The sequence below is a fragment of the Psychroserpens ponticola genome, from assembly GCF_023556315.2.
In the GTDB taxonomy this organism is placed as follows: domain Bacteria; phylum Bacteroidota; class Bacteroidia; order Flavobacteriales; family Flavobacteriaceae; genus Psychroserpens; species Psychroserpens ponticola.
Genome location: NZ_CP116221.1, coordinates 57672 through 115342, shown reverse-complemented (window position 1 = coordinate 115342; position 57671 = coordinate 57672). Strand labels below are relative to the sequence as shown.

The following is a 57671-nucleotide window of genomic DNA, read 5'->3' as shown; positions in this document are numbered from 1 at the left end:
AATTTACCATCAGCTAATTCAACTACAGTATCTATCAAATTACTACTAGACACACCAGTACCAACACTAAATGTATTATCAAAAGAGCCATCGTTATTAAGTTTAGCAATACCTGGAGCTGGATTTCCATTATAGGTTTCAAATTCACCAACAACGATTATTTTTCCGCTTGGCTGTTCCATAACATCGTTAACGCCATCGTCAAAACCATTAATTAGTTCATCAGTTCCAGTACTAAAACTTGTATCTATCGATCCATCGGAATTAATCCTTGCTATATTTCTACTAAACACATCGTCATATTCTCTAAAACGTCCAGCGACATATAACTTGTTACCTGAAGCCTTAGTAATCTCTCGAATTTCTGTACTGAAGTATTCTTCGGTTGGACCATGTCCTGAATTAAAACTTAAATCTACTTGACCAGAAGACGTCAACTTAATAAGTCCTGATTTTTTATAACTATTATGTTTATCAAAATTTCCTCCAACAATAAAATCGCCACTAGGCAAAACTAAACTTGTATATACGCTAGCGATTTCAATCCCAAGATCATCAACATTAAAAAAAGTATTATCAAATGTACCATCACTATTTAATCGTGTATATCTAGACACAGCAGTTCCATCATAACGGTTATAATCGCCTCCAATGAGTATTTTACCATCAGACTGAATAACTACATTCTCTATATTTCTAGCAGCAGTATATCCGTTTGACGGTTGAAAACGACCAACACCAGCACCAGAATTCAATATGGCATCTAAAGAACCATCTGTATGTAATCGTACAATTTGATTCTGACTTGTAGCATTAAACGCTGTGAAATTACCAACAACTAATAACTTACCATCTTGTTGCAGTGCTATATCATTTACAGCACTATTAAAGCCTGTTCCAATAGTATATGAGGTATCTAGAGTTCCATCACTATTTAAACGTGCTAATCGTTGTTGCGTAACACCATTAACTTGGTTAAAATTACCAGCAATTAAAATCTTATCGTCTGATTGAACACGAACTGAATGTATTGGTTCTCCAGAATTACCATTGCCTAAATCGGTTACAACAGTGGTAAAAGTTTCATCTAAAGAACCATCTGAATTAAGACGTATTATATTTTCATTGTTATCAATAGTACTACTGACACAATAAGAAATATCTCCAACGATAATAATTTTTCCATCAGATTGTAAAGCAACACTCCTAATATCACCACAACCACTTGTGTTTCCTGGAGCTATAAATGTTTCATCTCTAGTTCCATCTGCGTTTAATCGCATAATATCTTCTTCTAGCAATTCATTATCAGGATGAGGAGTTCTCATCTCAAAACCACCAGCAACAAGTATTTTTCCATCTGGCTGAATCACAATGGAGTTAATACTCGAATTACTATCTCTTAAAAGCGTTTGATTGAAACTAGAATCTATAGAACCATCAGGATTCACTCGAATTAATTTAGGACTCCAAATTTGATTGTAAGTCTCAAAAGCACCTCCAATAAGCAGTTTCCCATCTGGTTGAACAGCAATTGTATGCACAGCACCACTGACGCCTTTTTGCCCTTTGTTATCTCCAAGAAAAGAGAGATCTATAGTACCATCATCTTGTGCTTGTAATGATAGAATTGAAATTAAAAAGAAAGCTATTTGTGTAATTTTTTTCATAATAAATTTTTAATGATTGATTAAAACATTTTTTTATAATCCTGAGAATTTATGATTTTACTAATATGATCGTTAATTGCAATTGTTGTACTAGTCATAGTACCTTCAGAAGACGTCATAGTATATGCCATTATATGACCATCAATAGCTTTAGAACTTTGACCAAACCAATTTGGAAGTTTAATTTCTGGAGCGACCCATAATATCATTTTGACCTTTTCATCAGACAAGTTGTATTGGTAACAAGTAGTGCCAAGTATGGTTTTTGTTTGTCCTGTTTTCTTTATACTACTGTAATCATATGTTGACATTTCACCCATAGGATTTGTTTGCCCTTCTCCCATCATGGTTTGAAACATTTGCATTTTCATTCCTTGTGTTTCAACAAAAATGATTGAATTACCTTTATCCATAATAATGATAGATTCACCATCCGTTTCGGCTTCAGAAAAATCACTCATGTTAACTTTCATTCCAACATAATTTTCATTTGGATTAAACAAGTAGGACATTTTATAAGTTCTATTATCTTCAGAAGACGTAATCTCTACAACTGTTTCATAAGTAAAACTATAGGTTTGTTTCGCATCAGAAACTAACGTTTGAGGAAAAAGATAAAATGGCAGCAACAACAGAATTAGCATAAATTTCATAGAAGTTTTCATATAATAAATTATTAATGGTTTTCTCTTTGGTGTGCTAACTTTTTAAAATGTTAACAGCTATCTAAAAAAAATTATATTTGTGTCTGCTGTTAATATTTCACCTCAACTAGCAACTAATGAATACAAACATATCTGAGTCACAAATGCAATCACGCTTAAGACGTAGTGATAAGCATGCCTTAGAAAGTGTTTACATTGAAAACAAAACTGCTTTTTTAAATTATGCTTCTGGCTTTAAAATTGATAAAGGAGCGGCTTTAGATATATATCAAGATAGTATTGTTGCGATGTATCAAAATTTTGTAATGAATCAATTAGTATTAGAAAAAAGCTCTATAAAAACCTATTTATTTGGCATTGGGAAGTATAAAATCTATAAGTATTTGAATAATGAGAAACGAATGATTACACCTAAAGCTGACGCCTTAGATTTTGAAGAAATTCAACTCGAAGAAGATTTGCCAACAGAAACACAAATAAAATTATCTCAAAATTTAAAGTTAATTTCAGAGAGTTGTCAGCTTATATTAAAACTGTTTTATTACAGAGGACTTACCATTGATGAAATTGTTGAACAAACAGAATACAAAGACCCAAACACTGTAAGAAGTCATAAATCAAGATGCTTGAAACGTCTTAAAACATTATTTAAAGTACAATAATGCAACACGAAGAACTCATACAAAAGTATTTTAATAATACACTTACTCCAGATGAATCTAAGGAGGTTTCTAAACGTTTAGAAACCAATTCAGAATTTCAAACCTTATTTAATGAGTATAAAGATGTTCAAACTGCATTTCAACTAAATGAAAAAGAAACATTAAAAGATTATTTAAGCACTTTAGATCAAAAAGCAATCCCATTTTATAAGAGGCTTTTAACTAACAAACTTCTTTTAACGACTATCGCTAGTTGTTTGATAATTGGTGTCTTTTATTTTAATTCTAAAAATACGTTCTCAGATTTATTTGAAACCTATTATGACAGTTACCCAAATGTTTATCAACCTGTGATTAGAGGTAATGAAATAAATAAAAACGCAGATGCCTTTAAAGCTTACGAAAATGAAGATTATTTAAATGCTGAACAAGCTTTTAAAATTGCTTTAGAAGCTAATGATGATGATAACATTCGTTTTTATTATGTTATGAGTTTATTAAACCAAAATAAAACCATTCAAGCAAAACATATTCTTGACACTCTAAAAACCAAAGAGCATAACTTTTTAGCTGAAGTCTATTGGTATAGTGCATTAATAGCAATAAAAGATAAGAACGATTCTGAAGCAATACAAAATCTTAATACTGTTAAAAAACTGAATAGTAACTTTAAGGCAAATGAGATAATAGAATTGCTTAATAAGCTAAAATAAAAACACCACTTTTAGCAACACAAAAAAACACGCACGTCTGTTTGGTTATCAAATATTTAATCGTAAATTTGCAAACTCTTTTTGAGAGAGAAAAGTTTAACCTACTTGTCGTGAGACAAGTAATTAATATGAATAAGTGTGGACACATTAAGCTACAAAACGATTTCAGCAAACAAGGCTACTGTTAATAAAGAGTGGGTTTTAGTTGACGCTGCAGATCAAACGCTAGGTCGTTTATGCTCTAAAGTAGCAATACTTTTGAGAGGTAAACACAAGCCTAACTTCACACCACATGTTGATTGCGGAGATAATGTAATTATTATCAATGCTGAAAAAATCAACTTATCAGGAAACAAGTGGAATGACAAAACGTACATTCGTCACACAGGTTATCCAGGTGGTCAAAGAAGTTTAACTGCGACTGAATTGTTTGGAAAAGATCCAGCAAGAATCGTAGAAAAATCAGTAAAAGGAATGCTCCCTAAAAACAAATTAGGCGCTGAGTTATTCCGTAATTTGAATGTTGTTGTAGGTTCTGAGCACAAACATGAAGCTCAAAAACCAAAAGCAATTGACTTAAACAAAGTTAACTAATGGAAGTAATTCACAAAATCGGTCGTAGAAAGACGGCTGTTGCTCGTGTGTACCTTGCTAAAGGAAAAGGCAAGATCACGGTAAACAAAAAAGACATGGAGGTTTATTTTCCTACTGCAACATTGCAGTACAAAGTAAACCAACCTTTAACCATGACTAACAACGATGGCAACTTTGATATTACAGTAAACGTTTATGGTGGTGGCATTACAGGCCAAGCCGAAGCGATCCGTTTAGCATTATCTCGTGCAATGTGTGAGATTGATGCGGAACACAGACTAATATTAAAGCCAGAAGGATTATTAACAAGAGACCCAAGAATGGTTGAACGTAAGAAGTTCGGTCAGAAGAAAGCAAGGAAGAAATTCCAGTTCTCAAAACGTTAATCCTATTCTTTGTTATTATTCTGAAGTTTCTTCGGAATATAAAAAATTTCAAAAGCTGTTCTGGTCATTCATCAGAACAGCTTTAGATTACAACTGCTGAAAAATTCAGCAAAGCATAAAAATCCTGAAACGAGTTCAGGTACAGTTTAGCATCTAAATGATGAAGGCGAGCGTAAGCAACCACTTTTTCATTGCTAATTTAACAGAACGTAAACGAATACAAAATGAAAGTAGAAGTAAAAGACTTACTTGACGCAGGTGTACACTTTGGTCACCTAACAAGAAAATGGGATCCAAACATGGCTCCTTACATTTACATGGAACGTAACGGTATCCATATCATCAACCTTTACAAAACTCAAGCAAAAATTGAAGAGACTGGAGAAGCATTGCACAAAATTGCAGCTTCTGGAAAGAAAATCTTATTTGTTGCTACAAAAAAACAAGCGAAAGACATCGTTGCTGAAAAAGCAGGAAATGTAAATATGCCTTACATTACTGAAAGATGGCCTGGTGGAATGTTAACAAACTTCGTTACAATTAGAAAAGCTGTTAAGAAAATGGCTATGATTGATCGTATGAAGAAAGATGGTACATTTAACTCTCTATCTAAAAAAGAACGTTTACAAGTCGATCGTCAAAGAGCAAAACTAGAAAAGAATTTAGGTTCTATTTCTGATATGACACGTTTACCTGGAGCATTATTTGTTGTAGACATCAAACGTGAGCACATCGCTATTAAAGAAGCTCAGAAATTAAAAATTCCAATCTTCGCAATGGTAGATACGAATTCTGATCCACGTGAAGTAGATTACTTAATCCCTTCTAATGATGATGCATCTAAATCTATTGATTGCATTATGTCAGCAGTTGAAGCTGCAGTTGCAGGTGGTTTAGCTGAAAGAAAATCAGATAAAGCAGAAAAAGACGCTAAAAGTGAAAAATCAACAGCAGCAAAAAAAGAAGTGAAAGCTGAAGCAAAAGTTGAGGCTAAAGCAGAAAAAAAAGCTGAAGTAGTTGCACCAGTTGCAGCAAACGAAGAAGAATAAATATAACAATTACACAATAGTATTAAGTCGTTTAATTGTTTTCTTATGAAATGATAATTAAACGACTTTTTTTAATTTTATAACATTATGGAAAATACTGTAAAAATTACAGCCGCTGAAGTAAATAAATTAAGACAAGCTACTGGAGCTGGTATGATGGATTGTAAAAAAGCCTTAGTTGAAGCTGGAGGTGATTTTGATAAAGCCATTGAAGTACTTCGTAAAAAAGGGCAAAAAGTAGCAGAAAAAAGAGCAGACAGAGATTCATCTGAAGGCGCTGCAATCGCAAAAATTAATGCAGATAACACTTCTGGTGTTGCTATTGTATTAGGATGTGAAACTGATTTTGTTGGAAAAAACGAAAACTTCGTAGCATTAGCTAACCAATTAGCAGATATCGCTTTAAATCACAATACTAAAGAAGAATTTTTAGCTGCTGATTTTGGTGGTATGACTGTTGCTGAAAAACTAATAGAACAAACTGGAGTTATTGGCGAAAAATTAGACATCACTGCATTTGAGAAATTAGATGCTCCTTATGTTGGACAATATGTACATATCAATAAAATTGCAGCTTTAGTAGGTTTATCTGCTAAAGTTGATAACGTAGAAGTATTAGTAAAAGATGTTTCTATGCAAGTAGCTTCAATGGGAGCTTCTACATTATCTTATAAAGATTTTGATGCAGATTTCGTAGCCTCTGAAACCGAAGCTAGAATTGCAGTTATCGAAAAAGATAATATCGAATTAGGACGTTTAGGAAAAACATTAAAGAATGTACCAAGTTACATCTCAATGGCACAATTAACTCCTGAAGTTATTACTGAAGCTGAAAATGCTGCAAAAGCAGAATTAAAAGCAGAAGGTAAGCCGGAACAAATCTGGGACAGAATTTTACCTGGTAAAATGGAACGTTTCATTTCTGATAACACCACTTTAGATCAAGAAAAATGTTTACTAGATCAAAAGTTCATCAAAGACGAAAAGAAAACTGTTGCTCAGTATGTTGAATCTTATGGCGATGTTGCTGTTACTGGATTTAAACGTGCTACTGTAGGATAATTTATTCCTATAAAAACAAGAATATTATATTAGAAAAGCTTTCCAATTAATTGGAAAGCTTTTTTTTATGTCATAATTCTACTTTTCTAAATTACAATAATGATTATATTTGTTAAACCTTAGTTCTCATGAAAGTGAGAATCTCTCAAAACGACACAACCAAAACATGAAATATAAAAGAATTCTACTCAAATTATCAGGTGAAGCTCTAATGGGTTCTCGTCAATACGGAATTGATCCTGAACGATTATCAGAATACGCTAAAGACATTAAAGAAATTACAGATTTAGGTGTAGAAGTTGCTATCGTAATTGGTGGCGGAAATATATTTAGAGGCGTCGCTGGAGCCATGAATGGTATGGATCGTGTTCAAGGTGATCACATGGGAATGCTAGCTACTGTGATTAACGGATTAGCATTACAAAATGCATTGGAAGATGCTGATGTAAAAACACGTTTACAAACCGCTATTAAAATCAACGAAGTTGCAGAACCTTTCATTAGACGAAAAGCAATGAGTCACCTTAGAAAAGGCCGTGTCGTAATTTTTGGAGGAGGAACAGGAAATCCATACTTCACTACAGATTCTGCAGCTGTATTAAGAGCTATTGAAATTGAAGCAGATGTAATTTTAAAAGGAACTCGTGTTGATGGCATTTATACAGCAGATCCTGAAAAAGATACAACTGCAGTTAAGTTTGATCATATATCCTTTGAAGATGTACTAAAGAAAGGACTCAAAGTTATGGATACTACAGCATTCACACTTAGTCAAGAAAACAAGCTGCCAATTATCGTGTTTGATATGAATAAAAAAGGAAACCTTTTAAAGGTCGTTTCAGGAGAAAATATAGGTACTAAAGTTAATATATAAGGTTGGCTTATTTTTGGTAAGTATTTTACGAATTAAAGTTTTTTAAAAATGAACGAAGACATAAAATTTATATTAGATTCAGCTCAAGAAGCTATGGATGGTGCCATGAAGCATCTCGAAAAGCAATTTTCTAACATTAGAGCTGGGAAGGCAAGTCCTGCCATGCTTGGAAGTGTTATGGTAGACTACTATGGTTCTCAAACACCGTTAGCTCAAGTGGCAAATGTGAATACTCCAGATGGTAGAACAATTACTGTTCAGCCTTGGGAAAAAAGTATGCTTCAAGAAATTGAACGTGGAATAGCTTATGCTAATTTAGGTTTTAACCCAATGAATAATGGTGAGACCATAATCATTAATGTTCCACCTTTAACAGAAGAACGAAGACGTGATTTATCAAAACAAGCGAAATCTGAAGCAGAAGACGCAAAAATTGGTGTAAGAAATGCACGAAAAGAAGCTAATTCAGATATTAAGAACCTAGACGACGCTTCTGAAGATCAACAAAAAAATGCTGAAATTGACGTACAACATATGACAGACAAGTACGTTAAAAAGATAGACGATGTTTTTGATGTCAAAGAAAAAGAAATCATGACTGTATAAATCTCAAAAGCGACTTACTAAAATGTCGCTTTTTTATTCTATTAATTTTAATCCATTATTAGCCCTCAATGCATAAGTGTTTGTTTTTATTATTTATAACACTATGTTCTTATGCATTGCACTCACAAGAACCTAAAAATCAAAAAGATTCCACTATAGTCAAAAAAGATACTATTAATCAAATTGACTATCTCAAACATTTAGGGAATGGTTATTTTCCAACACGTTTTTTAAATGTAGATCTACGCTACCTCATAAAATACAATCAATACGAAGCACTTAGAACTGGTTTAGGAGGTATAACTAATGATGAGTTTTCGGAGAAATATCGTATTGATAGTTATATCGTTTATGGATTTAAAGATCATCGCTTCAAATATAGAATTGGAGGAGGTTTTAGAATTAATGAGGCCACAGATACTTGGATTAATCTCGCATATATTGATGACATACAAGAAACAGGAAGTTCAAATTTTCTGACAGACAAACGCTTTTTCCAGTTTTTTGAACCTCGATTATTGAATATTGATTTATTCCATAAACACATTACTAAAGCTATAAATATTGAACATCAGTTATCAAATCATTTAATTACAGAAACTGAATTTGCTATCAGTAAAATTGATCCAACATATAATTACATTTTTGTAATTGATGATGAAAGCTTTGAAAACTTCGATGTTTCAACTGCCAAAATCAGTCTAGAATGGAGTCCGTTTAGTAATTTCGATACTGTAAAAGAAAACGTAATAGAAACTAAAAATGGGTTTCCAAAGTTCACACTACAATTAACTCAAAGCTTTAAAGATGTCATAAAAGGTGATTTTAATTTTTTGAAAGTCGATTTTAGAACGCGCCATAAAATTACTTATAATGCTGATGTGTTTTCAGAAATCGTGCTGAGTAGCGGACTTGCGACTGGCAGCACTCCTATAACTCATTTATACCATGCTTATCCAAATAATATTAGAAAAGAAACCATTAGGAATCGCTTTTCTGTAGCTGGAGTTAATAGCTTTGAAACCATGTATTTTAATGAATTTTTCTCTGATAGATTCGCGACTCTTCAATTTAAACACTTTGTCAAACCTTTTAAAATCAGTAAACGATATAGGCCTCAGCTAGTTTTGATTTCGAGGTTTGCTTTAGGAAACATGCACGATATTGAAAGGCATGAAAACATTACGTTTGGAACACTTGAAAAAGGCTTCTCAGAAGCTGGTTTTGAACTCAATAAATTACTCTTCGGTTTCGGTCTTAGTTTCGCATATCGTTATGGTGGATATCACTTACCGAAATTAGAAGATAACATTGCTGTAAAATTTACATTTAATGTGAGCTTATAAATACTATAAATTAGCATTAATTTATAGAGCTTATCTTTTGGTTTTTTCTACCTTTGTCGCTCCTTTTTAATAGGTAGATGTTTAAATTATTTTCAACAGGTTTTTGGGAAGTTATTGCGCGACTAATTTTGCGTAATAAAATTGGTATACTCATTTGTATCGTGTTGGCAACTATTTTCTTTAGTTGGCAATGGGAACACATGCGCTTTACCTACACCGAAGCAAACTTATTACCTGATGACCATGAAGTTAATGTGACTTATAATGAGTTTTTAGACATCTTTGGCGAAGAAGGGAATCTTATTATTCTTGGTGTTAAAGACTCTACACTATTTACTGTTGAAAAATTAAATGCTTGGAATCGGCTTTCTGAAGATTTTAAATCTTATGATGAAGTTGAAACTGTAGTATCAATTAAAGACCTTCAGAAATTAGTAAAAAACACAAAAGCTGAAAAATTTGATTTGGAGCCTTTCATAAAAGATTCAATCACTTCAAAAGCTGAAATTGATATTCTACAGAAAGAACTCTTCAAACAATATCCTTTTTATGATAACTTTTTGTTCAATAAAGACACAAAAACAATCCGAACAGCAATTTATCTTAAAAAAGATATCGTAAATACTTCAGCAAGAAAAGACTTTATCATGCTTGCTCTTCAAGATAAAATTGATGATTTCGAAACTAACAATAATCTTGATGTTAGAGTGTCTGGCATGCCATACATTAGAACATTAAACTCGCAGAATATTGTTGATGAAATTGGCCTTTTTATTGGCTTAGCACTAGGTGTAACGTCTTTAATATTCTTCTTATTCTTTAGGTCATTTAGAGCCACTTTTATTTCTCTCATTGTTGTATGCATTGGTGTCATGTGGACCTTTGGTATTTTAGGTCTGCTCAACTATGAGATTACCGTTTTAACTGCTTTAATTCCACCTTTAATTATTGTAATTGGAATTCCGAATTGTATTTTCTTAATCAATAAATATCAACATGAAGTAAAATTACATGGAAATAAAGTAAAGTCACTGCAACGTGTTATTACCAAAATTGGTAATGCAACATTAATGACAAATGTGACTACAGCTTCCGGTTTTGCTACTTTTATTTTAACTGAAAGTACGTTGCTTAAAGAATTTGGTATTGTAGCTTCTTTAAGTATTCTCGCTATTTTCATATTATGTTTACTTGTAATTCCTATCATTTACACCTTTTTACCTTATCCTCAAGAAAGACATTTAGAGCATCTAAATAAACGTTGGATTGGTGGTTTTGTAGATTGGATTGAGCGAATGGTTAAGCATAAAAAAATCACAATTTATTTAACATCTTTAATACTTTTAGTTGCAAGTATTATTGGTATTTATCAAATAAAAATTTCTGGTAGCCTAATTGAAGACATGCCAAAAGACACAGAATTCTTTAAAGACATTAAGTTTTTTGAAAGTGAATTTAATGGCATAATGCCATTAGAAATAATGATAGATACTAAACGCAAAAAAGGCGTTATGAAATTAAGTACGCTTAAGCGTATGAACGATTTAGAAGACCTCATCAATGAGATTCCTGAATTATCTAGACCAATTTCTGCGGTGAGTTTGGTAAAATATAGTAAGCAAGCTTATTATAACGGCAATCCAAAATACTACCAACTACCAACAAGTCAAGAAAATAGTTTCATATTATCTTATGCCAAAAACTCGTCTTCTAATGTAGACATGCTTAAGAATTTTGTAGACAGTACTGGTCAGTATGCACGTATCACAACCTTTATGAAAGATATTGGCACTGATAAAATGGAGCGTATTGAGGAAAATCTTCAAAATAAAATTGACAAGCTATTTCCTAAAGAACGCTTTGAAGTTACAATGACAGGAAAAGCATTAGTATTTCAAAAAGGAACAAAATATTTAGTACGAAACTTAGTAATCTCGTTAAGTCTTGCTATTTTTCTTATTTCTCTTTTTATGGCTTACATGTTTAGGTCATTCAGAATGATTATTGTGTCACTTGTTCCAAACTTATTACCTTTATTAATCACTGCAGGATTAATGGGCTTTTTAAATGTCCCAATAAAACCATCAACGATATTGGTGTTTAGTATTGCCTTTGGAATTTCAGTAGATGACACCATTCACTTTTTGGCTAAATACAGGCAAGAATTACAAGCCAATCACTGGAAAATACGCAAATCGGTTTATGCTGCTTTAAGAGAAACAGGTGTAAGTATGTTTTACACATCAATCGTTTTATTCTTTGGTTTTATCGTCTTCACAACATCTAGTTTTGGAGGTACAGTAGCTTTAGGAGCATTGGTTTCTGCAACATTACTATTTGCAATGTTATCAAATTTACTATTGTTGCCTTCTCTATTATTATCTCTTGAAAGAAGTATTGCTAATAAGGAAGTATTAAAAGAACCAGCAATAAATATTATTCCGCAAGACTCTGAAGACATAGAGGTCATCGAAGACGTTGAAAATTCAGAAGACACCATTTCATAAAACATTTATATTTGTATAAAATTTAATAAAAATGACATATTCAGTTTCACAATTATTAACACAAGATATTACACTACAGCCTCTTGAAATTAAAGGATGGGTTAGAACGTTTAGAGCAAATCGATTTATAGCTTTAAATGATGGTTCTACAATTAATAATATACAATGCGTGGTTGATTTTGAAAATACTGATGAAGCACTTTTAAAACGAATTACAACTGGATCAGCTGTTCACATTAAAGGAAACTTGGTAAAGAGTCAAGGAAAAGGGCAAAACGTTGAAATACAAGTTACTTCTATTGAAATTCTTGGAGATTCTGATCCTGATGAATATCCAATTCAACCAAGAAAACACGGCTTCGAATTCCTAAGAAAAAATGCTCATTTACGCACTAGAACAAGTACATTTAGTGCTGTAATGCGTTTACGTTCGTCATTATCATTTGCGATTCACAAGTATTTTAATGAGAATGGTTTTTACTATATGCACACTCCAATTGTTACAGGAAGTGATGCCGAAGGTGCTGGAGAAATGTTTAAAGTAAGTGCCTTAGATGCTAAAAATCCTCCATTAACTAAAGATGGTGATATTGATTATTCTCAAGATTTCTTCGGAAAAGAAACCAATCTTACTGTTTCTGGTCAGTTAGAAGCTGAAACCTATGCCATGTCTCTTGGAAAAGTATATACTTTCGGACCAACATTTAGAGCCGAAAACTCAAACACATCTCGTCACTTAGCTGAATTCTGGATGATTGAACCCGAAGTAGCATTTATGGATTTAGCTGGAAATATGGACTTAGCTGAAAACTTTATGAAATCGGTATTGAGTTATGTTTTAGAACATAATCGTGAAGACTTAGAATTTTTAGAAAAGCGCTTGCTTGATGAAGAAAAAACAAAGCCACAAGCCGAACGTTCTGAAATGAGTTTGATTGACAAAATAAAATTTGTAGTCGATAACAACTTCAAACGTGTAAGCTATACTGAAGCTATCGATATTTTAAAGAACAGTAAACCAAACAAGAAAAAGAAATTCAAATATATTATTGAAGAATGGGGAGCTGACTTACAAAGTGAACACGAACGTTTCTTAGTAGAAAAACATTTCAAATGTCCTGTCATTTTGTTTGATTATCCTGCAAATATCAAAGCGTTTTACATGCGTTTAAATGAAGATGGAAAAACAGTTCGCGCTATGGATATTCTATTTCCTGGTATTGGTGAAATGGTAGGTGGATCTCAACGTGAAGAGCGTTTAGATGTTTTAAAAGAAAAAATGAAAGCGCTAGATATTGACGAAAAAGAATTATGGTGGTATTTAGATTTACGTAAATACGGAACTGCTGTTCATTCAGGTTTTGGACTAGGTTTTGAACGTCTAGTTATGTTTGCAACTGGAATGGGAAATATTAGAGATGTAATTCCTTATCCTAGAACACCTCAAAATGCGGAGTTTTAAATTCGACTCCTCTCAATTATTCTATTTTTAAATTGTCATTAAGAACGAAGTGAAGAATCATAACAATAAAAAAGATTCTTCAATCGTCAAAATGACTCCTTCTGAATGACAGTTAAATTTTAAATTATTCATAAAAGGCATTGTTTTTGTAAGTCGTATATCAATAGTTTTTTTAACTTTACTATAATACCAAATTCAATACATGCTTAAACAATATCTACAGTTTAAATTATCTCAGAAGTTGTCGCCACAGCAAATTCAGCTCATGAAGTTGATTCAGTTGCCTACACAAGCTTTTGAGCAACGTTTAAAGCAAGAATTAGAAGAGAATCCAGCTTTGGAAAGCGGAAAGGAAACTAAAGACGAGTTTGAAGACAATATGGATGAGTTTGATAATTCTGATGATGAATTTAATGACAATGAAACCATTGAAGCTGAAGATATTAATATAGATGATTACTTAAGTGATGATGAAATACCAGATTATCGCACTCAAGCCAATAATTACAGTGTTGATGATGAAGAAAAAAATGTGCCATATGCTGCTGGCACTTCTTTTACTCAACATTTAAACAATCAATTAAATACATTCAGGCTAAATGATAATGAACGTGATATTGCTGTATTCTTAGTCGGAAGTGTTGATGAAAGTGGCTATATACGTCGCTCATTAAGTGATATTGTTGATGATTTAGCTTTTACACAAGGTGTATATACAGATGAAGAATCAGTAGAGCAAATATTCCAAGTTGTACATCAGTTAGATCCTGCTGGTGTTGGAGCTCGTAACTTACAAGAATGTTTAAGCATTCAATTACATAGAAAAGAAAAGTATCCAGATGTTGAATTGGCTTGTAATATTATTGACAAGGCCTTCGATCAGTTTACAAAAAAACATTATAAAAAACTACTTCAAAAGTTCGACATTACCGAGGTGCAACTCAAAGATGCCATCGAAGAAATTGAACGCCTTAATCCAAAACCAGGTGGTTCATATGCAGGGAACAATAAAATGGCAGAGCATGTTGTTCCAGATTTTGCCATAAAGATTGTAGATGGTGAATTAGACCTTACTCTTAATGGTAGAAATGCTCCAGAACTTCATGTGTCTAGAGAGTATAGTAATATGATGAAAGGTTATAAGGAAGCAAAAGACAAGAGCAAATCACAAAAAGATGCAGTGCTTTTCATCAAACAAAAATTAGATGGAGCAAAATGGTTTATTGAAGCTATTAAACAGCGTCAACAAACATTATTTGTTACGATGAGTTCTATTATGAATTACCAAAAAGAATATTTTCTTTCTGGTGATGAACGCAACCTTAAACCAATGATTCTAAAAGATATTGCTGATGAAATTGACATGGACGTTTCAACAGTTTCTCGTGTTGCAAACAGTAAATATGTTGACACGCCATATGGTACAAAATTGATTAAGGAATTTTTCTCAGAATCAATGACAAATGATCAAGGTGAAGAAGTATCTACACGTGAAATTAAGAAGATTTTAGAAACCGTTATTGAAGAGGAAAATAAGCGTAAACCTCTCACTGATGAAAAATTAGCGACCATACTTAAAGAGAAAGGTTATCCAATAGCACGTCGTACAGTTGCAAAGTATCGTGAACAGTTAGATATTCCTGTGGCAAGATTGAGAAAAAAAATATGATAAATCAGCTTCTAAAAAGCATATCGTTTATTTTTCATCCATTGCTGATGCCATTATTGGGTGTTATTTTCTATTTCTCAAAAACACCACGTTTTATTCCTGAACCTATACTAAAAGCAAAACTATTTTCAGTAACGATACTAACAGTAATTCTTCCAATATTGCTATACTATCTTTTAAAAACTTTAAGAAAAGTAGACTCGGTATACTTAGAAACAACAAATGAACGAAAGCTACCTTTATTACTAAATTGTTTCATTATTGCTTTAGTACTAATTAGAGTACTTCCTCAAAATGAAATCCCAGAATTATATTTCTTTTTTATTGGTGTATTAATATCTACAATTACTTGTTTTGTTCTAGCTGTAGTACAGTTTAAGGCAAGCATACATATGATCGCAGCAGCTGGCTTTTTTATGTTTGCAGTCGCGTTAGCCATTCATTTTAAAATCAATATAAACGGAACTATAGGATTAATGTGCATTATTCTAGGCGCAATAGCAACATCTAGATTACACTTAAAAGCTCATAAACCTATTGAATTAATTATTGGCACTTTTGTAGGCATGATGCCACAATTAGTGTTGTTGAATTATTGGATTTAAAATATTTATAGAATATAGAGCATCAATCCTATTCGAATTGATTTCATATCAATAGCTTCTCCATCAACTAATTTTGCATTACTAAAAATACCGTTGAGACCATAATACAAATGGAAACTTATATTTGAATAGCCTGCACTAAAAGTCAAACCATATTGAAAGGCGTTAAAATCATCTATGTTAGACAATTTAATATCACCATCATTACTATTAAACTTAGAAGAGTTAAACAATACATAACCAAATTTCACGCCTGTATAAATTCGCCAAAAGTCATAATCAGTAGCAGTAGATGTTCTCCATCTAAATTCGATAGGGAATTCAATTAAGTACGTAGTAAATTTATTTTTAGTATACTCTATATCATTATCATTTAAAATAACATATTGATAATCAGCATTATTTTCAGAAATTTGTAATGTTTGATTATAGGAATTTGAAGAAAACCCAAGTCCAACACCAAGGGCTAGGTTTCTTCTTTTATTAATTGGCATATCGCGTATAAAACCGAAGTGATAACCACTTGAGAAACCACTTTGAGACACACCATCAGGTTTGTTTCCTAACAAATTATAGGTCACAGAAAGATAAAATTGATCCTCTCTATATTTATCATCAACGATAGCAGTTGAATCTGCTTTAATTGATGTTTCTATAGCATTTTGTGCATTAAACACATAACAACCTAAAACCATAAAAAGCAAACAAGAGATAACAACTTTCATAGTACAAATATAACGCAATACCGAATAAAATATTAGAGCGATTTCATAAAAAAAGCATCCTAGAAATCCAGGATGCTTTTCAATTATTTAATGTAAACTGGTTTAATCTAAATTTGATTTAGCATCACCAGTTGCAGTTGTGTAGTTAATTCTAAAAGCGCTAGCTTTTCTAAGCTCTTGCTTAATATCACCTACAATACCCATATTTGCTTCTTTATCAACTTTTAATGACACTGTAAGCTTTGGTATTAGTTCTTCACGTATCGCAGCTCTTTCTGCGTTAATGAAAGCTTGTATTTCACTAATGTCAGCTAATTTATCATTGAGTTGTAATCTAGCTTCAGTACCATACTTCTCATAAGCTTTAGAAGGTTTTCCTGCATAGATATAACTAATTGGATATTTCTTTTCAAGTTTTTCAACTTGATCAGCCTGAGGCAATCTATTTTCTATTAATAGATTATCTTCTCTCATTACAGTTACCACCATAAAGAAAAACAACAGCATAAATACAATATCTGGAAGAGATGCCGTATTTACTGCTGGCAAACTATTATCTTTTTTACTTTTAAATTTAGACATGTTTTATGTTTTAATTTATTCTACTTCAGAAAGCTTTTGAGGTATCTCAATTTTAATTTGCTCAATCACTTCTTTAAGTTTTGTTCTGTTTCCAGGAAACTTAACATCATCATAAGCTTTTTCCATTGCGATATAGTCCATATCAGGAAACCCTTTCTTAGGTCCAATTTCAAGAGCTCTTCTGTTACGAAGTTCGTTATATGCTGCTACCAATTCATTTTGAACAGTTATATATGCTGCATAAGACGTTTGTCTATCATTTTTCAATGAAATAATTGCTTTGTCAGGATTGTCAGATGATTTTGGATCTTTTGCGCCTTTACAGTAATCACATGTTCTGTCTCCACCATTATCAAGAAACTTTACTGCTGCTTTTCTTAAATCCTTAATTTCCATTAATTCATCTTCAACTAAAAGCTGATCTTTACCATTTAATAATACGGTAAAAATATTCTTCTCCTTGATAATTACATCTTCATCATTTTCTTCTATTGGAGGTAGCTTACGAGTAATACCAGAATCTTTTGGTATTGTCGTTGTTACTAGGAAAAATATGAGCAATAAGAATGCAATATCAGCCATAGATCCTGCATTTACTTCTGGTGCTGATCGTTTTGCCATAATTTAGTTTGTATTATTATTAACTTATCATCTTTTTAATTCCGAAAAACGACATTAAACCTGCCGCTAACAAAATTAAAATATAGAATGCTTTGATTCCTGCTTCAACCATTTGAGATCCGTTTGCAGATAAAATTTTACCTTCATCTAACACTCTTTCTTCTCCTGAAGATGCAAACCATGCAACTATTAAAACAAGTGCAAATACACCTATAGAAATTAGAGCTTTCTTAAGTTTATCTGGCTGACTAACTAGGTTCACAAGACTAAATACTATTGTTGATATTGCTGCAATAGCCAAAACAACATATGCTAAATTAGCAAAGCTCGTTAAAAGACCTTGATTAGCAACATCTGTTTCAATAGCTTCATCTCCTAGCATCATTATTCTTACTAAGAAGTAAACTGCAATCAGACCAATTACTAAAGCACCAATTTTGATTATTTTTTGAATATTCATATTATGTATGATTTAATAAATGATTATTACTTTTTGTGTCTTACCAATAAATCCATTAAAGTAATTGAAGCATCTTCCATATCGTTAACGATGCTATCAATTTTTGAGATAATGTAATTGTAAAAAATTTGTAATATAATAGCAACAATCAAACCAAATACAGTTGTTAATAATGCTACTTTAATACCACCTGCTACTAATGAAGGGTTCATATCACCTGCAGCTTCAATTTTATCAAAAGCATCAATCATACCAAGTACAGTTCCCATGAAACCAAGCATTGGCGCTAATGCAATAAATAATGAAATCCAAGAAACGTTCTTCTCTAACTGTCCCATTTGAACACCACCATAAGCCACTACAGCTTTTTCAGCAGCCTCAAGATTTTCATCTGCTCTATCTAAACCTTGATAAAAAATAGATGCAACAGGTCCTTTTGTGTTTCTGCAAACTTCTTTAGCAGCTTCAACGCCTCCTGATTGAAGAGCATCTTCAACACCTTGAGTTAATTTTTTTGTATTAGTAGTTGCAAGATTTAAATAAATAATTCTTTCAATAGCAATTGCCAATCCTAAGATTAAACACAATAATACAATTCCCATAAAAAATGGTCCACCTTCAATAAAACGCTCTTTTACTTGTTGTGTAAAAGATAAGTCTTCAGTTGGTACATCTGCGTCTTGTAATGTAGTTGCAATTTTAGTTGCAGCATTTACGGTAGTAGTGAAAGCCATTAATCCTGCTATGGCTAAGATAGAAAATAGTCTTTTCATCGTTCTTGTTCTTAATTTTATTAGTTTAAGCGTTAAAGATATAAAAAAATTGGAATTAAAAAATAAAAATTACATCAGAGTACAAAGGTTTTTCTTTCAATTGTGTCTAACTTAATTCAACACTTATATGAACATCTAACAAAATGTTCGCTTTTTATATTTGGGCACAATTTTAATACCAAAATTTCGCAATATTAATTTCCAACTACTTATTACTTTTAAAGTATTCATATTTAAGTATCAAGAATAAAATGTAACTTTGAAATAACCCAAATATAAATTTCATGATAGATAATTTCATATCAAATCTACAAGATGGCATCTACCACGTACTTCATTTTAGTGCCTTTGACCATATTCTTTTTTTGATTGTCTTAACCCTACCTTATCTTTTTAAAGATTGGAAGCGATTATTATTAATTATAACCCTTTTTACTTTTGGACATTGCATATCATTAAGTTTAGTAACCTACAATATTATAAGTGTCGATATCAAAGTCATTTCGTTTCTTATTCCTCTTACTATTTCAATAGTTGCACTTTTTAATATTTTTACTTCAGGAAAAAAAATACTTCAAACAAAAACAGGGTTACTATTTTTAATTGCATTCATTTTTGGACTGGTTCACGGACTCGGTTTTGAAAATGACCTCAACTCATTAATATCGGCATCTGAAAACAAACTACTAGCCATTTTGGAAATTGCTTTAGGAATAGAAATTGGTCAGCTTGTTATTACGTTTATCGTTATCTTTTTAAGCTTCCTTTGTCAAACGATATTTAGATTTTCTAAACGAGATTGGGTCATGGTAATTTCTTCTATAGTTTTAGGCTGTGTATTACCAATGCTTATTAATAGCAAACTCTTCTCTTAAAAAAGAGAGAAAATAATCCAGATTTTGGTAAAACTTTAACTTAAACATCAAAATTTAATGTCTGTACCTTTTTTAATAATCACTACTTTTGAAAAGTTCATATACTAATTGACATTGTAATCAAACTATGAACTGATAATATTCATTGTAAAGATTTTAATTATTAAAAATGTCTAAAGAAAAACAACTACGATACGATAAAGCCTATTTAAGAATTGCTAAAGAATGGGGAAAACTCTCACATTGTGAACGCAAACAAGTTGGTGCATTAATCGTAAAAGACAGAATGATTATTTCAGATGGTTTTAATGGTACTCCAACTGGGTTTGAAAACTATTGCGAAGATGAAGCTGGCTACACCAAATGGTATGTACTTCATGCTGAAGCTAATGCCATATTAAAAGTAGCAAACTCAACACAATCCTGCAAAGGAGCTACGTTATATATTACACTTTCTCCATGTAAAGAATGTAGCAAACTTATTCACCAAGCTGGCATCATTCGTGTAGTATATCATGAAGGGTATAAAGATGATTCAGGACTTCAGTTTCTGAAAAAAGCAGGCATTGCACTAGAACTTATAGAAGATTTAAAAGCATAAATGAACTTTCAAAAAAAATACATACCATTATTATTAGGGATTGGCATTGCCCTAGGCGTATTTATTGGTGGAAAACTAAATTTTTCTGATACTTCTGATCGTTTATTTACTAGCAACAGTAAAAAAGATAAACTAAACAGACTTATAGATTATATCGATTATGAGTATGTTGATCAAATCAATACAGATAGCATAGTTGATGTAACTGTTAATAGTATTTTAGACAATCTAGATCCTCACTCAATATATATACCAAAAAGTGAGATGCAAAGTTCAACCGATAATTTAAAAGGTGATTTTGTTGGTATTGGAGTAAGCTTCTACACCTATAAAGACACTGTTACTGTAATTAGACCAATTGAAGGAGGTCCAAGCGAAAAAGCAGGCATCAAAGGTGGTGACCGAATCATTATGGCAAATGGTGATTCTATTTTTGGGAGAGAATGGACTAATGAAGCGATCATTAAAAAATTAAAAGGTAAAAAAAACAGTAAAATTACGCTCAAAGTATATCGCCCAGGAGAAGAAGAATTACTCACCTTTAAAGTAAAATATTCAGATATTCCAATTAGAAGTGTTGATGCAGCATATATGCTAACGGATGATTTAGGCTATATAAAAATTAACCGCTTTGCAGAATCCACATACAAAGAATTTAAAAAAGCACTTGACCAACTACAAGATAAAGGCGCTACAAAATTAGCTCTAGATCTTCGGGATAATCCTGGTGGTTTATTAGATATTGCCAAGCAGATAACTGATGAATTTTTAGAAAACAATAAACTCATTTTATTTACTAAAAATAAAGTTGGCAAAATTGAAAAAAGCTACGCAACTCGAAGAGGTGATTTTGAAGAAGGAGATATTTATATACTAATTAATGAAAACTCAGCTTCAGCAAGTGAAATTGTAGCTGGCGCTTTACAAGACAACGACAAAGGCACCATAATTGGAAGACGAAGTTATGGCAAAGGCTTAGTGCAACGTGAAATGTCTCTAGGAGATGGCAGTGCAGTACGACTAACTGTTTCCAGATACTATACACCAACTGGTCGTTCAATTCAACGTCCTTATGATAAAGGCAACAATACTGATTATTACAATGATTATTACAAACGTCGAAGTAATGGAGAATTTGAAAACCCTGAAAACATGCAAATTTCAGATTCTTTAAAATTCACAACTCCAAATGGCAAAATTGTGTATGGTGGTGGTGGTATTATTCCAGATGTCTTTGTTCCATTAAATACCAGCAGACAAAATGAAACACTTAACTATATCAAACGTAGAGGATACGTGAGTAATTTCGTGTTTGAAGAATTAGATATTGACAGAACTATTTATGATCATTTTAGCATTACTGACTTTATAGAAAATTTTAGTGTTAGCGATGCTCTTGTTGAAAGATTTCAAGATTATCTTAATCTAAAAGAAAGAACCAACATTTCATTTGTTAACTATCATGATCAAATGAAGACCTTAATTAAATCAGAATTAGCAAGTCAACTATACAATAGCAGTACTTCTGAACAAATCATCAATGAAACTGACACGATGATAGAAGAGGTGATTTTATTAAGTAAAGCCAACGAAACTCTAGATAATTAAATATTGAAAAGTTATATTTTATCGTGAATTTTAGTATGCTTACCGTCATTCCATAACGTTAAAATATCTGTAGCAACTTGTGCTCCACTTCCTGAAGCAATAGCAAATTGGCTTCGCCATCCTGCCATAGTTCCTGCCACATAAAGATTTTCATCAACCAAATGATTATTGTTCTTTAACCAAATACGTTCTTTTTCAGTCACAGCTCTTGGGTGTGGCTCTATATAATTTTCTATACCTTGAATAGTTATCAAATTGGTATAACCAACAGCGATAACGACTACCTTTGATTTGTACTTGTTTTTATTTGTAGTAATAATAAATCCTTCCGAAGATTTAATAATCGACTTTACTTTTTCATCTTCAATTTGTTCAACGTGAGAATATAGATGAGTTAATTGTCTTTTACCATCTTCTAAAATAGATGCTCCTGTGGTTCCTGGTGCCAAACCTAAAACATTATTAAATAAAGCGTTTTGTAGATGTGAGGCTCGTTGATGCATAACGATCCCGATGCATTTGTCTTCTGCAAATGATTTTGATTTTGCAGACCCTAAAACTAAAGCACAAGACATTCCTGCTGCTCCACCTCCAACAATAAGAACATCAAACATTAGGTATTGTTTTTTAGTTTTTGATCCACTTTTTTAGACAACCTTAAAATTTGCAATAAGGCGATTGCACAAAGTGAAGCAAAAATTGTTATCAGTGCAACAACACTTTCCCCTTCAAATGGAGCATCCCAATTAATTTGGGTAATATTATATCCTATTAAAGCTATAGCAATAACAGTAAAGATGATGGTAACTATTTTCATCTGTTAAAATTTAATTATTTGTTTCAAATGTAATTCGCTATTAAACATTCGTTTGTATTAAGAATTGTCATAGCTCATTTCACCCGTAAATTTAAGCAAACTCAAAAAGGGCTTTAATATTATGAGCAAAAAGTTTTACAGCAATAGCTAATAATATTACGCCAAATACTTTTCGAATAATATTAATCCCATTTTTACCTAAAACATGTTCGAGCTTTGCAGATGTTTTAAGCACAATAAAGATAACAATAACGTTGCATATCACTGCAATAATTATATTTTCGATAGCAAATTCTGCTCTTAATGATAATAGCGTTGTTAAACTTCCAGGTCCTGCAATAAGCGGAAATGCTAATGGAAACACTGATGCTGTCATTGCACTAGACTCATCATCTTTATATAAGGTAATCCCCAAAATCATTTCTAAAGCAATAAAAAAGATTACAAAAGCACCAGCAACTGCAAATGAATTAACATCGACACCAATTAAAGACAATATATTTTTTCCTAAGAACAAAAACAAAATCATAATTACACCAGCAATTAGGGATGCTTTTTCGCTTTGAATATGACCTACTTTTTTACGCAAATCGATAATTATTGGAATATTTCCAATAATATCAATAACAGCAAACAACACCATAAATGCTGTAAATATTTCTTTAAAATTCAATTCAAGGTTCATGACTTACAAATTTTCGGCAAAAGTAAGTCTTTAAGTGAGATTAATAACGTTAAATAATGGTAAAGTTTAACTATTTTTGTCATTACTATTTTTAGCTTAAAGTCGTATGTTCCAACTAGGAAAAACAATAGTTTCAGAAAGCATTATCGAAAAAGATTTTGTTTGTAATCTTTCCGCATGTAAAGGCGCATGTTGCATTGATGGAGATGCTGGAGCTCCTTTAGATTCTGAAGAGATCAAAATTCTAAAAGATATCTACCCAAAAGTAAAGCCATTTTTACGTAAAGAAGGTATTGCAGAAATTGAAGCTCAAGGCACGCATATTACAACGGCATTTGGAGATTTTGAAACCCCTTTAATTAATGGAGCCGATTGTGCTTATGTTATTTTTGATGATAAAAAAACGGCACTTTGTGGCATTGAAGAAGCTTACAATCAAGGTGAGATTTCATGGAAAAAACCTGTTTCTTGTCATTTATATCCTATTCGAGTTAAGGATTATTCTGAATTTTCTGCTGTAAATTACGATAATTGGGAAATTTGCGACGACGCATGTACTTTAGGAAAAGAATTACAAGTTCCTGTTTACAAATTTGTAAAAGAAGCACTTATTAGAAAATTTGGTGAAGATTGGTATGCTGAGTTGGAGAAAGTCGCAGAAACTTACAAATAACATTAAGCGGTTCTTTTTGCTATTATATGTACAGGAATATCAACAATGATTTTGGTCCCAATAGCATTTTGGTTCGTATCGTATAGATCTTCAATACGTATTTGATAATCATATGTGAAATCTTTTGAAAAATTAGCCAATCTAGCCTTAGTTAAAGAGATACCAACTGACTTCCGTTTCAACAATTTACCTTTATTAATTTCAGCTGAACGTATTCTTCCAATCCCATTATCTTCAATACAAATAGTAACAAATTCTGCATTTGTTTGAGATACATTAAGTTTAATTTTTTTATCATCTTCCTTTTTAGATGACAAACCATGCCAAAGTGCATTTTCTAGAAAAGGTTGCAAAATCATTGATGGCACTTTTATACTTGCAGTATTGATATTGTCTTCAACATATACATCAAAGCTTATTTCGTTTGAAAACCTAATATTTTCAATATTCATATACAGTTTCATCGTGGCTAATTCATCTTCTAAAGAAATTTCTTTTTCAGTAGAAGCAACTAAAATTTTTCTGATAAATTTTGAAAACTTATTCAAATAATAAACTGCATTTTCTTTTTCATTATTAATAATATAAAGCTTGATAGAATTAAGTGAATTAAAAATAAAATGTGGATTCATCTGACTGCGCAGCATGTCTTGTTCAAGAGTCAGGATTTGTTTTTCTTGTTGCAATTGCCTGTTTCTATAAAGCGAAAACAAAATTGCTCCAATAATTAAAAAAGCTAGTATAGAGTACCAAAAGAACTTCTTATTGCGCTCTAATCTAGATTTTACAATTTCATTTTCATCAGCTAAAGCCTTAATTTGGTTATTCTTTGCTTCATTTTCATATTGAATAATAACATCATTAACATATCGCAAATTACGGTCGTTAGCAATTGTTTTTTCTAATGCAATAGCGTCTCTATATGCATTTAAAGCTAAGCTAGGCTTATTGGTCATTTCATACAAATCTGACAAATGCTTTTGAGCTTCAACAATCGATAATTTTAAACTGTATTTTTTTGCAACATCTAATCCTCTTTTTAGATTGGTTTCAGACAAATCATTCAAACCTAAGTGTTTTTGAGCCCATCCCAAATTAATATATGAGGAAGAAATATAAAACTGATCACCAATTTTCAAGGCCTTTTCTAAAGCTTTTTCAATACTAGTTTTAGCTGCGCTAAATTTCTCTTGTTGGATATATACTTTTCCAATGCTATTGTAACAAATAACACGCCCAAGCTCTGAGTCTATTTGATTATTATAATCTAATGATCGCTCATAATTGTTTAGAGCCTCCTCTAATTCTCCTTGAGCTTCATAAGTAAACCCTATATTTTGATAGTTGATAGCCAAGCCTAACTTATTACCTGATTCTTTTTCAATTGAGAGCGATTTTTGAAACTGTCGTTTGGCCAATTCATACTGTTCTAACACCAAATAAATATTACCAATACTATTTTGAGACACAGCAATATTATATTTTATTTCTTTTGAAGGCTCATCTATTGATCTAGCAATATCAAGTGCTTTTGTATGAAAATCAAGTGCAGGTTTTACAAGATCCATCCTTCGATAAACAACTCCAATATTATTAAGGTTAATAACTCTTAATTCTAGATTATTGACCTCAACTGCCAAAGCATTTGCTTTTTTATGGACATTTATGGCGCTTTCATAATGTGAATTATTTCTATAAAACACACCTAAATTATTTAATGCAAAACTTTCACCTTCTAGATAGTTAAACGCTCTAGACTTTTGAATTAAAGCATTCATCTTTATGGTGTCTCTTTCAAATTCTGAAAAGATAGAATCTAATATTTCAAAATCTCTAGGTTTAGTTGTTATGATAGATTCTAATTGTAACTCAAAATCAGACTTCAAATTATCCTGAGCTTGAAGACCTAAACATAAAATAAAGCAGAAGGTCAAAACAAATACTAATTTCATTTTGACAACAACGGTTAAGCATATGTTTTGAAGATAACTCACTCTATAATTTCTCTAAAAAATCTGATTTTCGCTGTCTCGCTACAGGAATTTTATGATTAGACTGCATCACAACATAACCTTCACTCTTAATAAATTCTTTTATTTTATTAAGGTTAATGACATAAGAATTATGTATTCTAAAAAAACAATGATCAGGTAAAATAGCATCAATTTCTTTTAATTTTTTCGTAACAACTATTTTTGGAGCGTTTTCAAGAATAATAGTGCTGTAATTACCATCTGATTCCACATAAAGAATATCATCAATACTCAAAAAAATTAGTTTCCCATCAGTATTAATTGTAATTCGTTTTTTATCCAATTTACCATTAAAATTAGTCAACACTTCTTCAACCTTTAAAACATTTAAAGCTCTAAAATTGTACTTCTTAATTTTTTGAATGGTCGCTTCTAGATCATCAGAATCTATTGGCTTTAATAAATAATCAATAGCCTCATGTTTTAATGCTTTAATTGCATATTCGTCATAAGCAGTAGTAATTACCACAGCAAAATCTTTGTTTGCTAGTTTTCCTAGAAACTGAAAACCATCCATTGTTGGCATTTGTATATCTAAAAACAAGCAATCTGGAGTGTTGGCATTTAGATAAGTTATCGCCTTCTCAGGATTAGAGAACGTCTTAATAACTTCAATATCACTACTAAAGTTAGATAACTCCCAAGATAAACTTTGGATAGCCTTTGGTTCATCATCTACTATTACAGCTTTTATCATAATATCAAATATATAATATTATGAAACAAAACATCTGTAATATGTATGGTTAGCATTCTTTTATGTGTATTGTGCAAAAAATGGGCTTTTTAAGGTTGTCTTAAAATAACAATACCAACTATACACTATTCATGACCAACTACACAAATTCAATTTGAGTACCAATTTAAAAGTTACATATTTGACTAAACAATTAATGACCAATTACACATTAATACATAAAAATAAGTGATCGTGGGGATTCACTATTTGATTAAATGCTATTAATCATAAAAAGTCAGGGTCAAACCTGACTTTTTAATTTTAAGGTCTATACAAACACTATTACACAGTTAATAGTTTTCGTTAGTTTTTGTTAATTATTTAGGGATTAAAGAGAGCTGTTAATGCTCTCTTTTTTTGTTTAATTTATACTGATATTTTACAATCTATTCAACGTAGCAAACATCGGCTACACCAACTTATTTAACAGGATTATACTTACTTTTATTAATGAAACTATTTAATCGTATTGATTTAATTATCAAATACTTATGATTATTTTTAACAAATCTTTGATTTTTTTATCAAATTATCAATTGTTAAAAACTTGTTGAAAAGCTTTCCAGAAAAACAGCAAAATATCTCATACATTTTTGAATCTTTGTTAGTTCCAAATCACACGATATTTTTCAGTAAATTTTTAAATCAAAAACCCAAGTAATATGTCTCAAGTTGTAGAACCAATTTTGCAAGAAAATAAAGATCGATTCGTTATTTTTCCTATCCAACATCATGATTTATGGGAATGGTACAAAAAATCTGAAGCAAGTATTTGGACTGCAGAAGAAATTGATTTACATCAAGACATTACAGATTGGACACAAAAATTAACAGACGATGAACGTTACTTTATCAAACATGTTTTAGCTTTTTTCGCAGCAAGTGATGGTATTGTAAATGAAAATCTAGCCGAAAATTTCGTAAATGAAGTACAATATAGTGAAGCTAAATTTTTCTATGGTTTCCAAATTATGATGGAAAACATTCACAGTGAAACCTACTCATTGTTGATCGACACGTATGTAAAAGATGAAAAAGAAAAAGCTGGTCTTTTTAATGCAATTGAAACATTTCCTGCTATTAAGAAAAAAGCAGATTGGGCATTAAAATGGATAGAATCTCCAAGTTTTGCCGAACGTTTAATCGCTTTTGCAGCTGTTGAAGGTATTTTCTTTTCAGGGTCTTTTTGCTCAATATTTTGGTTGAAAAAACGTGGTTTAATGCCAGGTTTAACGTTTTCAAACGAATTGATCTCTCGTGACGAAGGCATGCATTGCGACTTTGCAGTTCACTTACACGAACATCACTTAATAAACAAAGTACCAAAAGGTCGCATCAAAGAAATTTTGGTTGACGCATTAAATATTGAAAGAGAGTTTATTACAGAATCTCTTCCTGCGAGTTTAATTGGTATGAATTCTAAATTAATGTCACAATATTTAGAATTTGTAACTGATGGACTACTTCAGGATCTTGGTTGTGAAAAAGTTTACAATACAGCAAACCCTTTTGATTTCATGGACATGATTTCATTACAAGGAAAAACAAATTTCTTCGAAAAGCGAGTATCTGAATACCAAAAAGCTGGTGTTCTTAATAAAGAAGAGGAAGAAAACAAATACGATTTTGGCTCAGATAGTTTCGACTTCTAAAACCAAAACAAAAATCAAAGACAGAATTATTTTGATTGGCTTAATGACCCTTTAGTTGAAACAACTTTAGTATAAAATTTTATAGTCAGTTTTAATTTCAGTATAAAAACCTAATAATTAATCTAGCTATTAATTGGCTTCCTAACTAATTAATAGCAACCAACTAATCCCTTTTTCTGAATGGTGGCTTCAGAAAAAACTAAAAAATGTGTAACGTATGTTTGTATTAAAAAGAGACGGAAGAAAAGAACCAATAATGTTCGACAAAATTACGGCAAGAGTTCGTAAATTATGTTACGGACTTAACGAACTTGTTGATCCAATTAAAGTAGCAATGCGAGTTATTGATGGTTTATACGATGGTGTAACAACTAGCGAATTAGATAATTTGGCAGCAGAGCAAGCTGCTACAATGACTACTGCTCATCCAGATTACGCACGTTTAGCTGCTCGTATTTCGGTATCTAACTTACATAAAAACACAAAAAAAACCTTTAGCGAGGTGATGACAGATTTATATACTTACGTAAATCCTAGAAATGGCAAAAAAGCACCTTTACTAAGTGATGAAGTATACAACGTCATCATAGAAAATAAAGAAAAATTAGATTCTGCAATTATTTATAATCGTGATTTTGGTTATGATTATTTCGGATTTAAAACATTAGAGCGTTCTTATCTTTTAAAATTGAATGGCCAAATTGCAGAACGACCACAACACATGTTAATGAGAGTATCAATTGGTATTCACCTTAACGATTTAGATTCAGCTATTGAGACCTACGAGTTGATGTCTAAAAAGTACTTTACACACGCTACACCAACATTATTTAATTCTGGAACACCAAAACCACAAATGTCATCTTGTTTCTTATTAACAGTAAAAGACGATAGTATTGATGGTATTTATGACACATTAAAACAAACTGCTAAAATTTCACAATCTGCAGGAGGAATAGGTTTATCTATTCATAATGTACGTGCAACAGGAAGTTATATTGCTGGAACAAACGGAACAAGTAATGGTATTGTACCAATGCTTAAAGTGTTTAATGACACAGCACGTTATGTAGATCAAGGTGGAGGAAAACGTAAAGGAAGCTTTGCAATGTACATCGAGCCTTGGCATGCAGATATTATGAGTTTCTTAGATTTAAAAAAGAATCATGGTGCTGAAGAATTACGTGCTCGTGATTTATTTTACGCGATGTGGATGCCAGATTTATTTATGAAACGCGTTCAGGAAGATGCAGAATGGACCTTAATGTGTCCTAACGAATGCCCAGGATTATGTGACGTTCACAGTGAAGAATTTGAAGCATTATACACAAAATACGAATCTGAAGGAAAAGGTCGAAAGGCTATAAAAGCAAGAGAACTTTGGGAAAAAATATTAGAATCTCAAATTGAAACTGGAACACCTTACATGTTGTATAAAGATGCAGCAAATCGTAAGTCTAACCAGAAAAATTTAGGAACGATTCGCTCTTCAAATTTATGTACAGAAATTATGGAGTACACCTCTCCTGATGAAGTTGCTGTATGTAATTTAGCATCTATTGCATTGCCAATGTTTGTTAAAAATGGAGAATTTGATCATAAAGAGTTATTTAGAATCACGAAACGTGTGACTAAAAACTTAAACAGAGTTATTGACAGAAATTATTATCCTGTAAAAGAAGCTGAAAATTCAAATTTCCGCCACAGACCAGTTGGTTTAGGAGTTCAAGGATTAGCAGACACATTTATTAAATTAAGAATGCCTTTTACAAGTGATGAAGCTAAGACCTTAAATCAAGAAATTTTTGAAACCTTATACTATGCAGCAGTAACTGCAAGTATGGAAGAAGCAAAAGTTGATGGTCCTTATGAATCTTATGAAGGATCTCCAATAAGTAAAGGTCAGTTTCAGCACAATTTATGGAACATACAAGAGGACACCTTGAGTGGTCGTTGGGATTGGGATAAATTAAGAAAAGAGGTTGCCAAGCATGGTGTTCGTAACTCATTATTAGTTGCACCTATGCCAACTGCATCAACATCTCAAATTCTTGGAAACAACGAATGTTTTGAGCCATACACGTCTAACATTTACACACGTCGTGTATTGTCAGGAGAATTCATTGTTGTAAACAAACATTTATTAGAAGATTTAGTTGAATTAGGACTTTGGAATGAAGACTTAAAGAACGAAATCATGAGAGCTAATGGATCTATTCAAGATGTAGATTGCATTCCTGAAGATATTAAAGAATTGTATAAAACCGTTTGGGAATTATCTATGAAAGATATTATAGATATGTCTCGTCAACGTGGTTACTTTATTGACCAATCACAATCACTTAACTTGTTCTTAGAAGGTGCAACCATGGCTAAGTTAACATCTATGCACTTTTATGCTTGGAAAAGCGGCTTAAAAACAGGAATGTACTATTTACGTACTAAGAGCGCTGTTGATGCTAAGAAAGTAACAATTACAAGAGAAGTGAAAGCTGAACCTGTTGCAGAAGTGCAAGAAGTAAAAGTAGATACTGTTGCTCAAAAACAACAAATCGCTGCTGAAACTGCAGCAAAATTTGCTAAGCAAACTGCAGAGAAAGTAGAAGTAGAACCAATGAGTGCTGATGAAATGAAAGCGTTAATCGCTCAAGCTAAAGAAGCCGAAGGTGACGATTGCTTAATGTGTGGTTCTTAAACCCAAAGTATTAATTAAAATAATAAAAGCATCTCTTTCGAGATGCTTTTATTATTTTAACATATCTGTCACTGAGTAAACATCACTTTCATTATAATACCAAACTCTGTTATGGCAGGAATAAATAATTTTTTTTATAAGAGCTGTTTTTGAGGATTATTTTAAATCTTTTTTGCTTTTAAAACAGGAATCTTTTACTTTAATGCCTATTAATAATTTTTTAGTCGACAAACTTACTTATGGAATATAACATTTATGTTATTACTTACCTTACAGTGCCGTTGCAACGCTTTTGCAATGAGTTGATAATACTATTAAAAATTAAAAGATATTCAATATCTGTTAAAAATCTAAACATTTAAAAATGATTAGAAAAACGATATTCTTTGCGCTTTTAATTGTTCTTGCAATTCTACTTTATTTATACCCAAATTTCAAAACGATAGCAGCTGGTATTGCCATCTTACTTTTTGGGATGATTATGCTAGAAGAAGGATTTAAAGTTTTCACAAAAGGTCCTTTACAAAATTTATTAAAAAAAACGACAGACAAATTATACAAAAGTATTACCGCAGGAGCACTAGTAACAGCTTTGATTCAATCAAGCTCCTTAGTGTCAGTCATCACAATTTCATTTATAAGCGCAGGACTTATAAGCTTATCTGGAGGAATAGGTCTAATCTTTGGAGCAAACATTGGAACTACAGCTACAGCCTGGTTGGTCGCAGGATTTGGTTTAAAAATTAATATTTCTGCATTGTCAATGCCAATGTTGGTTTTTGGAATTATTTTTTCAATCCAGAAAAAAGCCTCATTAAAAGGCATTGGAAATGTTTTGGCTGGCTTAGGATTCTTCTTTTTAGGCATTCATTTTATGAAAGAAGGCTTTGACATTTTTAAAGAATATATAGATTTAACCCAATACGCCATATCAGGATTTAAAGGTGTAATAATCTATACACTATTAGGAATAGTAATAACAACAGTTTTACAATCAAGTAGTGCAACATTAGCATTAATATTAACTGCATTAGCAGCAGGTCAAATAGAATATGAAAATGCCTTAGCTTTAGCAATTGGAGCAAACATTGGTACAACCATTACAGCTGTTTTGGGATCGTTAAGTTCTAATGTGGCTGGAAAAAGATTAGCTGGAGCACATTTAATCTTCAATGTTTTTACTGGAATTGCGGCTTTAGCTTTAATTTATCCATTAGCAAATTTAGTTAATAACATATCTAAATTTACAAACATTAGCTCAACAGACTATACTTTGAAATTAGCATTGTTTCATACCATCTTTAATATACTTGGTGTTATTATCATGATTCCATTTATAAAACCATTAGAACGTGCGTTATTAAAATTCTTCAAAGACCATAAAGATAAAGATATTGATGAACCAAAATATCTTAATAATGCAGTTTTAAAATTTCCAGCTTCGGTAATTTCGGCCTTGATAAATGAATCAAAATATTTATATAAAAACACCATTTTTGAAATAGTTGCCCATGCTTTAAACATTCATAGAGAAGATATTAAATCTGATAAAAAAGTAAAAAAGATTTTAAAAAAATCTACCAAAGATTTACAAACAAACGTAGAAGACCTCTACTATAAAAAAGTTAAAACTATTTATGGTGAAATTATTAAATATGCAATAACTGCACAAAATGATTTTAAACTTAATAGAAAAGAAAATGAAGCGATTACTGATATTAAAGTGGCGAATCGTAAAATGGTTGAAATCATTAAAGATGCTAGAGAACTAAATAAAAACATTACCATGTCTTTAGATTTAGATAATAAGCATATGTTGAAAGAATATGATGGCTTTAGAAAAAAAATCATCAAAGTATTACGTATTATTTATTTATTCAGAAAAGCTGAAGATTCTGAAGTATATGCAAAAAAACTACTCCAATTAAAGAATGAAGCAAAAGAGAATATTAGACAGAGTAATAAATCCATTGACAAATTAATCAGAGAAAATTTAATTTCTGCTGAAATGGCATCTTCCCTATTTAATGATTATACCAACGTTAATGATATGGTTAAAAAATTAATTGAAGTTGCAGAGTTGCTGTATGGAAAGAAAGACACCTTATTAGACAATGGTAATTAGCATTTAGTGCTAGTTCTTTAAAATATCTGTTGCCAAGTAAGCATCGTCTTTATTGTAATACCAAGCTCTTACTTTAGGTATTTTAATTTGATTAATTGTTTCAGTATCAGATAACATAATATACTCTCCACTATCTGGCTTTAAATTACCTTTTTCATCCGTTTTAAAGAATTGATAGATTTCCATGGCAAAAGTTTCTGGATTGAAATAAAAGTACCACACATCACTACCTACAGTTTTATCGTAAGTTACTTTTAACACCAAATACGATTTGCCTTTAAATGTTTTTCGTTCAACAGTTTCAGAAATATTAGTGCCTTCATCTTTTAGCTTCATAGGCAAACCATATAAATATGTATAATAATTTTTGTACATGTTAGCACGATCACAACTTAGATTGTTTGAAAACAATTCAGCTTTACTTAAATCTGTTTTTCCGTTTAACGAAATAGTACACATGCCTTTATCAACTGTATATTCTGTAACAATAGTATCTTTAGTCGCTTTTACTTTGAAAAACTCTGTTGGAAGGTTAATAGTAACATGACTAATCCTTTTTGAATTTTTAGGCATTTCCATCTCAATATCAAATTCAGCTTTAAATGTACTCCATTGTTTATTTGGATCATGATATTCAATTGCTTTTTCTAAAAGTGATGAGCCACTAATTGTTTGAGCTGTTAGGTAATGAAAACTGAAAATGAATACAAATAAAAATGTGAGTGGTTTCATATCTGATTTTTTAGATTCACTAATTTAAACTATTTGATTTTAATTGAAGAACCTTATATTTGAAATTCACAAACACTACGAATCATGAATCAAACTCACAACAATGTGCCTAAAGATGTTTTAGCATCTAAAGGAATTAGATTTGCAAACTTAATTATTGATTATATCGTACAGATTGTTTTAGGTGCTATTCTCGGCATTGTACTTGCACTATTATCTGAACTTACTGGAAGCTATGCTCTCTATGATATACTAATAGAATCAGATAGTAGGCTTTCAGATTACTTATTTGGCGCTTTTATTTTATTAATATATTTTAATATTATTGAAACATTTACAGGACGATCCATAGGCAAATTGATAACTAAAACTAAAATAGTGACACATGAAGGCTTGAAACCTACATTTAGTGATATTTTAATTCGTACACTATCTCGTTTAATTCCTTTTGAACAATTATCTTTTTTAGGTCAAGATGGAAAAGGCTGGCATGATTCAATTTCAAAAACGTATGTGGTTGATATAGAAAAATTTGAAGCTAAAATTAAAATAAAACAAGGCATTGAAGAAATCGGGCAAATTGGAGACTAAATATGGTTTTCAAACCATGATTTAAATTCCTGATATGAATCCAAAATTAAAAGAAGTTGCTCAAGTCATTTTTTAATTAGGTTGTTTTGCATTTGGTGGTCCTGCTGCTCACATAGCAATGATGGAAGATGAAATCATTGAAAAACGCAAGTGGATGACTAGAGATGATTTTCTTGATCTCATTGGAACTACAAATCTTATTCCTGATCCAAACTCAACAGAAATGACAATGCATTGCGGTTATGAACGAGCTGGCAAAGCAGGTTTATTTATAGCTAGTATTTCATTCAATATTATTGCGTTATTTTTTAGATTCAGTAAATATCGCTGCAGTTTCAGTTATGATTGCTGTATTACTTATAATGACAAAAGAAACACTTATAGAATGGCAAAGTATCACAATTGCTATAATTGCTTCGTTTTTAACTTTTAAAACAAAAATAAACACCATTTGGACTATCATTATTGGTGCAATTCTAGGATTTCTTTTAATGACTTTAGCCAAATAAAAAAAGCCATCATAATTATGATGGCTTTTTTATTTATAAATTATCTTTTATTCTTCTTGCTCTGAAGACTCTGGGTTTTCAATAATTTCATCTACAACTGTAATAGTTGCAGGTTCAACAGAACTATCAAAAGAGTTATGATACTCTTCTAGCAAATTCATTGTAGCTTTAATTAAATCCTTAGTCTCTAAAAGCATACTGAAATACAATGTCGTATTCTTAGGGCTTGATTCTTCAGTACGAGTACGAGCTACTTGTCTTTTAATTTTTTCTTTTACAAGTTTATAAACTTCCGTTCTTTCATCTAAAATAGCACCTATTTGTTCAAAAGATTCAGAGTTAAATGCAGCTCTTGTGTCTTCAAATAAAACTTCTAACTTATCATCAACCTCTTTAAGTTCTTTAATTTGACTGAATTTAAGTTTCTTATGATTATTATTAACGTGTTTATGACTTACTTTAGAAATGTATTCTAACGACTGTGTCATATCTTGAAGATAACCAAGAATATTGATATAGAAATCACTAGCATCAACACTAGACTCATCTAAATTTTTAATAAAATAAAACACATTATCTCGTAAATCATCTACCTCTGCCGTTAACTTAACAACTTGTTTCTTACTCTTTTTGAGTAATGCTAAATCCTGTCTAGCAAGTCCAACAATTGCATTAGAGTAAATTCTATTTGTACGCTTCACTACATTGGCAATGTTATTTGCACTTTCATGAATCACTCCTTGTACAGAACTACTTTCTGCTCTAGTCAAAGAATCTTCTGCTTTAACTTCTTTAGCCTTTTTATTATGTGCTATAGAGCTTCTAATTAACAACCCAAAAGCTGTAACCAATAAAATTGGAAACATAACATCTAAATTTAAGTTCAATAGATATGCTACTAAAGCAGCTGCTGTAAACGCGCTAAATGCAGTAAAAAACCATCCTCCAATAACATTTAATACACCAGCAACTCTATACACAGCACTTTCAGCTCCCCAAGCTCTATCTGCTAGAGAAGTTCCCATTGCCACCATGAAGGTGACATAAGTTGTAGATAATGGTAATTTATAAGATGTTGCTATAGAAATCAATACTGCGGCTACCATCAAATTTACAGCAGCGCGTACTAAGTCAAATGCTGGTAATTCATATACCTTATCTTTAGAAAGAGGAATCACAGGTGTTTCAAATTGTTTTTCAATTTTTGCTTGCCATGATTTAGGCAGCATATAAGATGACATTTGCGACATTAACATTGCTGATCTCACAAAACCTCTAGATAGCCAGTTGGGCTGAAAACGTTCTTGCGTTTCTCCTTGGCTAGATAAATCTAAAGATGTTTTTACGACACCTTTTGCTTTTGTTGAAAACCACAAAGTTAAAACCATAACCATTCCTGCTCCAAATAATAACCAGTTGTTTGTTGGTACTTTTTCAGCTAAGATATCCATCGGGAATTCAGTTGCTAAAACACCTGAAGCGGACCATTCTAGAAAAGCATTATAAGCAGCAACAGGCACACCTATAAAGTTAACCAAATCATTTCCTGCAAAAGCTAAAGCCAAAGCAAAAGTACCGACAATAATAATTAGCTTGTAAATGTTCGTTTTTGCAAAAGCTATTAAAACATAAGACAATAAAGACCAAAATACTGAACTTACTAGGACTATTGATAGCACTTGTGTTTCTAGAAAATCTTTCATAGTACCACCTCCAAGAATATCAAAAGATTCTTTAGCATAGGACGTTCCTTTTAGGCCTTTCATGAAAATAAAATAAGTTATTGCTGTCAAAGCAAATCCTCCAAATAACGCACCAACCCAATGTGCTTTATTTTCAAAATTATAAGACAAAAGTAATCTAGACACCCATTGTACTAATGCACCTATAGAGAATGCAACAATGACGGAGAGCAGTATCCCAAATATAATTTGGGATGCTTTTGATGTATTTATATAATTGATAACTTCGTCAAAGTTCCCGCCATCATGACCAATTTTTATTAACGCCATTGCAACAGCTGCACCTAATAATTCGAAAACAATAGACACTGTTGTAGATGTAGGCATTCCAACGGAATTAAAGAAGTCAAGTAGTAATATGTCTGTTATCATTACTGCCATGAAAATAATCATGATTTCATTAAACATAAACTCACTTGGATTAAAAATCCCTTTACGTGCTACTTCCATCATTCCACTAGAAAACACTGCGCCAACAGCAACTCCTAGACTAGCAACTATCATAATAGTTTTAAATGAAATGGCTTTAGAACCAATTGCAGAATTCAAGAAATTTACTGCATCGTTACTAACACCTACAACCAAATCAGCAATAGCTAAAATGGCTAAGGCAATAATCATATATAAATATATATTTTCCATAATTTAATTTAAATCGTTTGCAAATATCTATAGTGTTTAAAACACTTGTGTTATCTAATTGTTATCTTTTAAAAATGAATATCAAAACCTAGTCGAAAAGTGATTCTAGCATCATTACCATCAATACTTGTATAACTTATATCAGACTGAATTTTTAATTTATGACCAACTACAAATCTATTGAGACCAAGTGTATATTGCTCTATTGGCAAAGCACCAGTCACATTTTTAAAATCTAAAGTTGTAAAACGAGCAGCAATTTCATAATTACTTTTAAATAAATAACCCACTTGTAAGTTAACAGCATTACCTGTTAACACAATATCACCTGTTGGTGTGGTTCCATCTATTTCTGTAGCAATTTCATCTCCAGCTGTACGATTAGCATATTCTCCCATAAATGAGAACCCTTTATATTTAAACATGGCATCAGCAAAAATAGTAGTTTGATCAGTTTCATATATTGAGCCATCTGTTCGTATCATATAATCGCCTGAAAATCCTTGCTCTCTGACCGCATCTTGATTATAATTATATGTAAACCCTAGCATCAATTTTGGTGTTGCTTCACGTTTTAAATCCGATTGACTAAAATCGCCTTTCGATTTAAATGTTCCGAAAGGCAAAAATTCCAAACGACCTGTATATTGAAGTCCACCTTCATTTCCTTCAGAAACATTACGACCTTCTCCTTGTGACACTGATAATTTTTCACGCATTAAAAAATTAGATCCCAATTTAGTTTTATGATGTAATTGAACACCTAAATCACGATCAATATTAAATCGACTATTTAAAAGTGAGCGATCAATCAACTGAAGATTTGCAGAAGACACAACGCGTTCCACATTGCCAGGTAATTTAGTTTGTCCTGCCCAAAGTTCAAAATTTTCTGCGAAATTCCACATAACAACAGCATCTAAAATGTAACGTGGTGTGTTTCTATTAAAGTCGTTTGCACCAGAGATGTCTCTGTTAGACAATCCTAACTCAACTTTATATTTAAGTTTTGTTGAATACGCAAAACCGCTAAACTTCAATCGTGCTCTTCTTACAATAAAATTATGTTCTGGACTTCCATATTTATCTCCATCATGATCCCATGAGGACACAGAACGTACTTGAAAACGAGGAGCAAATTTCACACTAAATGAGCTGTCTTTTGCTACAAAATTGATCATTCCTTTACCAAATGAAGTATCACTAATTTCTTGGGCTTTTGAAGAAATAATTGTGCACAATACAAGTGCAATAATTAAATTATATTTCATTATAAGGTACTAGTTTTTGTCGCTGCAAAGAACCAAAACTAGTGTTAACTTAATGTTTCCTTAACATTAAATTTAAAATGAAAGAAAAAAAACTGCCTTGGCCAAAGGCAGTCATTAGAATTCATGATAATTAGTCGACAAAAACTAATAGATTATACGAAACTAATATGTCTTATAAGACAAGAACAAATGTATTTCAGCAGTATAACTACATTGTAATCTTAGTATTAATTAATTATTAAGATTTCTACACACAACAAACATAATTAACTAACTAACAAACAATGCATTATAGCTTTAATGTAAAATTAATGTTAATTAATTGTTGCTTAAATATCATGTAATCTTTATATTTGTGTATTAAATAAATTTAAAACCCATAATTATGAACAAAAAAGTATTGCTTTTATTCGTTTTATTAATCAGTGTGGTTTCTTTTGCTCAGCAAGAGAGAAAATTAGAACTTAACAAAGACACCAATTTAATTGATGTAACGTATTATCATGACAATGGAGTTATAAGTCAAACAGGAACTTATACTTTAGATGGTAAATTACAAGGTGAATGGTTAAGTTATGATACTGATGGTAAAAAGAGTATATCGGCGAATTATGATAATGGGAAAAAAGTCGGCAAGTGGTTTTATTGGAATAACACCACTTTAAAAGAAGTAGATTATACAAGTAATACTATTACAAGTGTTACTGAATGGGACAACAAAACATCTGTTGCTATTCGTAATTAAGAATTACAGACATAAAAAAAAGCATCCAAATTGGATGCTTTTTTTATACAATAGACTAACTATTTATTGGTTTGTCCAACCTGCTCCCCAAGTTGCATAATCTGTAGCTACGCCATTTCCTACACCAGAAATAAAATCTGTTTCAGCAAACGTCTCACCTGTATCATTTTTCAGGATTAAAATAACATCTGTAAAAGTTACATCAGTTACACTTAAGTCTCCATTAAGAACTCCTGTTCCTGTTGGATTTGAACTTCCTGATCCAGCATCACCATCTAAATCAAAACCTTCTTCAAAACCTTCAATATAAACGTTTGTAAAAACACCTTGCGACCCAGCTCTTAAACGTATCGCTTCATTACCAGTTCCTGAACCATTTCCGTAGATTGCTAAGTTATTTACAGTTGGCTTTGAAAAGAATATAGGATTTGAATTGTTTCCAATATCAGTATTGTATCCATCTGCTTCAATTCCTTTATCGTGTTCAGAACCATGCTTAACATAAGCATTAGTAATTGTTCCACTGAAACCTTCGGTCCAGTCAATAGAATCATCTTGAGCATTAACTACAGATACAAAACTAGCATTTACAGTTCCTCCAAAAAATTCGACACCATCATCTTTACCTTCGAAAGCTTGTATGTATTCTATTAATGTACCATTACCTACGCCATAAAAAGAGAATCCGTTATTTTCAGACTGACCATCTGCTGCTCCTCCAGAGTAATCTACACGTACATATCTTAAAATTCCTGAGTCGTCAGAAACAGATGTTCCTCCATAAGGCAAACTTGCAATTTCTGAAGTAGCTGTTGCAGCACCAGATACAGAATTAATAGGTGCTTTACCTAACAAAATTAATCCTCCCCAATCTCCAGCTGCAGGTGAAGATGCATCCGAAGTAAATATTATTGGGTTATTTGCAGTTCCATTTGCTACAATTCTTGCTCCTTGAGAAATAGCAATATAAACATTAGCTCCAGCTGCTAAAGCTTCAATAGTCATACCAGCAGGAATTGTTAATGTTGTTCCTGAAGTCATAATTAATGGCCCATTAACGACATAGCTATTATTTGCATCTAAATTTAAATCTGCAGTGTATGTTCCAGATAAGAAAATGGTCTCAGGATCTGTTAGCCCATTACCTCCATTGTTATTGGTAATGCTATTATCATTGATAATAATATCAGCAGTATCATCTGATGTACAAGAAGTAGCAAGCATTGTGATAATTGCGAATCCTAATATTAAATTATTTTTCATTTTTTTGTTTTTTTAATTAAAGTTCTGGTTTACGTTTATAGTTTATTATTAAAATTTGTATTTAAGTTGTACAGACATATCTATTCCTCTTTCATAATTTGTAACATCTTTACCATTAGGAGAGGTTACCAATACATCACCTACTGAAGTCCCTTCTCTAAAATATTGTACTGTCGGATTTAAAAGGTTTCTAGCTGCTACATTGATTTCAAATTTTTCAGATATTTTATTTTGAAGTACAAAATCTAAATTTGGCAATCCTTTTTCGATTACATTACCTAATTGTCCAGAGCCAAGCGCATCAATCCGATCAGAGAAATAAGAGAATATAAGGTTTGCAGCAGGTTTGTAATTTCCAAAAGTTGGAGAATAATTAATATCAGCGTTTATAATGAATGGCGAAGCACCTTGTAATTCTTCACTATCATTTCTAAAACTTACATCAAATAAAGCCCCATCGATTGATTCGTATAAATCTTGTTTAGTATGAATGTAAGTCGCATTTAATCCTACAGAAAGTTTAGCCTTATCATCGTCATCTCCTATGTTCATAATAATATTTTTTCTAACCTCAGCTTCAAAACCAATTACTTGAGCTTGGTCACCTGTTCTGAAAAAACGTTGCGTTCCAGTGGCATCAAATGCAACAACCTGATTAATAGGGTCATTAATTTGCTTATAGAAAGCGGCTACAGATAATATTTCAGATTTACTTATAAACCATTCATATTTTAAGTCTAAGTTTAAAATTTCTGAATAACCCAATACATCAGGATTACCTCCTATTCGTTGTGACACACCTTCATATACAAATGGTGCAACTTCTTTAAACTCTGGTAGTGAAATGGTTTGACTTGCTGAAAAACGCAAGTTCTGATCTTCAGTTAAACTGTATTTAACATTTAAACTTGGCAAATACACTACATCAGAAAAAGACCTACTCCCAACACCATCGTTTCCTTGATTTATAACATCGTAATTAATGTTTTGTGTAAAAGACTCTACACGAACACCAGGAACAAACAACCATTTATCACCTGCTTTTAATTCAGCATTAAAATAACCTGCATATACATCTAAATTTCCTTTATATGTGTTTTCATTTAAACCAGGTCTGTTTGTTGTTCCCAAAGTTTGGTTTCCATCAGCAGAAATTGGGATTGGTCTAAACACTTTAACTGTATATAAACCATTTGCCTCAGGATTTATCTGTAGGTTATCTAAAGTAAAAAAGGCATTTAAATTATTAGGGTTACCTACTTGTGTTTGAGACCCAATAATATCGTAACCATAACGATTATTATCAAAACTACGTTCTTTAGCTCTACCGTTATACCCGAAATTTAACTTGATTTTCTCAGTAGCAGTATATGCTAAATTTAGAGTACTATTAAGCTCTTCATCATCAATATTTTGGAAATAACGTTGGTTATCAAAATCTACATTACTATAAAATGTAGGATTTGTTGAAGGGTCATTATCAAAAACTGTGTCGTAATTTTCCATACTAACACGTTTTCTATCTGGCTCATGAGCCTGTACAACGTTAAATCCTACAGCCCAATCAACATCTAATTTTTCAAAATTATGCTTACCCATTAATTGGTTTACATAAATAAGATTTTGATTAAATTGAACATTCATTTGGTAAAACCCTTTATCTGTATTTGAAATAGCATCTCTATTTCGGCCTAGACCATCAATACCAAAATATCCCACCTTATCAGAGGAACTATTGATAAATAAAGAATTAAATCTGAATGAATTTTGACCATCTACTTTGAAATTTAATCCAAGCATTGCCGTGGTTTGGGTAGAATATTCGTATTCTTCTGAATCTTCAAAAGATTTTTTCTCCACATTAGTATAGTCAGTAGTTTCACCTCTTCTATATTCAAAATTATTATTGAAAGATCCTGTACCATATATACTTAATCGTTCACCGTTTTTGAAATCGAATGATTTTCCAAAAGAACCACTAAAACTAACTGCAATTGGAGTATATCCTTCAACAGGATCAATTCCATGTGATAATACTACAGCAAATGGATTATTATCATATCTATTATAAAATCCGAAGTAACTTGTACCTTCACTCTTAACAAATTTTTCTCCAGCGGCATTTGAATTAATTGTAGATCCAACTTCGAAATCAAAAAAACCGTTTCCTTTATAATCTTTAGAAGAAACATCTACATTACCAGCTGAGAAATCACCATAAAATCTAGAAGAATATGCCTTACTTATTGAAACATTTTCAATAATATCAGATGAAAACAAATCTAAATCTATATTCTTTTTATTGATATCATTTGATGGCAAAGACAAACCGTTAAACGTCGTGTTTTGATATCTATCACCTAATCCTCGTACATACACATTACTTGAACCTTCTTGTTTAGAAACACCAGAAATCTTTGCAACTGCACCTGCAGCATTACTAATTCCTTTTCTCGATAACTCTTGAGCACCAATACTTTGTTTTATTTCTATAGCTTTCTTTTGATCTAATAACAATGCAGTTTCACTTTCTTTTCGTGTTGTCGTTTTTATAACAACTTCATCTAAAGTGGCTGCACTTGCAGACATAGAAACATTAATTTCGGTAGCTTTATTAGCTACAACATCAACTGAAATTTCTTGAGATTCGTAACCGACAAAACTAAAGACTAGAACATAAGTTCCTGGTGATAAATTTTCAAAACTATACAATCCATCAAAGTCAGATGTTGTTCCTGTAGTAGTTCCTTTAATTAAAACGTTACCAAAAGCTAGAGGTTCGTTGTTATATTCTTTATCAATTAATTTCCCTACGATAGACCCAGTATTTTGAGCAAATCCAAATGTGGTAAAAAACAGAATCGTTAGTAATACAAATGTTCTCATTAGTAGTTTTAATTTATTGCAGCAAAGAAACTGTTGTTGTGTAAAGTCAAGGTTAATACGAGGTTAAACCTAAGTCATAAAAAAGTTACCTCAATGTTACCAACGCTTCGTTATTTTTGTAATAAGGAAACGATAATTTAACATTGATATGCTATCTTGCAGAAGCTTAAAAATTTACTATGAATTGGGAACAACTTTTATCACTTAAACGTTTTGGTGACACGCATAAAAGATTACGAAAAGAACAAGATGAAACGCGATTAGGTTTTGAAGTTGACTATGACAGAATTATCTTTTCTTCAGAATTTAGAAGTCTTCAAGACAAAACTCAAGTGATTCCATTATCTGAAACAGATTTTGTTCATACACGATTAACACACAGTTTAGAAGTTAGTGTTGTAGGCAGATCGCTTGGAAGAAAAGTTGGGCAAAAGCTTCTTGAAAAACATCCACATTTAAAAGACACTTTAGGCTATCGAGCGAACGATTTTGGAACCATCGTTGCAGCTGCATCTTTAGCTCACGATATTGGAAATCCTCCTTTTGGACATAGTGGTGAAAAATCTATTGGTGAATTTTTTAAAACTGGTGATGGGAAACGATTTCAAAATGAATTAACTGATAAACAATACCAGGATCTTTGTGATTTTGAAGGTAATGCTAATGGCTTTAAAATTTTAACGGAAAGCAGACAAGGTAGAGAAGGTGGCTTAAGACTTAGCTATGCAACACTTGGCGCTTTTATGAAGTATCCAAAAGAATCACTTCCTAAAAAACCAACATCTCATATCGCAGATAAGAAATACGGTTTTTTTCAAAGTGAGACAAAAGCATTTAAAGATGTTGCTAATGAACTTGGCTTAATAAAAAGAGGCGCAGAAAATGACATTAGTTTTTGCAGACATCCTCTAGCTTACTTAGTTGAAGCTGCAGATGACATTTGTTATACTATCATTGATTTTGAAGACGGAATAAACTTAGGACTTATTCAAGAAGAATATGCGCTTGAATATTTAATCAATCTTGTAAGAGACACTATAAACACTAAAAAATACAATTCATTATCGACTACTCAAGATAGAGTAAGTTACTTAAGAGCCTTAGCAATAAACACCTTAATTAATGAAGCTGTTGTTTTGTTTATGTCTAATGAAGAAGACATTCTAAAAGGAACCTATTCTAAAGCGTTATTAGACCAAAGTAAATATGAAGCTCAAATTACAGATATTATCAAATTGAGTATTGAAAATATTTATCAATCTAGCGAAGTTATTGATAAGGAAATTGCAGGATTTAAAGTTATAAATGAACTTTTAAATGTTTTTACAAGAGCTGTAGCAAATAATTTCTCAGGACATTTATCTAGTTTTGATAAGTTAATTTTAAAAGTTTTTCCTAAAAATATAAATCTAAAGCAAGATACATTATATGAAAACTTATTGTCAGTATGTTTTTATATTTCAAAACTATCTGATAGAAATGCCATCTTAACCTTTAATAAATTAAAAGGAAACCATTTATAATGAAAATATAATTTGGTTTTTTTAGTAAAAAAAGGTTTCCATCTTAGATTCTTTATAAATCTATGCATTTCGTCGAATAAATTTGCATTTTAACTTAATAAAGATATATATTGATAGTCCCAAATCATAAAACCTACTATTATGAGAAAAAATATCCAATTTGTGGTTGTGATCTTTTTTGTGACTATAGCCTTTTTAGTGATGTTAAATGATATCACAAATAATAAGAATCCAAAGTATCAAAATTCTGTTGAATTATACGAAGTTACTAATCAATCAGATTTAGCTGCTACAGATTTAGAAGACGAAGAGTAGCATTTAAAATAGTACTAACACTTAAGGTATCAATATTTAAATGTGCTTGTAATTGTTCTTTACTGCCATGCTCAACAAATACATCAGGTATTCCAATTACTTCAATTGTATTTTGATAGTTGTACTTAGAAGCAAATTCAAGAATAGCACTTCCGAAGCCTCCAGAAATTGTACCATCTTCAATGGTAAAGATGGTTACATATTTTGCAAAAATTTGATGTAATAACGCTTCATCTAAAGGTTTTACAAACCTCATGTCATAATGCGCAATAGCGTCAATATCATTTACGTTTTTGAGTGCTCTTGTTACCGTTTCAGAAACAATTCCAATACTTAAAACAGCAAGACTACTTCCTTCTTTTAGCAATTCTCCTTTTCCTATTTCGATTTTTGAAAAAGGTCGCTTCCAATCTAAAATAGAACCTCGTCCTCTTGGATATCTAATAGCAATTGGTTGATCTAATCCTAGTTGTGCAGTATACATTATATTTCGAAGTTCAATTTCATTCCTAGGCGCAAATAGAATTAAGTTTGGGATACATCTTAAATATGACAAATCAAAAACACCATGATGTGTTGCACCATCTTCACCAACCAAACCAGCACGATCCAAACAAAAAATTACTGGAAGCTTTTGCAATGCTACATCATGAATAACTTGATCGTAAGCACGTTGCAAAAAGGTAGAATAAATATTACAAAACGGAATTAATCCTTGAGTTGCCATTCCTGCTGCGAGCGTTACAGCATGTTGTTCGGCAATACCTACATCAAAAGCACGTTCTGGAATTTCCTCCATCATAAACTTTAATGAGCTTCCTGTTGGCATTGCAGGTGTAATACCAACAATCATTTTATTTTCCTTTGCTAATTCAACTAGTGCATGTCCGAAAACATCTTGAAATTTTGGTGCTTGCTTTATAGTAGACTTAGCATGAACTTCTCCGGTTTGAGCATCAAATTTTCCTGGTGCATGATATTTGACTTGATCATCTTCTGCTTGTTTTAAACCTTTTCCTTTGGTTGTAATTACATGTAAGAATTTTGGTCCTTTAACAGTTTTTAAACGCTCTAATTCGGAAAGCAATGTCGGTAAATCATGACCATCAATTGGTCCAGAATAATCAAAATTAAGGGCTTCAAATATATTATCTTGTTTCTCTTTGCCTTTTTTGACGTTAGTTAAATATTGTTTTAAAGCTCCAACACTTGGATCGATACCAATGGCATTATCATTTAAAATCACCAGTAAATTAGCATCAGTAACTCCTGCATGATTTAAACCTTCAAAAGCCATTCCGCTAGCAATAGATGCATCACCAATAACTGCAATATGATGTTTATCTTCTCCTTTAAGTTTTGAAGCAATAGCCATTCCTAAAGCAGCAGAAATTGATGTAGATGAATGTCCAACACCAAAAGCATCATACTCACTTTCATCACGTTTTGGAAATCCGCTTATGCCACCAAACTGACGGTTGGTATGAAATATGTCTTTTCTACCTGTTAGTATTTTATGACCATAAGCTTGGTGTCCAACATCCCAAACTAAGAGATCTTCAGGTGTATTAAACACATAATGCAAAGCTAATGTTAATTCTACAACACCAAGACTAGCACCAAGATGTCCTTCTTTGGTTGCCACAATATTGATGATAAACTCACGTAACTCTTTAGCAAGTTTCGGCAACTCATCAAGATTTAATTGTCTTAAATCTGAAGGAAAATTAATATGGTCTAATAATTTTTTCATTCCATTACAAATGTAGCATTTGAAATTGTATTTTTGATTAAGAATCTTATTGCATACATGGAAAACCCTTTTAACGACATCTACTTTATGAAAAAAGCCTTACTTGAGGCTGAAGATGCTTTTGAAAAAGGTGAAATCCCTGTAGGTGCTATCATAGTAATTAAAGATAGAATTATTGCCAGATCACATAACCTTACCGAATTATTAAACGATGTTACTGCGCATGCTGAAATGCAAGCCATTACTGCTGCAACCAATTTTTTAGGCGGAAAATATTTAACTAATTGTACACTTTATGTGACATTAGAACCTTGTCAAATGTGTGCTGGAGCTTTGTACTGGAGTCAGATTTCAAAAATTGTTTATGGAGCTTCAGATGACAAACGTGGATTTAAAACGCTTGGCACAACAATTCATCCTAAAACTGAAGTTGTTTCTGGTGTTCTTGCTAAAGAAGCTTCCGAATTAATGAAACGTTTCTTTATTGAAAAACGAAATTTAAATTAACACACTAAATCCTATTTATTTTAAAGCTGTATTAAAAACAATCCATTCCAATTAGTAACACTTGTTTCTGTTTCGATAATTTATAAGTATTACTGCGTTAAGGATTGAGGCATTGTTGGAGCTCTTTTTACAGAAATAAAGATTCTTTAACAAACTCAGAAGGACTATAAAAAAAAGCGACTGACGAAAGCCTGACCCTTGTGGTAACGCCCAAAAACAAAAAAAACGCCTAACTTTCGTTAGACGTTGAAACTGTAATAAAGTATATCTCTTAGAGAACTTGCACGTTAGCGGCAACCATCCCTTTTCTTCCTTCTTCTTCGTTGTACTCTACACTATCGCCTTCGCGTAACTCAACACCATTAAGGTTTGATACGTGTACGAAAATGTCTTTTCCTGTTTCGTCGTTGGTAATGAATCCAAATCCTTTAGAATCATTGAAAAATTTAACTGTTCCAGTCATTGTAATAAAATATATAATTAATTTAAGTTGCAAATGTACATCATAATTTAATGCGATGTGTTAATAAATTGTAATTTTTTAAATTATTGATAACTAATGGTTTAAAAACACAGGCTTTTAAGAAATTCTGAATTAAACAGGCTTTTAATTGTTGTTTTATGCTATTAATCCTTCTGATTTTCTCGCATTTTATCTAGATTTTCTTTAGTTAGCATGTAGTCTTTAACGTCTTTATCTTTCCAACGATGATAAGAAAACAAAGGAAAAACAATTATAACAAGTCCTAAAACACCAAAACCTATGAGTTTTTGAGAATAAGCTACATCTAATAAAAAACCACAAAGTATACTTCCAAATGAGGCTAAAAATGCGATAAGAATAATGTATTTCATATTGTATTTATCTTGAATTATGTATCATTCTATCACAATTAACTAAATAGAAATACCTCAAAATGATGACTCTTAGTTCTCAACTGCATTTGAAATGACAGTAGTAATAATTTAAGCCAATTTATCTATGTTGTAAAATTAATTAATTCACGTCGATAAGCGGTTAATAGTTTCGATTTTGACACAAATCCATAATAGATACCATCTTTAATTACTGGTAAATTCCAAGCTCCAGTATCTTGAAATTTTTTCATAACCATTTTCATAGAATCGGTTTCATAATAAATGTGTTCAGGCGGATTATGCATAAAGGTTTCAACAGTTGTAGATTCATAAAGTGTTTGATCGAACATCACATCTCTAATATTGTCTAATAAAATTACACCTACCATCTGTTGTTTTTCATCAACAACGGGAAACAAATTTCGGCTTGATTTTGCGACACCTTGATGTAACATTTCTCCTAAAGACATTTCAGGATAAAGGACAGTAAAATCTTGTTCTACAACACTATCTAATCGCATTAATGTTAACACTGATTGGTCTTTATTATGTGTTAACAATGCTCCTTTTTCAGCCAATTCTTTAGTGTAAATTGTGTGATCTATCGCATTTTTAGTAATAATGAAAGACATTGAAACCGTAATCATTAAAGGTACAAACAATTGATAACCTCCAGTAATTTCAGCAATTAAAAAAATAGCAGTTAAAGGTGCATGTAGTACTCCTGCAATTAAACCAGCCATACCAATGAGTGTGAAGCTAGATTCCGACACCTGAAACCCTAATCCTATATTATTAATGATTTTAGCCACTACGTTTCCGAGAGCACTTCCCATTACCATAGTTGGAATAATAATTCCTCCAGCACCACCAGCTGCAAAAGTTGTAGACATGGCAACAGCTTTAAATATTGTAATTCCAATAAGCAATGCAATTACTACCCAAATATTATCCAGATAATCATCAAATGGCGTTTTTCCTAATGCATGCAAATGATTTCCATCGAGAAGATCATTAATAAATCCAAAACCCTCACCATAAAGAGGCGGAATAAAATACAGCATGATACCAATCGCTAATCCACCAACAATAAGTTTTTGTCCGCTGGTTTTAAACCGTTCAAAAAATTTATAAACTGCAAAATATATTTTAGAAAAATAAATAGAAGCGATACCAGTACCAATACCTAAAATAATAAAAAACAAAGTATCTCTTAATTCGAAAGGAGTGGTTACATTATAAGTGAAGAGCACACTATTTCCAACAAAGAAATAAGAGGTTAAAACCGAAGACACTGAAGCAATTAACAGAGGTAATAAGGACGCAAAAGTCAAATCGAGACTAAAAACTTCTATGGCGAAAATAATAGCTGCAATTGGAGATTGAAAAATAGATGCAATAGCTCCAGCTGCAGCGCAACCAATCAATAACGTTCTCGTTTTTCTATCGACATGAAACAGCTGACTAATATTTGAACTTACTGCTGAAGCTGATGCAATAGCAGGACCAAGCAACCCAACCGAACCTCCAAAACCTGCAGTAATTGGTGCCGTAATTAAAGGCAAATAAATTTTGCTACGCTTTAACAATCCGTTCTTTTTAGAGAGCGAAAAAAGGATACTAGGAATGGCATGTTCTACCTTTTGTTTGGATACGTATTTTACAAATAAATACACGAGCCAAAGTCCGATAACTGGGAGAATAAAATAAATACTATTTCTTGAGACTATGGCGAGATGGTCTAACATCCATTCAATACCATACGTGATATTCTTTATTGTTACAGAAACTAAACCAGATAATAAACCAATAAGCATTGCTAATAAAAACACAAAATTTTTCTGTGAGATGTACTTATATCTCAACACTAATAAGCGTTTTATGACGTTTTGTATTGACATTATTGTAATTCTGCTTTTAGTGCTTGCAAATCTTCAGGATAAATTTCTTTTAATGTTTCTACGTAAGGTCTGTTATTATAATATCCTATGTCGTAATCATTAATAGCGGCTTCAATTAAAAGTTTCGCTTCATCAATTTTATTTTGATTTTTAAAAATTAGAGCTTTGTAGTATTTTGCATCTGCACTAAAACCTCTTGAATATTGAAGTTGCTTATCAAAATTTAAAAGCGCTTGTTCGTAATTTTCTGTTTCGAAGTAAGCAATTCCTCGATATAAAAAAGCAGTAAGCTCCACCCAATCTTCACCAGATTCTTCAATTTCAATATTGATATACTTATCAAAATATGCGATTGAGTTTTTATAATCTTTTAACCCTAAATAACAAATACCTCTCCAATAATCGACACTATGACCTTGAGGTGCATCAATAAAATTTGGTGTCAATGTATCGCTTGCATCAAAATCTGCAATGGCTTTTTTATAATCTCTATAAAACCAAAGGTAAAGATATCCTCTCCAAGGAATGCGCTGTACTGAATCAAGTAGCACAGATTTATTGTATTGTGGTTTCCATTTATGAGGTAAGCCGCGTTTTAAATAGGCTACGGAAAGTTCATAAACTGCTTGTTGGTAAGTGGAATCAATTTCAGTTGCTTTTTTAATCCCATTGATACTCATCATTGATCCTTGAGGATAATGAATGGCTCTTTTATAAACTGCTTCAGCGCGTTCTCGTTTACTATCACAAGACAGTACTGAGAAAACAACAACTATACTAAGGAATAATTTCAGTAATCTCTCCATGTTCTATTCGGTATGATACATACATATATGAATCTCTATTGTCTTCGTGTAAAAAGATTGGTTTCCATCCTTTGGCTTCTGAAGTGAGTTTAAATAATTGATTCTTTAAATTTTCACTGAATGTATTGGGTTCTAAATCTAAATTATTTTCGTGAATTACAAATCGACCAACTTCACCTTCGCAATTAATGATGAATCTTATATTTAAATATCCAGAATCTGGATAATTATCATTCACATACGCTAAATTGATATAATTTCTAAATCCATTTTTCCCATTGGGATAAGGTAATTCTTGAGTATTATAATATTGTAAAATGTAATTTTCATCACAAATATTAAATCCTTCATTTAATAAAGCTGTTTCTGGATCGATATAATGAGACGCATGCTCAAAAGGCTCGTTATCTGGCAGTAAACTCGTGTTGAACATATAATAGCCATAGGCAATAAAACAAGCAAAAGCAATAACTAATATACCAAGTACAATTCCTATATACTTTAAAATTCTTTTTGTTGCCATATATTAAATCTACTAAAAAATCCTGCAAGAAGCAGGATTTTTAATTTATGATTTTAGATTAAGTTTTAAACTCAACTCTGTTAGTTGCTCATCGTCTATTAAAGCAGGAGCATCAATCATGACATCTCGACCATTATTATTTTTAGGGAATGCAATAAAATCACGAATCGTTTCTTGTCCGCCAAGAATTGCAACCAATCTATCCAATCCAAAAGCTAATCCACCATGAGGAGGCGCTCCATATTGAAAAGCATCCATAAGAAAACCAAATTGAGCTTTAGCTTCTTCAGGCGTAAACCCTAAATAATCAAACATTAAAGCTTGTGTTTCTTTATCGTGAATACGAATCGAACCACCACCAATTTCATTTCCGTTAAGGACTAAATCGTAAGCATTAGCTTTTACATCTCCTGGATTGGTTTTCAATAATTCTAACTGTCCAGGTTTTGGAGACGTAAATGGATGGTGCATTGCATGATAACGCTCTGTATCTTCATCCCATTCTAATAATGGAAAATCCATTACCCAAAGTGGAGCGAAAGTTTTAGGATCTCTTAACCCTAAACGTTCGGCCAATTCCATACGTAAGGCACTTAATTGTGCTCTGACTTTATTTGTATTTCCTGAAAGTACACATACTAAATCTCCTGGTTTTGCTCCAGTAACTTGAGCCCATTTTGCTAAATCATCTTGATCGTAAAATTTATCTACTGAAGATTTAAAACTTCCATCATCATTACATCTACTATAAACCATTCCTAAAGCACCAACTTGCGGACGTTTTACCCAATCGATTAATTTATCTATTTCTTTTCTTGTGTAGCTATTTCCTCCAGGAACTGCAATACCAACTACTAATTCAGCAGAATTAAACACGTTAAACTCTTTATGTTGAGCAACATCATTTAACTCACCAAATTCCATTCCGAAGCGAATGTCTGGTTTGTCATTTCCGTAGAGACGCATCGCATCATCATAGAGCATTCTTGGAAATTTTTCTACTTCAACGCCATTTACTTCTTTCAATAAGTGACGCGTTAAACCTTCAAAAGCATTTAAAATATCTTCTTGCTCAATGAATGCCATTTCACAATCTATTTGCGTAAATTCAGGCTGTCTATCTGCTCGTAAATCTTCATCCCTAAAGCATTTTACAATTTGAAAATACTTATCCATTCCGCCAACCATTAGAAGTTGCTTGAACGTTTGTGGTGATTGTGGTAGTGCATAAAACTGACCTTCATTCATTCGAGAAGGCACAACGAAATCACGAGCACCTTCAGGAGTTGATTTTATTAAATAAGGTGTTTCAACTTCAATGAATCCTTCTTTAGATAAATAGTTTCTAACTTCTTGAGTTACTTTATGCCTAAAGATCAAACTATTTTTTACTGGATTACGTCTGATATCTAAGTAGCGATATTTCATACGTAGTTCTTCACCACCATCGGTTTCATCTTCAATGGTAAAAGGTGGTAATTGTGCTTCGTTTAAAACGGTTAATTCAGAAACTAGAATTTCAATATCACCAGTTGGCATATTTGGGTTCTTAGAGGCACGCTCTATCACTTTTCCTTTCACTTGAATCACAAACTCACGTCCTAAACCTTGAGCTTGTGTCATCATTTCTTTTGAAGTACGTTCTTCATCAAACACTAATTGTGTCATTCCGTAGCGATCACGCAAATCTACCCAAACGATAAATCCTTTATCTCGCGATTTTTGAACCCAACCTGAAAGGGTAACTTCTGTATTGATGTGTGATGCTCTTAATTCACCACAATTATGACTTCTGTACATAGTAAAAAATTTGAAATGCAAATTTAATGAAGTTAACGGACTATAAAAATGAAAAAGCCATAACATTACATTATGACTTTTTCTGCTATTAATCAAACCTTTCCTAATTCCCTAAAAAGGTTTTTCGCACTTTGACAAAAAATCAAAGTATGGTGTTAGAATTGAGTTTCAATTCTCTTATCTGTATCAAATATTTCTTGAGAAACAACTTCAGTAGAGGTCTTTGAACCTTTAATCCACATTTTAAATCTAGTTACTAAGAAAAACAAAATTGGTACAACAATTAATGTCAAGAAGGTTGCTATAAATAATCCGTAAATGACAGTCCAAGCCAAAGGTCCCCAAAACACTACGTTATCTCCACCCATATAAATGTTAGGATTAAAATCAGCAAACAGTGTAAAGAAATTAATATTTAAGCCTATAGCCAACGGAATTAATCCTAAAATAGTTGTGATAGCTGTTAATAACACTGGTCTCAAACGTGCTTTACCTGCCTTTACAATACTTTCAAAAAGGTCTTCTTTTGTTAGAAATTCATCTTCATCCAAATCGAGTTCATTTTTCTTTCTATCTATTAAAAGCTGAGCATAATCTAAAAGGACAACTCCATTGTTGACTACAATTCCGGCAAGTGAAATAATCCCAACCATGGTCATCATAATTACAAAGGCACTTCCTGAAAGCACAATACCGCCAAACACACCTATGAAACTTAAAAATATAGCGAGCATAATAATTGCTGGCTTAGAAACGGAATTAAATTGAAATATAAGAATGAAGAAAATTAAACCTAATCCAGTAAAAAACGCTCCCATAAGAAAAGTCATTTGCTTATTTTGCTCTTCAATTTGACCTGTATAATCTATTTTTATACCTTCAAGTAAACCCTCGTAACTTTTCATTTCATTCTGAATTTGAGTTACAATAGCTCCAGCATCAGTATAACCAGGTGCTAATGCAGAATAAACCGTTACAACTCGTCTCGTATCTTTGTGCTTAATAGCACTAAATCCAGAATTATTTTTTTGTGTTGCTACTGCAGACAATGGTATTTCTTTAATTTGTCCCGTATTATCTCTAAAGGTGATATTTTGATTAAAAAGCGCACTAGTATTGTATCTATTTGCTTCATTAAACCGTACATAGATATCAAAATCGTCACCACTTTCTTTATAAATTCCGGCTTTTGCACCAAAAATTGAATTTCGTAATTGATCTCCAATCTGTTTGGCACTTACACCTAACTCACCGGCTTTTTTTCTGTCAATTTGAACTTGCATTGTTGGTTTGTCCTTATTGACATCTATTTTAAGTTCATCAATACCAGCAACATTTTTTGAATTGATAAATTCACGCATTTTTTCTGCGGTTGAAATAAGCTCGTTATAATCATCGCCTTCAATTTCTATATTAATAGGAGAACCAGCAGGTGGACCATCTACATTTTTTTCTACAGAAATTAAAACCCCTGGATAAATCCCGACCAAAGCTTTCTGAACCTTTTGACGTAAAAGCTCACTATCTTCTCCACGACGATACTTGTATTCTCGCATTGACGCAGTTATTTTAGCTTTATGTGGCATTTCTGCAGAAGAACCAGCATCAGTTTGCGGATTCCCAGCACCTTCACCAACTTGAGAAACAGCACTTTCAACTAAAAAATTTTCACCATCAATAATGTATTTATCATCGTAAACTACATCGTAAACTCGTTTTTCAATTTGACGAGTAATCTCATTTGTTTTTTCTATTGCAGTACCTTCAGGATATTCGATATAAACAATAATTTGATTTGGTTTATTATCTGGAAAAAATTCAACTTTTGTACGTTGTGTGCCTAGCGAAATTCCGAAGGCTATAAAAGCCGCAATTAGTAATAAAAATGTACCAATACTTAAAATATAAGGTCGTTTTTTAGATAAAGCCCAACGTAGTTGACCTTCGTACCAACTTTCTAGTTTCACCAACGCTTTATTTTGGAAACTATTTGCCCATTTTCTAATGAAAAAACGATATGCCCAAAGCATAATCGCTGTAAATATCATAATGGTTCCTAAACCTCTATATGCACCACCAAATAAAAGAATAAGTGTCCCTATAACAGCAACAATCACTGTAATTTTAATAATTTGACTTATCGGCATATCTTTATCTTCGATAGTCATATACCTAGAGACTAAAACCGAATTAAAGAATATAGCTACAAATAATGAAGACCCGAGAACAATAGACAAAGTAATAGGTAAAATCTTCATAAATTCTCCCATAATCCCTGGCCAAAGACCTAATGGAACAAAGGCTGCCACAGTTGTTAACGTTGAAATAATAATTGGAAATGCAATTTCTCCAATCCCTTTTTTAGCAGCTTCAATGCGACTCATGCCTTCTTCATCCATTAATCGATAGACATTTTCAACAACGACAATTCCGTTATCTACGAGCATTCCTAGTCCCATAATTAATCCGAAAAGCACCATAGTGTTTAAACTATAACCTATAAGACTTAATACCATCAGCGACATAAACATTGACATTGGAATAGCAAATCCGACAAATAAGGCATTTTTAAATCCTAAAAAGAACATTAAAACGGTTACAACAAGGATAACACCAAAAATGATATTATTAACCAAGTCATCAACTTGACCTATCGTTTTTTCGGATTGGTCATTAGTAATTGAGACTTCTAAATCTTGCGGAAACACATTCATCGTAGCATTTTTAACAATCTCTTGAATTTGCTCAGCTGCAGCAACCATATTTTTACCTGCACGTTTTTTAACATCGAGCATGACCACAGGACTACCAGATTTTCTAGCAAACGTTGTTTTATCTTCTTCTTGAAAAGAAACTGTCGCTACGTCTTTTAAGTAAATAGCATTGCCTTTTTCAGCTTTAACTACGAAGTTTTCTAATTCTGAAGGTTTTTCAATTTCACCAATAATTCTTATCGTACGTCGTTGTCCACTTGCTTTTAAATTTCCAGCAGATTGGGTAATATTTCCATTGCCAATAGCTCCAAGAATATCACTAAAGGTCACTTTAGCTGCCATCATTTTGTAAATATCTACTGCGACTTCTACCTCTTTTTCCTGAGCACCTCTAATATCTGCTTTTTTAATTTCCTGTAAATCTTCAATTTCATCTTGAAGATATTCAGCAAAATCTTTTAATTTTTCAATTGGATAATCACCAGAAATATTAATATTTAAAATTGGCATTTCTTCAGAAAGACTTAATTCAAAAACATCTGGTTCTACTTTAGCGCCATTAAATGATGGCCAATCCTCACTTGAGGTTTCCGTATCAATCTCGTCTTTTACTTTTTGCAGAGCTCTTTCAACGGTAATATGCTCATCAAACTCAACAATCAACATCCCATAATCCTCTTGTGAAGTAGAGGTGGTTTCAACAACATTACTAACTGTTTTCAGTTTATCTTCTAAGGGATCTATTATTAGTTTTTCTATATCTTCGGCTGTGTTTCCAGGATAGATTGTACTAACATAAATTTTAGTTTCGTTAACTTCTGGAAAATTCTCTCTAGGCATGCTAAAAAACGCGGAAACACCTAAATAGAAAAAGACAGCGATAAGCACATACATCGTGGTTTTATTGTTTATTGCCCACGACGACATACCAAACTCTTTTTCGGTATTTTTCTTTTTCTTAGTTGTCATTCTCGTTTTCTTTATAGTTAATTACCTCAACTGATTGTCCGTCTTTAACACTACGTGCTCCTTCTTTAATGACTTCAACGCCTTTTT

51 protein-coding genes and 1 pseudogene (2 of these 52 cut by a window edge) are annotated in these 57671 nt (G+C 32.0%); 26 read left to right on the top strand and 26 right to left on the bottom strand.

All coding sequences use genetic code 11. The features are described 5' to 3' along the window. A protein-coding gene (locus MUN68_RS00525) for a T9SS type A sorting domain-containing protein (protein ID WP_249996412.1) crosses the window boundary here: on the bottom strand, positions 1-1670 show its 5' portion. The gene continues 967 nt to the left of window position 1, outside the view; only the first 1670 of its 2637 coding nucleotides appear in the window; the start codon lies at positions 1668-1670; the stop codon falls past the left edge of the window. A gap of 20 nt (positions 1671-1690) precedes the next feature. After that, complete coding sequence (locus MUN68_RS00520) at positions 1691-2323, bottom strand: DUF4412 domain-containing protein (protein WP_249996411.1); 633 nt, start codon at positions 2321-2323, stop codon at positions 1691-1693. 128 nt (positions 2324-2451) lie between these two features. On the opposite strand from MUN68_RS00520, the gene MUN68_RS00515 reads away from it, so the two are divergent. The 13 genes from MUN68_RS00515 (at position 2452) to MUN68_RS00455 (ending at position 15870) form a co-directional block, all read left to right on the top strand. Next, a complete protein-coding gene (locus MUN68_RS00515; RefSeq protein WP_249996410.1) occupies positions 2452-2997 on the top strand; it encodes an RNA polymerase sigma factor in 546 nt (181 codons plus the stop codon). Beyond that, entirely contained in the window at positions 2997-3710 is a 714-nt protein-coding gene (locus MUN68_RS00510; RefSeq protein ID WP_249996409.1) for a hypothetical protein, read from the top strand. Before MUN68_RS00515 ends, MUN68_RS00510 begins: the two co-directional genes overlap by 1 nt. Positions 3711-3848: 138 nt before the next feature. Further along, entirely contained in the window at positions 3849-4304 is a 456-nt protein-coding gene (gene rplM, locus MUN68_RS00505; RefSeq protein ID WP_249996408.1) for a 50S ribosomal protein L13, read from the top strand. Then, entirely contained in the window at positions 4304-4690 is a 387-nt protein-coding gene (gene rpsI / locus MUN68_RS00500) for a 30S ribosomal protein S9 (RefSeq protein WP_249996407.1), read from the top strand. The genes rplM and rpsI overlap by 1 nt, the downstream gene beginning before the upstream one ends. A 224-nt stretch (positions 4691-4914) precedes the next feature. Continuing rightward, a complete protein-coding gene (gene rpsB / locus MUN68_RS00495; RefSeq protein ID WP_249996404.1) occupies positions 4915-5739 on the top strand; it encodes a 30S ribosomal protein S2 in 825 nt (274 codons plus the stop codon). Between the two features lie 87 nt (positions 5740-5826). Further along, a complete protein-coding gene (gene tsf / locus MUN68_RS00490; RefSeq protein ID WP_249996402.1) occupies positions 5827-6801 on the top strand; it encodes a translation elongation factor Ts in 975 nt (324 codons plus the stop codon). A gap of 166 nt (positions 6802-6967) precedes the next feature. Further along, entirely contained in the window at positions 6968-7675 is a 708-nt protein-coding gene (gene pyrH / locus MUN68_RS00485) for a UMP kinase (protein WP_249996400.1), read from the top strand. Between the two features lie 48 nt (positions 7676-7723). Continuing rightward, positions 7724-8281 carry a ribosome recycling factor gene (gene frr / locus MUN68_RS00480; RefSeq protein WP_249996399.1) on the top strand — a complete coding sequence of 186 codons (558 nt, stop codon included), beginning with the start codon at positions 7724-7726 and terminating at the stop codon, positions 8279-8281. Positions 8282-8397: 116 nt separating this feature from the next. Next, on the top strand, positions 8398-9627 hold the full coding sequence (locus tag MUN68_RS00475; RefSeq protein ID WP_249996397.1) for a hypothetical protein: 1230 nt from the start codon (positions 8398-8400) through the stop codon (positions 9625-9627). A gap of 77 nt (positions 9628-9704) precedes the next feature. After that, positions 9705-12134 carry an efflux RND transporter permease subunit gene (locus tag MUN68_RS00470; RefSeq protein ID WP_249996396.1) on the top strand — a complete coding sequence of 810 codons (2430 nt, stop codon included), beginning with the start codon at positions 9705-9707 and terminating at the stop codon, positions 12132-12134. A 31-nt stretch (positions 12135-12165) separates the two neighbouring features. After that, complete coding sequence (asnS, locus tag MUN68_RS00465; protein WP_249996395.1) at positions 12166-13596, top strand: asparagine--tRNA ligase; 1431 nt, start codon at positions 12166-12168, stop codon at positions 13594-13596. A gap of 202 nt (positions 13597-13798) precedes the next feature. Next, positions 13799-15265 carry an RNA polymerase factor sigma-54 gene (gene rpoN / locus MUN68_RS00460; protein WP_249996394.1) on the top strand — a complete coding sequence of 489 codons (1467 nt, stop codon included), beginning with the start codon at positions 13799-13801 and terminating at the stop codon, positions 15263-15265. Beyond that, the gene (locus tag MUN68_RS00455) at positions 15262-15870 is read left to right on the top strand and encodes a hypothetical protein (RefSeq protein WP_249996392.1); all 609 of its coding nucleotides are present in this window, start codon (positions 15262-15264) and stop codon (positions 15868-15870) included. Before rpoN ends, MUN68_RS00455 begins: the two co-directional genes overlap by 4 nt. 5 nt (positions 15871-15875) lie before the next feature. Here the strand turns inward: MUN68_RS00455 and MUN68_RS00450 are convergent, their stop codons facing one another. From MUN68_RS00450 to MUN68_RS00430, 5 genes are all read right to left on the bottom strand, one after another. Beyond that, positions 15876-16595 carry a porin family protein gene (locus tag MUN68_RS00450; RefSeq protein ID WP_249996391.1) on the bottom strand — a complete coding sequence of 240 codons (720 nt, stop codon included), beginning with the start codon at positions 16593-16595 and terminating at the stop codon, positions 15876-15878. A 102-nt stretch (positions 16596-16697) separates the two neighbouring features. Beyond that, the gene (locus MUN68_RS00445; protein WP_249996389.1) at positions 16698-17177 is read right to left on the bottom strand and encodes an ExbD/TolR family protein; all 480 of its coding nucleotides are present in this window, start codon (positions 17175-17177) and stop codon (positions 16698-16700) included. Positions 17178-17192: 15 nt separating this feature from the next. Beyond that, on the bottom strand, positions 17193-17798 hold the full coding sequence (locus MUN68_RS00440) for an ExbD/TolR family protein (protein ID WP_249996388.1): 606 nt from the start codon (positions 17796-17798) through the stop codon (positions 17193-17195). A gap of 19 nt (positions 17799-17817) precedes the next feature. Continuing rightward, positions 17818-18258, bottom strand: coding sequence for a hypothetical protein (locus MUN68_RS00435; protein WP_249996387.1), 441 nt, complete (start codon positions 18256-18258; stop codon positions 17818-17820). A 26-nt stretch (positions 18259-18284) separates the two neighbouring features. Next, entirely contained in the window at positions 18285-19031 is a 747-nt protein-coding gene (locus MUN68_RS00430; protein ID WP_249996386.1) for a MotA/TolQ/ExbB proton channel family protein, read from the bottom strand. A 284-nt stretch (positions 19032-19315) separates the two neighbouring features. Between MUN68_RS00430 and MUN68_RS00425 the strand changes: the two genes are divergently transcribed. The 3 genes from MUN68_RS00425 to MUN68_RS00415 all read left to right on the top strand — a co-directional run bounded on the left by MUN68_RS00425 (position 19316) and on the right by MUN68_RS00415 (position 22115). Beyond that, positions 19316-19906: a HupE/UreJ family protein gene (locus MUN68_RS00425; RefSeq protein ID WP_249996385.1), complete on the top strand. Its 591-nt coding sequence runs from the start codon at positions 19316-19318 to the stop codon at positions 19904-19906. Between the two features lie 169 nt (positions 19907-20075). Further along, positions 20076-20507 (top strand): deoxycytidylate deaminase, encoded by a 432-nt coding sequence (locus MUN68_RS00420; protein ID WP_249996383.1) that lies wholly within the window; start codon positions 20076-20078, stop codon positions 20505-20507. Then, on the top strand, positions 20508-22115 hold the full coding sequence (locus MUN68_RS00415) for a S41 family peptidase (RefSeq protein WP_249996382.1): 1608 nt from the start codon (positions 20508-20510) through the stop codon (positions 22113-22115). 11 nt (positions 22116-22126) lie between these two features. On the opposite strand, the gene MUN68_RS00410 is transcribed toward MUN68_RS00415, so the two are convergent. The 3 genes from MUN68_RS00410 to MUN68_RS00400 form a co-directional block, all read right to left on the bottom strand. Continuing rightward, the gene (locus tag MUN68_RS00410) at positions 22127-22729 is read right to left on the bottom strand and encodes an FAD-dependent oxidoreductase (RefSeq protein WP_249996381.1); all 603 of its coding nucleotides are present in this window, start codon (positions 22727-22729) and stop codon (positions 22127-22129) included. Continuing rightward, entirely contained in the window at positions 22729-22932 is a 204-nt protein-coding gene (locus MUN68_RS00405; RefSeq protein WP_249996380.1) for a hypothetical protein, read from the bottom strand. Before MUN68_RS00405 ends, MUN68_RS00410 begins: the two co-directional genes overlap by 1 nt. Positions 22933-23023: 91 nt before the next feature. Continuing rightward, positions 23024-23617 carry a MarC family protein gene (locus MUN68_RS00400; RefSeq protein ID WP_249996379.1) on the bottom strand — a complete coding sequence of 198 codons (594 nt, stop codon included), beginning with the start codon at positions 23615-23617 and terminating at the stop codon, positions 23024-23026. 106 nt (positions 23618-23723) lie between these two features. Here MUN68_RS00400 and MUN68_RS00395 point away from each other — a divergent pair, with 106 nt between their 5' ends. Further along, complete coding sequence (locus MUN68_RS00395) at positions 23724-24290, top strand: DUF3109 family protein (RefSeq protein ID WP_249996378.1); 567 nt, start codon at positions 23724-23726, stop codon at positions 24288-24290. 2 nt (positions 24291-24292) lie between these two features. On the opposite strand, the gene MUN68_RS00390 is transcribed toward MUN68_RS00395, so the two are convergent. Both MUN68_RS00390 and MUN68_RS00385 read right to left on the bottom strand, forming a co-directional pair. Beyond that, entirely contained in the window at positions 24293-26242 is a 1950-nt protein-coding gene (locus MUN68_RS00390; protein WP_249996377.1) for a tetratricopeptide repeat-containing sensor histidine kinase, read from the bottom strand. Between the two features lie 43 nt (positions 26243-26285). Then, positions 26286-27020, bottom strand: a complete 735-nt coding sequence (locus tag MUN68_RS00385; RefSeq protein WP_249996375.1) for a LytR/AlgR family response regulator transcription factor — start codon at positions 27018-27020, stop codon at positions 26286-26288. 704 nt (positions 27021-27724) lie between these two features. Between MUN68_RS00385 and MUN68_RS00380 the strand changes: the two genes are divergently transcribed. The 3 genes from MUN68_RS00380 to MUN68_RS00370 all read left to right on the top strand — a co-directional run bounded on the left by MUN68_RS00380 (position 27725) and on the right by MUN68_RS00370 (position 33534). Beyond that, entirely contained in the window at positions 27725-28714 is a 990-nt protein-coding gene (locus MUN68_RS00380; RefSeq protein ID WP_249996373.1) for a ribonucleotide-diphosphate reductase subunit beta, read from the top strand. Between the two features lie 217 nt (positions 28715-28931). Continuing rightward, the gene (locus tag MUN68_RS00375) at positions 28932-31409 is read left to right on the top strand and encodes a ribonucleoside-diphosphate reductase subunit alpha (protein ID WP_249996372.1); all 2478 of its coding nucleotides are present in this window, start codon (positions 28932-28934) and stop codon (positions 31407-31409) included. A 364-nt stretch (positions 31410-31773) separates the two neighbouring features. Then, positions 31774-33534 (top strand): Na/Pi cotransporter family protein, encoded by a 1761-nt coding sequence (locus tag MUN68_RS00370; protein ID WP_249996370.1) that lies wholly within the window; start codon positions 31774-31776, stop codon positions 33532-33534. 9 nt (positions 33535-33543) lie between these two features. Here MUN68_RS00370 and MUN68_RS00365 read toward each other — a convergent pair whose 3' ends face one another. Next, entirely contained in the window at positions 33544-34266 is a 723-nt protein-coding gene (locus tag MUN68_RS00365) for a DUF6503 family protein (RefSeq protein WP_249996369.1), read from the bottom strand. Positions 34267-34350: 84 nt separating this feature from the next. On the opposite strand from MUN68_RS00365, the gene MUN68_RS00360 reads away from it, so the two are divergent. Together MUN68_RS00360 and MUN68_RS00355 are read left to right on the top strand one after the other, a co-directional pair. Continuing rightward, positions 34351-34857: an RDD family protein gene (locus MUN68_RS00360; RefSeq protein ID WP_249996368.1), complete on the top strand. Its 507-nt coding sequence runs from the start codon at positions 34351-34353 to the stop codon at positions 34855-34857. Positions 34858-34975: 118 nt separating this feature from the next. Beyond that, positions 34976-35366: pseudogene (locus MUN68_RS00355) on the top strand (chromate transporter). A gap of 47 nt (positions 35367-35413) precedes the next feature. Here the strand turns inward: MUN68_RS00355 and MUN68_RS00350 are convergent. Then, positions 35414-37750 (bottom strand): inorganic phosphate transporter, encoded by a 2337-nt coding sequence (locus tag MUN68_RS00350; RefSeq protein ID WP_249996365.1) that lies wholly within the window; start codon positions 37748-37750, stop codon positions 35414-35416. Between the two features lie 68 nt (positions 37751-37818). Continuing rightward, complete coding sequence (locus MUN68_RS00345) at positions 37819-39021, bottom strand: porin (RefSeq protein ID WP_249996364.1); 1203 nt, start codon at positions 39019-39021, stop codon at positions 37819-37821. A gap of 385 nt (positions 39022-39406) precedes the next feature. Between MUN68_RS00345 and MUN68_RS00340 the strand changes: the two genes are divergently transcribed. Continuing rightward, on the top strand, positions 39407-39766 hold the full coding sequence (locus MUN68_RS00340; protein ID WP_249996361.1) for a toxin-antitoxin system YwqK family antitoxin: 360 nt from the start codon (positions 39407-39409) through the stop codon (positions 39764-39766). A 63-nt stretch (positions 39767-39829) separates the two neighbouring features. On the opposite strand, the gene MUN68_RS00335 is transcribed toward MUN68_RS00340, so the two are convergent. After that, complete coding sequence (locus MUN68_RS00335; RefSeq protein WP_249996359.1) at positions 39830-41029, bottom strand: multidrug transporter; 1200 nt, start codon at positions 41027-41029, stop codon at positions 39830-39832. Between the two features lie 48 nt (positions 41030-41077). Continuing rightward, positions 41078-43915: a TonB-dependent receptor gene (locus MUN68_RS00330; protein WP_249996357.1), complete on the bottom strand. Its 2838-nt coding sequence runs from the start codon at positions 43913-43915 to the stop codon at positions 41078-41080. A 179-nt stretch (positions 43916-44094) separates the two neighbouring features. Between MUN68_RS00330 and MUN68_RS00325 the strand changes: the two genes are divergently transcribed. Both MUN68_RS00325 and MUN68_RS00320 read left to right on the top strand, forming a co-directional pair. Continuing rightward, a complete protein-coding gene (locus tag MUN68_RS00325) occupies positions 44095-45438 on the top strand; it encodes a deoxyguanosinetriphosphate triphosphohydrolase (protein ID WP_249996355.1) in 1344 nt (447 codons plus the stop codon). Positions 45439-45579: 141 nt separating this feature from the next. Beyond that, complete coding sequence (locus tag MUN68_RS00320) at positions 45580-45753, top strand: hypothetical protein (protein ID WP_249996354.1); 174 nt, start codon at positions 45580-45582, stop codon at positions 45751-45753. Here MUN68_RS00320 and MUN68_RS00315 read toward each other — a convergent pair. Then, complete coding sequence (locus tag MUN68_RS00315) at positions 45728-47506, bottom strand: 1-deoxy-D-xylulose-5-phosphate synthase (RefSeq protein WP_249996353.1); 1779 nt, start codon at positions 47504-47506, stop codon at positions 45728-45730. The two genes, MUN68_RS00320 and MUN68_RS00315, sit on opposite strands and share 26 nt — an antisense overlap. A 57-nt stretch (positions 47507-47563) precedes the next feature. On the opposite strand from MUN68_RS00315, the gene MUN68_RS00310 reads away from it, so the two are divergent. After that, positions 47564-48013: a nucleoside deaminase gene (locus tag MUN68_RS00310; RefSeq protein ID WP_249996494.1), complete on the top strand. Its 450-nt coding sequence runs from the start codon at positions 47564-47566 to the stop codon at positions 48011-48013. 271 nt (positions 48014-48284) lie between these two features. Here the strand turns inward: MUN68_RS00310 and MUN68_RS00305 are convergent, their stop codons facing one another. The 8 genes from MUN68_RS00305 to MUN68_RS00270 all read right to left on the bottom strand — a co-directional run. Continuing rightward, entirely contained in the window at positions 48285-48476 is a 192-nt protein-coding gene (locus MUN68_RS00305) for a cold-shock protein (RefSeq protein ID WP_040252334.1), read from the bottom strand. A gap of 164 nt (positions 48477-48640) precedes the next feature. Continuing rightward, positions 48641-48868, bottom strand: coding sequence for a hypothetical protein (locus MUN68_RS00300; protein WP_249996351.1), 228 nt, complete (start codon positions 48866-48868; stop codon positions 48641-48643). Between the two features lie 125 nt (positions 48869-48993). After that, positions 48994-50772 carry a chloride channel protein gene (locus tag MUN68_RS00295; RefSeq protein WP_249996350.1) on the bottom strand — a complete coding sequence of 593 codons (1779 nt, stop codon included), beginning with the start codon at positions 50770-50772 and terminating at the stop codon, positions 48994-48996. Then, a complete protein-coding gene (locus MUN68_RS00290; protein ID WP_249996349.1) occupies positions 50772-51578 on the bottom strand; it encodes a tetratricopeptide repeat protein in 807 nt (268 codons plus the stop codon). The genes MUN68_RS00295 and MUN68_RS00290 overlap by 1 nt, the downstream gene beginning before the upstream one ends. Beyond that, complete coding sequence (locus MUN68_RS00285; RefSeq protein WP_249996348.1) at positions 51550-52101, bottom strand: hypothetical protein; 552 nt, start codon at positions 52099-52101, stop codon at positions 51550-51552. The genes MUN68_RS00290 and MUN68_RS00285 overlap by 29 nt, the downstream gene beginning before the upstream one ends. A gap of 45 nt (positions 52102-52146) precedes the next feature. Next, complete coding sequence (gene aspS, locus MUN68_RS00280) at positions 52147-53901, bottom strand: aspartate--tRNA ligase (RefSeq protein ID WP_249996347.1); 1755 nt, start codon at positions 53899-53901, stop codon at positions 52147-52149. A 155-nt stretch (positions 53902-54056) separates the two neighbouring features. After that, positions 54057-57584, bottom strand: a complete 3528-nt coding sequence (locus tag MUN68_RS00275; protein WP_249996346.1) for an efflux RND transporter permease subunit — start codon at positions 57582-57584, stop codon at positions 54057-54059. Then, positions 57574-57671 carry the end of an efflux RND transporter periplasmic adaptor subunit gene (locus MUN68_RS00270; protein WP_249996344.1) on the bottom strand. It continues 1093 nt past the right edge of the window, so only the last 98 of its 1191 coding nucleotides appear in the window; its start codon lies beyond the right edge, outside the window; the stop codon is at positions 57574-57576. The genes MUN68_RS00275 and MUN68_RS00270 overlap by 11 nt, the downstream gene beginning before the upstream one ends.

Excerpts from the sequence above, each read along its gene's own strand:
- MUN68_RS00520 (WP_249996411.1), bottom strand. The coding sequence starts at position 2,323 with ATGAAATTTATGCTAATTCTGTTGTTGCTGCCATTTTATCTTTTTCCT.
- MUN68_RS00515 (WP_249996410.1), top strand. The coding sequence starts at position 2,452 with ATGAATACAAACATATCTGAGTCACAAATGCAATCACGCTTAAGACGT.
- MUN68_RS00510 (WP_249996409.1), top strand. The coding sequence starts at position 2,997 with ATGCAACACGAAGAACTCATACAAAAGTATTTTAATAATACACTTACT.
- rpsI (WP_249996407.1), top strand. The coding sequence starts at position 4,304 with ATGGAAGTAATTCACAAAATCGGTCGTAGAAAGACGGCTGTTGCTCGT.
- rpsB (WP_249996404.1), top strand. The coding sequence starts at position 4,915 with ATGAAAGTAGAAGTAAAAGACTTACTTGACGCAGGTGTACACTTTGGT.
- tsf (WP_249996402.1), top strand. The coding sequence starts at position 5,827 with ATGGAAAATACTGTAAAAATTACAGCCGCTGAAGTAAATAAATTAAGA.
- pyrH (WP_249996400.1), top strand. The coding sequence starts at position 6,968 with ATGAAATATAAAAGAATTCTACTCAAATTATCAGGTGAAGCTCTAATG.
- frr (WP_249996399.1), top strand. The coding sequence starts at position 7,724 with ATGAACGAAGACATAAAATTTATATTAGATTCAGCTCAAGAAGCTATG.
- MUN68_RS00470 (WP_249996396.1), top strand. The coding sequence starts at position 9,705 with ATGTTTAAATTATTTTCAACAGGTTTTTGGGAAGTTATTGCGCGACTA.
- asnS (WP_249996395.1), top strand. The coding sequence starts at position 12,166 with ATGACATATTCAGTTTCACAATTATTAACACAAGATATTACACTACAG.
- rpoN (WP_249996394.1), top strand. The coding sequence starts at position 13,799 with ATGCTTAAACAATATCTACAGTTTAAATTATCTCAGAAGTTGTCGCCA.
- MUN68_RS00455 (WP_249996392.1), top strand. The coding sequence starts at position 15,262 with ATGATAAATCAGCTTCTAAAAAGCATATCGTTTATTTTTCATCCATTG.
- MUN68_RS00450 (WP_249996391.1), bottom strand. The coding sequence starts at position 16,595 with ATGAAAGTTGTTATCTCTTGTTTGCTTTTTATGGTTTTAGGTTGTTAT.
- MUN68_RS00445 (WP_249996389.1), bottom strand. The coding sequence starts at position 17,177 with ATGTCTAAATTTAAAAGTAAAAAAGATAATAGTTTGCCAGCAGTAAAT.
- MUN68_RS00440 (WP_249996388.1), bottom strand. The coding sequence starts at position 17,798 with ATGGCAAAACGATCAGCACCAGAAGTAAATGCAGGATCTATGGCTGAT.
- MUN68_RS00435 (WP_249996387.1), bottom strand. The coding sequence starts at position 18,258 with ATGAATATTCAAAAAATAATCAAAATTGGTGCTTTAGTAATTGGTCTG.
- MUN68_RS00430 (WP_249996386.1), bottom strand. The coding sequence starts at position 19,031 with ATGAAAAGACTATTTTCTATCTTAGCCATAGCAGGATTAATGGCTTTC.
- MUN68_RS00425 (WP_249996385.1), top strand. The coding sequence starts at position 19,316 with ATGATAGATAATTTCATATCAAATCTACAAGATGGCATCTACCACGTA.
- MUN68_RS00420 (WP_249996383.1), top strand. The coding sequence starts at position 20,076 with ATGTCTAAAGAAAAACAACTACGATACGATAAAGCCTATTTAAGAATT.
- MUN68_RS00415 (WP_249996382.1), top strand. The coding sequence starts at position 20,508 with ATGAACTTTCAAAAAAAATACATACCATTATTATTAGGGATTGGCATT.
- MUN68_RS00410 (WP_249996381.1), bottom strand. The coding sequence starts at position 22,729 with ATGTTTGATGTTCTTATTGTTGGAGGTGGAGCAGCAGGAATGTCTTGT.
- MUN68_RS00405 (WP_249996380.1), bottom strand. The coding sequence starts at position 22,932 with ATGAAAATAGTTACCATCATCTTTACTGTTATTGCTATAGCTTTAATA.
- MUN68_RS00400 (WP_249996379.1), bottom strand. The coding sequence starts at position 23,617 with ATGAACCTTGAATTGAATTTTAAAGAAATATTTACAGCATTTATGGTG.
- MUN68_RS00395 (WP_249996378.1), top strand. The coding sequence starts at position 23,724 with ATGTTCCAACTAGGAAAAACAATAGTTTCAGAAAGCATTATCGAAAAA.
- MUN68_RS00390 (WP_249996377.1), bottom strand. The coding sequence starts at position 26,242 with ATGAAATTAGTATTTGTTTTGACCTTCTGCTTTATTTTATGTTTAGGT.
- MUN68_RS00385 (WP_249996375.1), bottom strand. The coding sequence starts at position 27,020 with ATGATAAAAGCTGTAATAGTAGATGATGAACCAAAGGCTATCCAAAGT.
- MUN68_RS00380 (WP_249996373.1), top strand. The coding sequence starts at position 27,725 with ATGTCTCAAGTTGTAGAACCAATTTTGCAAGAAAATAAAGATCGATTC.
- MUN68_RS00375 (WP_249996372.1), top strand. The coding sequence starts at position 28,932 with ATGTTTGTATTAAAAAGAGACGGAAGAAAAGAACCAATAATGTTCGAC.
- MUN68_RS00370 (WP_249996370.1), top strand. The coding sequence starts at position 31,774 with ATGATTAGAAAAACGATATTCTTTGCGCTTTTAATTGTTCTTGCAATT.
- MUN68_RS00365 (WP_249996369.1), bottom strand. The coding sequence starts at position 34,266 with ATGAAACCACTCACATTTTTATTTGTATTCATTTTCAGTTTTCATTAC.
- MUN68_RS00360 (WP_249996368.1), top strand. The coding sequence starts at position 34,351 with ATGAATCAAACTCACAACAATGTGCCTAAAGATGTTTTAGCATCTAAA.
- MUN68_RS00350 (WP_249996365.1), bottom strand. The coding sequence starts at position 37,750 with ATGGAAAATATATATTTATATATGATTATTGCCTTAGCCATTTTAGCT.
- MUN68_RS00345 (WP_249996364.1), bottom strand. The coding sequence starts at position 39,021 with ATGAAATATAATTTAATTATTGCACTTGTATTGTGCACAATTATTTCT.
- MUN68_RS00340 (WP_249996361.1), top strand. The coding sequence starts at position 39,407 with ATGAACAAAAAAGTATTGCTTTTATTCGTTTTATTAATCAGTGTGGTT.
- MUN68_RS00335 (WP_249996359.1), bottom strand. The coding sequence starts at position 41,029 with ATGAAAAATAATTTAATATTAGGATTCGCAATTATCACAATGCTTGCT.
- MUN68_RS00330 (WP_249996357.1), bottom strand. The coding sequence starts at position 43,915 with ATGAGAACATTTGTATTACTAACGATTCTGTTTTTTACCACATTTGGA.
- MUN68_RS00325 (WP_249996355.1), top strand. The coding sequence starts at position 44,095 with ATGAATTGGGAACAACTTTTATCACTTAAACGTTTTGGTGACACGCAT.
- MUN68_RS00320 (WP_249996354.1), top strand. The coding sequence starts at position 45,580 with ATGAGAAAAAATATCCAATTTGTGGTTGTGATCTTTTTTGTGACTATA.
- MUN68_RS00315 (WP_249996353.1), bottom strand. The coding sequence starts at position 47,506 with ATGAAAAAATTATTAGACCATATTAATTTTCCTTCAGATTTAAGACAA.
- MUN68_RS00310 (WP_249996494.1), top strand. The coding sequence starts at position 47,564 with ATGGAAAACCCTTTTAACGACATCTACTTTATGAAAAAAGCCTTACTT.
- MUN68_RS00305 (WP_040252334.1), bottom strand. The coding sequence starts at position 48,476 with ATGACTGGAACAGTTAAATTTTTCAATGATTCTAAAGGATTTGGATTC.
- MUN68_RS00300 (WP_249996351.1), bottom strand. The coding sequence starts at position 48,868 with ATGAAATACATTATTCTTATCGCATTTTTAGCCTCATTTGGAAGTATA.
- MUN68_RS00295 (WP_249996350.1), bottom strand. The coding sequence starts at position 50,772 with ATGTCAATACAAAACGTCATAAAACGCTTATTAGTGTTGAGATATAAG.
- MUN68_RS00290 (WP_249996349.1), bottom strand. The coding sequence starts at position 51,578 with ATGGAGAGATTACTGAAATTATTCCTTAGTATAGTTGTTGTTTTCTCA.
- MUN68_RS00285 (WP_249996348.1), bottom strand. The coding sequence starts at position 52,101 with ATGGCAACAAAAAGAATTTTAAAGTATATAGGAATTGTACTTGGTATA.
- aspS (WP_249996347.1), bottom strand. The coding sequence starts at position 53,901 with ATGTACAGAAGTCATAATTGTGGTGAATTAAGAGCATCACACATCAAT.
- MUN68_RS00275 (WP_249996346.1), bottom strand. The coding sequence starts at position 57,584 with ATGACAACTAAGAAAAAGAAAAATACCGAAAAAGAGTTTGGTATGTCG.